The sequence below is a fragment of the Pantoea sp. AN62 genome (assembly GCF_050432985.1).
GTDB classification, from domain to species: Bacteria; Pseudomonadota; Gammaproteobacteria; order Enterobacterales; family Enterobacteriaceae; genus Pantoea; species Pantoea brenneri.
In genome coordinates, this window is sequence record NZ_JBNPYB010000020.1 from 56,058 (window position 1) to 98,191 (window position 42,134).

37 protein-coding genes and 3 pseudogenes (1 of these 40 only partly in view) are annotated in these 42,134 nt (G+C 55.0%); 23 read left to right on the forward strand and 17 right to left on the reverse strand.

Going from position 1 to position 42,134, the window contains the following annotated elements:
• The 7 genes and pseudogenes from FHW04_RS20750 to FHW04_RS20780 all read left to right on the forward strand — a co-directional run.
• A protein-coding gene (locus FHW04_RS20750; RefSeq protein WP_069729150.1) for an isopenicillin N synthase family dioxygenase crosses the window boundary here: on the forward strand, positions 1-663 show its 3' portion. 360 nt of this gene lie to the left of the window's left edge; only the last 663 of its 1,023 coding nucleotides appear in the window; the start codon falls outside the window, past its left edge; its stop codon occupies positions 661-663.
• Positions 664-679: 16 nt separating this feature from the next.
• Positions 680-1,483, forward strand: coding sequence for a MetQ/NlpA family ABC transporter substrate-binding protein (locus FHW04_RS20755; RefSeq protein ID WP_089562290.1), 804 nt, complete (start codon positions 680-682; stop codon positions 1,481-1,483).
• A complete protein-coding gene (locus FHW04_RS20760; RefSeq protein WP_052720620.1) occupies positions 1,476-2,264 on the forward strand; it encodes a methionine ABC transporter ATP-binding protein in 789 nt (262 codons plus the stop codon). The genes FHW04_RS20755 and FHW04_RS20760 overlap by 8 nt, the downstream gene beginning before the upstream one ends.
• Positions 2,252-2,920, forward strand: a complete 669-nt coding sequence (locus FHW04_RS20765; RefSeq protein WP_031377713.1) for a methionine ABC transporter permease — start codon at positions 2,252-2,254, stop codon at positions 2,918-2,920. The genes FHW04_RS20760 and FHW04_RS20765 overlap by 13 nt, the downstream gene beginning before the upstream one ends.
• A 9-nt stretch (positions 2,921-2,929) precedes the next feature.
• Positions 2,930-3,999: pseudogene (locus tag FHW04_RS20770) on the forward strand (iron-containing alcohol dehydrogenase family protein).
• A 95-nt stretch (positions 4,000-4,094) separates the two neighbouring features.
• The gene (locus tag FHW04_RS20775; protein WP_046289302.1) at positions 4,095-4,697 is read left to right on the forward strand and encodes an NAD(P)H-dependent oxidoreductase; all 603 of its coding nucleotides are present in this window, start codon (positions 4,095-4,097) and stop codon (positions 4,695-4,697) included.
• Positions 4,687-5,292, forward strand: a complete 606-nt coding sequence (locus FHW04_RS20780) for a TetR/AcrR family transcriptional regulator (RefSeq protein ID WP_089562291.1) — start codon at positions 4,687-4,689, stop codon at positions 5,290-5,292. Before FHW04_RS20775 ends, FHW04_RS20780 begins: the two co-directional genes overlap by 11 nt.
• Before the next feature lie 87 nt (positions 5,293-5,379).
• Here FHW04_RS20780 and malG read toward each other — a convergent pair whose 3' ends face one another.
• The 3 genes from malG to malE form a co-directional block, all read right to left on the reverse strand.
• Positions 5,380-6,270, reverse strand: a complete 891-nt coding sequence (gene malG, locus FHW04_RS20785) for a maltose ABC transporter permease MalG (protein ID WP_031377710.1) — start codon at positions 6,268-6,270, stop codon at positions 5,380-5,382.
• 144 nt (positions 6,271-6,414) lie between these two features.
• On the reverse strand, positions 6,415-7,941 hold the full coding sequence (gene malF, locus FHW04_RS20790; RefSeq protein WP_089562292.1) for a maltose ABC transporter permease MalF: 1,527 nt from the start codon (positions 7,939-7,941) through the stop codon (positions 6,415-6,417).
• Positions 7,942-7,998: 57 nt separating this feature from the next.
• On the reverse strand, positions 7,999-9,189 hold the full coding sequence (gene malE / locus FHW04_RS20795) for a maltose/maltodextrin ABC transporter substrate-binding protein MalE (RefSeq protein WP_162287703.1): 1,191 nt from the start codon (positions 9,187-9,189) through the stop codon (positions 7,999-8,001).
• A 361-nt stretch (positions 9,190-9,550) separates the two neighbouring features.
• Between malE and malK the strand changes: the two genes are divergently transcribed.
• The 5 genes from malK to FHW04_RS20820 all read left to right on the forward strand — a co-directional run bounded on the left by malK (position 9,551) and on the right by FHW04_RS20820 (position 14,076).
• Positions 9,551-10,660 (forward strand): maltose/maltodextrin ABC transporter ATP-binding protein MalK, encoded by a 1,110-nt coding sequence (malK, locus tag FHW04_RS20800; RefSeq protein WP_089562293.1) that lies wholly within the window; start codon positions 9,551-9,553, stop codon positions 10,658-10,660.
• Positions 10,661-10,702: 42 nt separating this feature from the next.
• A complete protein-coding gene (locus FHW04_RS20805) occupies positions 10,703-12,004 on the forward strand; it encodes a maltoporin (RefSeq protein WP_046289303.1) in 1,302 nt (433 codons plus the stop codon).
• A 104-nt stretch (positions 12,005-12,108) separates the two neighbouring features.
• Complete coding sequence (gene malM / locus FHW04_RS20810) at positions 12,109-13,038, forward strand: maltose operon protein MalM (RefSeq protein ID WP_089562294.1); 930 nt, start codon at positions 12,109-12,111, stop codon at positions 13,036-13,038.
• Positions 13,039-13,237: 199 nt separating this feature from the next.
• Complete coding sequence (locus FHW04_RS20815) at positions 13,238-13,585, forward strand: type II toxin-antitoxin system PrlF family antitoxin (protein WP_371316239.1); 348 nt, start codon at positions 13,238-13,240, stop codon at positions 13,583-13,585.
• 5 nt (positions 13,586-13,590) lie between these two features.
• The gene (locus FHW04_RS20820; RefSeq protein ID WP_069729155.1) at positions 13,591-14,076 is read left to right on the forward strand and encodes a type II toxin-antitoxin system YhaV family toxin; all 486 of its coding nucleotides are present in this window, start codon (positions 13,591-13,593) and stop codon (positions 14,074-14,076) included.
• A gap of 41 nt (positions 14,077-14,117) precedes the next feature.
• Here the strand turns inward: FHW04_RS20820 and malQ are convergent, their stop codons facing one another.
• Entirely contained in the window at positions 14,118-16,193 is a 2,076-nt protein-coding gene (malQ, locus tag FHW04_RS20825; protein ID WP_094106391.1) for a 4-alpha-glucanotransferase, read from the reverse strand.
• Positions 16,194-16,201: 8 nt separating this feature from the next.
• Positions 16,202-18,604, reverse strand: coding sequence for a maltodextrin phosphorylase (gene malP, locus FHW04_RS20830; protein ID WP_089562296.1), 2,403 nt, complete (start codon positions 18,602-18,604; stop codon positions 16,202-16,204).
• Between the two features lie 284 nt (positions 18,605-18,888).
• Here malP and malT point away from each other — a divergent pair, with 284 nt between their 5' ends.
• Positions 18,889-21,591 (forward strand): HTH-type transcriptional regulator MalT, encoded by a 2,703-nt coding sequence (malT, locus tag FHW04_RS20835; protein WP_089562297.1) that lies wholly within the window; start codon positions 18,889-18,891, stop codon positions 21,589-21,591.
• A gap of 337 nt (positions 21,592-21,928) precedes the next feature.
• Here malT and FHW04_RS20840 read toward each other — a convergent pair whose 3' ends face one another.
• On the reverse strand, positions 21,929-22,468 hold the full coding sequence (locus tag FHW04_RS20840) for an ATPase AAA (RefSeq protein ID WP_031374379.1): 540 nt from the start codon (positions 22,466-22,468) through the stop codon (positions 21,929-21,931).
• A 321-nt stretch (positions 22,469-22,789) separates the two neighbouring features.
• Positions 22,790-23,623, reverse strand: coding sequence for an oxidoreductase (locus tag FHW04_RS20845; protein WP_089562298.1), 834 nt, complete (start codon positions 23,621-23,623; stop codon positions 22,790-22,792).
• Positions 23,624-23,727: 104 nt separating this feature from the next.
• Here FHW04_RS20845 and FHW04_RS20850 point away from each other — a divergent pair, with 104 nt between their 5' ends.
• A complete protein-coding gene (locus tag FHW04_RS20850; RefSeq protein WP_089562299.1) occupies positions 23,728-24,648 on the forward strand; it encodes an AraC family transcriptional regulator in 921 nt (306 codons plus the stop codon).
• Positions 24,649-24,859: 211 nt separating this feature from the next.
• Here the strand turns inward: FHW04_RS20850 and FHW04_RS20855 are convergent, their stop codons facing one another.
• On the reverse strand, positions 24,860-26,194 hold the full coding sequence (locus tag FHW04_RS20855; RefSeq protein ID WP_089562300.1) for a PLP-dependent aminotransferase family protein: 1,335 nt from the start codon (positions 26,192-26,194) through the stop codon (positions 24,860-24,862).
• 109 nt (positions 26,195-26,303) lie between these two features.
• Between FHW04_RS20855 and FHW04_RS20860 the strand changes: the two genes are divergently transcribed.
• Positions 26,304-27,194: a DMT family transporter gene (locus tag FHW04_RS20860; protein WP_094106447.1), complete on the forward strand. Its 891-nt coding sequence runs from the start codon at positions 26,304-26,306 to the stop codon at positions 27,192-27,194.
• Between the two features lie 245 nt (positions 27,195-27,439).
• Positions 27,440-27,904: a GNAT family N-acetyltransferase gene (locus FHW04_RS20865; RefSeq protein ID WP_089562301.1), complete on the forward strand. Its 465-nt coding sequence runs from the start codon at positions 27,440-27,442 to the stop codon at positions 27,902-27,904.
• Between the two features lie 433 nt (positions 27,905-28,337).
• Here the strand turns inward: FHW04_RS20865 and FHW04_RS20870 are convergent, their stop codons facing one another.
• The 3 genes and pseudogenes from FHW04_RS20870 to FHW04_RS20880 form a co-directional block, all read right to left on the reverse strand.
• Positions 28,338-28,859 (reverse strand): GNAT family N-acetyltransferase, encoded by a 522-nt coding sequence (locus tag FHW04_RS20870; RefSeq protein ID WP_089562302.1) that lies wholly within the window; start codon positions 28,857-28,859, stop codon positions 28,338-28,340.
• Positions 28,860-28,987: 128 nt separating this feature from the next.
• Positions 28,988-29,134: pseudogene (locus FHW04_RS20875) on the reverse strand (recombinase family protein); the annotation flags it as partial.
• A 62-nt stretch (positions 29,135-29,196) separates the two neighbouring features.
• Positions 29,197-30,147 carry an AraC family transcriptional regulator gene (locus FHW04_RS20880; RefSeq protein ID WP_089562303.1) on the reverse strand — a complete coding sequence of 317 codons (951 nt, stop codon included), beginning with the start codon at positions 30,145-30,147 and terminating at the stop codon, positions 29,197-29,199.
• A gap of 101 nt (positions 30,148-30,248) precedes the next feature.
• Between FHW04_RS20880 and FHW04_RS20885 the strand changes: the two genes are divergently transcribed.
• The gene (locus FHW04_RS20885) at positions 30,249-31,169 is read left to right on the forward strand and encodes an alpha/beta fold hydrolase (RefSeq protein ID WP_069729167.1); all 921 of its coding nucleotides are present in this window, start codon (positions 30,249-30,251) and stop codon (positions 31,167-31,169) included.
• A gap of 851 nt (positions 31,170-32,020) precedes the next feature.
• On the opposite strand, the gene FHW04_RS20890 is transcribed toward FHW04_RS20885, so the two are convergent.
• On the reverse strand, positions 32,021-33,064 hold the full coding sequence (locus FHW04_RS20890) for an NAD-dependent epimerase/dehydratase family protein (RefSeq protein ID WP_089562304.1): 1,044 nt from the start codon (positions 33,062-33,064) through the stop codon (positions 32,021-32,023).
• 515 nt (positions 33,065-33,579) lie between these two features.
• Here FHW04_RS20890 and FHW04_RS20895 point away from each other — a divergent pair.
• Positions 33,580-34,002 carry a GNAT family N-acetyltransferase gene (locus FHW04_RS20895; protein WP_031374389.1) on the forward strand — a complete coding sequence of 141 codons (423 nt, stop codon included), beginning with the start codon at positions 33,580-33,582 and terminating at the stop codon, positions 34,000-34,002.
• A 139-nt stretch (positions 34,003-34,141) separates the two neighbouring features.
• Here the strand turns inward: FHW04_RS20895 and FHW04_RS20900 are convergent, their stop codons facing one another.
• Positions 34,142-34,315, reverse strand: a complete 174-nt coding sequence (locus FHW04_RS20900; protein ID WP_158087064.1) for a hypothetical protein — start codon at positions 34,313-34,315, stop codon at positions 34,142-34,144.
• Between the two features lie 147 nt (positions 34,316-34,462).
• Here FHW04_RS20900 and FHW04_RS20905 point away from each other — a divergent pair, with 147 nt between their 5' ends.
• A complete protein-coding gene (locus FHW04_RS20905) occupies positions 34,463-35,596 on the forward strand; it encodes a glutathione-independent formaldehyde dehydrogenase (protein WP_089562305.1) in 1,134 nt (377 codons plus the stop codon).
• 343 nt (positions 35,597-35,939) lie between these two features.
• Here the strand turns inward: FHW04_RS20905 and FHW04_RS20910 are convergent, their stop codons facing one another.
• Positions 35,940-37,076 (reverse strand): alpha/beta hydrolase, encoded by a 1,137-nt coding sequence (locus FHW04_RS20910; RefSeq protein WP_089562306.1) that lies wholly within the window; start codon positions 37,074-37,076, stop codon positions 35,940-35,942.
• Between the two features lie 199 nt (positions 37,077-37,275).
• Between FHW04_RS20910 and FHW04_RS20915 the strand changes: the two genes are divergently transcribed.
• Positions 37,276-38,160, forward strand: a complete 885-nt coding sequence (locus tag FHW04_RS20915; protein WP_089562307.1) for a LysR family transcriptional regulator — start codon at positions 37,276-37,278, stop codon at positions 38,158-38,160.
• Between the two features lie 155 nt (positions 38,161-38,315).
• Here the strand turns inward: FHW04_RS20915 and gstA are convergent, their stop codons facing one another.
• A complete protein-coding gene (gene gstA, locus FHW04_RS20920; protein ID WP_089562308.1) occupies positions 38,316-38,921 on the reverse strand; it encodes a glutathione transferase GstA in 606 nt (201 codons plus the stop codon).
• A 129-nt stretch (positions 38,922-39,050) separates the two neighbouring features.
• Here gstA and FHW04_RS20925 point away from each other — a divergent pair, with 129 nt between their 5' ends.
• The 3 genes from FHW04_RS20925 (at position 39,051) to FHW04_RS20935 (ending at position 41,138) form a co-directional block, all read left to right on the forward strand.
• On the forward strand, positions 39,051-39,926 hold the full coding sequence (locus tag FHW04_RS20925) for a LysR family transcriptional regulator (protein WP_089562309.1): 876 nt from the start codon (positions 39,051-39,053) through the stop codon (positions 39,924-39,926).
• Positions 39,927-39,978: 52 nt separating this feature from the next.
• Positions 39,979-40,269: a hypothetical protein gene (locus FHW04_RS20930; RefSeq protein ID WP_128088312.1), complete on the forward strand. Its 291-nt coding sequence runs from the start codon at positions 39,979-39,981 to the stop codon at positions 40,267-40,269.
• 317 nt (positions 40,270-40,586) lie between these two features.
• On the forward strand, positions 40,587-41,138 hold the full coding sequence (locus tag FHW04_RS20935; protein ID WP_031374394.1) for an RNA 2'-phosphotransferase: 552 nt from the start codon (positions 40,587-40,589) through the stop codon (positions 41,136-41,138).
• Positions 41,139-41,311: 173 nt separating this feature from the next.
• Here the strand turns inward: FHW04_RS20935 and FHW04_RS20940 are convergent, their stop codons facing one another.
• A complete protein-coding gene (locus tag FHW04_RS20940; protein WP_031374395.1) occupies positions 41,312-41,803 on the reverse strand; it encodes a GlcG/HbpS family heme-binding protein in 492 nt (163 codons plus the stop codon).
• 5 nt (positions 41,804-41,808) lie between these two features.
• Positions 41,809-42,042: pseudogene (gene uraH, locus FHW04_RS20945) on the reverse strand (hydroxyisourate hydrolase); the annotation flags it as partial.
• Positions 42,043-42,134 lie beyond the last annotated feature (92 nt).

The window sequence follows — 42,134 nt, forward strand, 5'->3', positions numbered from 1 at the left end:
TGGCAGCGGATGCAGGGACCCAATCAGTGGCCCGCCGCGCAGCCCGAGCTGCAAACGGTGGTGACCCGCTGGCAGCAGGAGATGACCGCGGTTGCGCTGGAGCTGCTGCGGGCCTTTGCCGAGGCGCTGGATCTGCCGCGTCACGCCTTCGACAATCTGTATGGCGACTACCCCAACGAGCATATCAAGCTGATCCGCTATCCCGGCCGCACCGATGGCGAGTCACGCCAGGGCGTGGGTGCGCATAAAGATTCCGGTTTCCTGACGCTGCTGTTGCAGGACGACCAGCCGGGATTGCAGGTTGAGGTCACGCCTGACCACTGGATTGACGCATCGCCGTTGCCAGGCGCTTTTGTGGTGAATATCGGTGAACTGCTGGAGCTGGCCACCAACGGCTATCTGCGTGCCACCGTACATCGGGTGGTGTCGCCTCAGCAGTCCAGCGAGCGGTTATCGATCGCCTTCTTCCTCGGTGCACAGCTTGATGCGGTGGTGCCGGTCTATCAGCTGCCGCCTTCACTGGCGCAACAGGCGCAGGGACCGAGCAGCGATCCGCTTAATCCGCTGTTACGTGAGGTCGGCTGGAACTACCTCAAAGGGCGCTTACGTTCCCATCCTGAAGTCGCGCAGCGTTTCTATCCCGAACAACTTCAACACTCCTAATCCTAAGAGAAAAATGATGATCAAAAAGCGCGTTTTAGCCCTTGCCGGGCTGACTTTACTGATTGCACAGAGTTTACAGGCGGCACCTTTACGTGTGGCCGCCGATCCGGTGCCGCACGCGGAAATTCTGGAATATGTCAAAACACTCGATCCGAAACTCGATTTTAACATCGTCGAGCTGAGCGGAGGCGTTAATGCCAACGAGCTGCTGGCGTCCGGTGACGTTGACGCCAACTACTTCCAGCATCTGCCTTATCTGAAAGATCAGGAAAAAGCGCTGGGGAAAACCTTCGCTATAGCGGCCAGCGTGCACATTGAGCCGCTGGGCATTTACTCCCATAAAGTGAAAAGCCTGTCGGCCCTGCCGCAGGGGGCCAGCATCGCGGTGCCCAATAACACCACCAACCTGAGCCGGGCGCTGTGGCTGTTGCAGGATAAAGGGCTGATTAAACTTGGCGCGCAGGGCGAAGCGGGTTCAACGCTGGTGACGCCGAAAGATATCAGCGACAACCCGAAACAGATCAAAATTATCGAGATCGAGTCACCGCAACTGCCGCGGGCGCTGGATGATGTCGATGCGGCGGTCATCAACGGCAATTACGCGCTGGAGGCGGGACTGACGCCAGCGAAAGATGCGCTGGGACTGGAGTCTGCCAGCCACAATCCTTACGCCAACCTGCTTGTTACCACGCCAGCGCTGGCAAAAGATCCGCGTATTCTGCAACTGGCGAAAGATCTGCGCTCGCCACAGGTGGCCGATTTCATCCGTAAAAACTATCACGGCTCGGTGATACCGGTAGCGGACCCGCAGCATGATTAAACTCTCGCATCTCAGTAAACACTACCCCGGCGCGGCGACCCCCGCGCTGGATGACCTGTCGCTGACCATCGAAGAGGGAACGATTTTTGGCATTTTAGGCCGCAGCGGCGCCGGAAAAAGTACCCTGCTGCGTTGCCTGAACCGGCTGGAAAGCCCCTCCAGCGGCCAGATCGAGATCGACGGCCAGGACATCGCCGCCATGAGCCTGGCGCAGTTGCGCCAGCAGCGGCAGCAGATGGGCATGATCTTCCAGCACTTCAATCTGCTGCACTCGCGCAATGTACACGACAACATCGACCTGCCGCTGGAGATCGCCGGCGTGCCGGCGGCGGCGCGGCGTCAGCGGGTCAGCGAACTGCTGCAACTGGTCGGTCTGGAGCACTTTGCCCGCGCCTGGCCGTCACAGCTCTCCGGCGGACAGAAGCAGCGGGTCGGCATTGCCCGCGCGCTGGCCGCCCGACCGCGTTATCTGCTGTGTGATGAAGCGACCAGCGCGCTCGATCCTGAAACCACCGGCTCGATTCTGGACTTACTGGCTGATATCCAGCAGCAGCTCAATATCACTATCGTATTAATCACCCACGAAATGACGGTGGTCAAACGCATCTGCGAAGGTGCCGCGCTGCTGGAGCAGGGGCGGCTGGTGGAGAGTGGTTCCCTGAGCCAGATCATGTCACGTGAAGAGGGACGCCTGCGGCAGATGCTGCTGCAGGATGGCGCAGCGGATCGGGCATTTATCGAGAAATATCAACGTGGAGCCGTAACACGATGCGTAGCCTGACCAGCGAACGTTTTCAGCAACTGCTGCTGAACGCCACCGCAGAAACGCTTTACATGGTGCTGCTGGCCGCGCTCTTTACTGTGGCAATCGGTTTGCCGGTCGGGGTCGTGCTGTTTCTGACCCGCCCGCAGGGCATTCTGCCTAACCGGGGCGTGTCATGGCTGCTGAATGCACTGGTTAACATTGGCCGGGCGCTGCCGTTTGTGGTGCTGTTGATCGCGTTGATTCCGTTTACCCGCTTGCTGGTCGGCACCACGCTGGGCAGCACGGCGGCGATCGTGCCGATCACCCTGGGCGCTTTTCCCTTTTTTGCCCGCATCGTCGAAAACGCGCTGGATGAGGTGGATCGAGGACGGATTGAAGCGGTGGTATCGATGGGCGGCACCCTGTGGCATATCGTCAGCCGCGTGCTGCTGCCGGAAGCCTTACCGGCGTTGGTGGCGGGCATTACCCTGACGATTGTGATGCTGATTGGCTTCTCGGCAATGGCCGGTGTGGTCGGCGGTGGGGGATTGGGCGATCTGGCGATCCGTTACGGTTATCAGCGTTTTGATAACCAGATTATGGCCGCCACCATCGTGGTGCTGCTGGCGCTGGTGATGCTGATTCAAAAACTGGGCGATCGGCTGGTCCGCTCGCTGGCCTATCGTCGCTAAGGGGGATTGATGTTTCGTGTGATGTCGCCGAAAGGCTATCTGCAACGTCCCGGCCTGCGGGCAGAGGTGGGTGAAATCATCCGGCCGCTGGCCACACATATTCACATTCTGACCTCGCCGCGCGCCTGGCAGGCGGTTAATCCGCAGCTGAGTATCAGCCTGGAGCGGGCCGGCATACGCTGGCAGCTCGACGTTTTAAACGGCGAATGTACCGATGCGGCGATTGCCGGGCTACAGCAGCAGGTGCAGACGCACGGCGCATCGCTGATTCTGGCGATTGGCGGCGGGCGGGTGCTGGACTGCGCCAAAGCGGTCAATGATGCGCTGCCGCAGGTCCGGCTGGTTAACATGGCGACCGTAGCAGCGACCTGTGCGGCCTGGTCACCGCTGGCGATTATTTACAATCAGCAGGGCGGTCATCTGCGCAGCCAGCCGCTCAGCAGCATGCCGGAGTGGATTCTGGTCGACAGCGAGGTGATTGCCGCCAGCGATGTACGTTATCTGCGCGCCGGAATGGTGGATGCGCTGGCGAAATGGATTGAGTTTGAACCCTATCAGCGGCAGACGCCGCATCAACTGGCACTGGATTTGAAAGTTAACGCCGCCAGGCAGGCGCTGGAGTGGTGCGAGCGCTGGGGCGAGGAGGCGGTGGCAGCCAACGTCGCGCAGCAGGTCACGCCCGCGCTGGAAAAGATTATCGAAGCCAATATTGTGCTGGCCGGGCTGGCGAACAGTATTCAGGACAGCCTGCCACGCCAGGATTTGCTCATGTTATTCATGACCGTCAGACGCATCAGCCTGAGCTTCACCACTGGCTGCACGGTGAAAAAGTCGGCTTCAGCCTGCTGGTACATTCTCTGATCGAGCAGGATAACGGGCAGGTCGAGCCGACGCTGTTATCGCTGCTGCGGCGTTTCAACAGCCCGCTGACGCTGCCCGCCGGGATCGACGACGCCACGCTGCAACAGATCGCCCGTGAGATTCATTTCCCCGACGCCAGCCTGGCGGATCTGCCCTTTACTATCGACCCGTACAAGCTGGAACAGGCGCTACGGGCGACCGCGACCTTTAAACCGTAAATGCGGTCTGCACCATCGCCGATAAACATCGCTTGCTAACCTACTAACCGTAACCTACCTTTAGTAACTTAATAGTGATGAAGGAGGTGACGACCATGCACGCATTAATTGTGACGGCCCATCCCGATCGGGATGCACATACTCACCGCGTTGCGGAGCAGCTTGCGCGCGGCATCATTGCCAGCGGTCAGCATAGCGTTGAACAGGCTGACCTGGCGGCTGAAGGGTTTGATCCGCGTTTTACTCTTCATGACGTGCGGCAGTTTAAAGGCCAGGCTGCTTCGCCGCCTGATGTGCTGGCTGAACAGCAGCGGGTGGATCGCGCCGACGCGCTGGTACTGGTCTATCCGATCTACTGGTGGTCATTTCCGGCGCAGCTAAAAGGCTGGATTGATCGGGTCTTTACCCAGGGCTGGGCTTACCAGGAGCAGGAAGGGAGGATAGTGAAACGTCTCGGCCATCTTCCGGTTCATCTGCTGGCGCTGGGGGCGGCCGATACGCGGACCTATCTGCGGCACGGCTACTTCGCCAGCATGCGCAATGAAATTGAGCACGGCATCTTCGATTACTGCGGCGCACCGGTGGTGACCAGCGAACTGTTGCTGACCGGCGATGAGGGCTATCCTGAGTCGCACTATCAGCAGGCCCGGCAGTTGGGTCAGCGTTTGTTTGTCGATCGGAGATCTCATGACCAGTGAAAAGTCCGCCAGGCCGCGCCTGTCGCGTGAAGCCCGGCGCAGACAGTTGTTAGACGTTGCATGGCAGTTAATGCAGGCCGAAGGCAGTGATGGCCTGACGCTGGCGCGGGTCGGTGATGCCGCCGGGGTCAGTAAGCCGGTGGTGTACGACCACTTCACAACCCGTCATGGTTTGCTGGCGGCCCTGTATGCTGATTTTGATCGTCGCCAGACCGAACTGATGGAAGCGGCCATGCGCGCCGCGTCACCGCGGTTGCAGCAAAAAGCGGCGGTGCTGGCCGCCTGTTATGTGGATTGCGTGATGACGGAGGGACGTGAAATCCCTGAATTGTTATCAGCACTCAGCACCTCGCCTGAACTTGCCGCCGTTAAACGTCATTATCAGCTCGACTTTATTGCCCGCTGTCAGCAGTGGTTTGCGCCTTTCAGCGGCGAAAACCGGATTGCTGACGCCGCAATGTGGGGAATGCTGGGGGCGGCAGATGCGATAGCCGGCGCGGTGGTACGCGGCGATATCAGTCAGGCAGAAGGTGAGCAGACGTTAACCGCGGTCATCCTGGCGCTGGTGGCAGGCAGCGGCGAGTCCGGTTGCTGACAGCATAAAAATGGCGGCCCGCAGGCCGCCTAATCCTCAACCACAACGGATGTTGTGTAAGCAGTGGCAACGTACAATGATGATCGTTTACCCTTTCACGCCGCCGGCGGTTAAGCCGCTGACCAGCCAGCGCTGTGCCAGCAGGAAGACCAGGGTGATAGGAATGGCCGAGAGCACCGCCGCCGCGGCGAAATCGCCCCACAGGTAGTTCTGTGGATTAAGGTATTGCTGCATCCCCACCGCCAGGGTGTAACTGTTGACATCGCGCAGCAGCAGCGACGCAACCGGCACCTCGGTGACGGCGGCGATAAACGCCAGAATAAACACCACTGCCAGAATCGGTACCGACAGCGGCAACAGCACCAGCCGGAACGCCTGCCACGGCGTGGCGCCGTCCAGCGCAGCGGCCTCTTCCAGCGAACCATCGATGGTTTCGAAATAGCCCTTAATGGTCCAGACATGCAGTGCGATACCGCCCAGATAGGCGAAAATCACCCCACCGTGAGTATTCAGCCCGATAAAGGGCAGATACTGGCCGAGTCGATCAAACAGGGCATACAGCGCCACCAGCGACAGCACCGCCGGGAACATCTGGAAAATCAGCATCCCCTTCAACAAACTGGCGCGACCGGTAAAGCGCATGCGGGCAAAGGCATAAGCGCAGGTGGTAGAGAGCGCCACAATGCCCAGCGCACTGATGGCCGCAATCTTGACCGAGTTCCACAACCACAACAGCACCGGAAAGGGCGGTGGCGTCACCCGACCATCGGCGTGTTCAACGCTGAAGCCCAGCGCCAGCCGCCAGTGCTCCCAGGAGATCTGCTCCGGGATCAGGCTGCCGGTGGCGAAGTTACCGGCGCGCAGTGAAATGGCGATCACCATCAGCAGTGGAAACAGGATGGCGGCAATAAATAACAGCAGCAGCAGATGCGTCGTCAGCAGACGCAGCCGTTGCGATTTTGGTTGTACCATAGCCATAACAACTCCTTAGCACCTGGTCCATCAGGCTATTTTATGTGTCACTCTGCAGCCGGGCAGTGCGCACAATCCTCACGTACTACCTGTACGCTCCGGTTGTTCCGCGCCTGCCTGCAACGATTACGCCTGGTGGGGCCAGGCTCCTTAGTCGAATTTCATCCGTGACGCTTTCAGGTTAATCACCGCCAGCGCACCCACCAGCAGGAAGATCAGGGTGGCAATGGCCGCCGCCAGACCAAAGTCCTGTCCGCCGCCGCCTTCAAAGGCGATACGCCAGGTGTAGTTGACCAGCAGGTCGGTATAGCCCGCCGGGGTAGTGGTACCGATCCGATCCGGCCCGCCGTTGGTCAGCAGTTGTACCAGCACAAAGTTGTTAAAGTTAAAGGCGAAGCTGGCGATCATCAGCGGCATCAACGGCTTCAGCAGCAGTGGCAGGGTGATCAGGAAAAAGTTTTGCAACGGTCCGGCCCCGTCCATCGCAGAGGCTTCATACAGATCGTCAGGAATCGCCTTCAGCAGTCCCATGCACAGGATCATCATGTAGGGATAACCCAGCCAGGTGTTGACGATAATCAGCATGGTGCGCGCCAGCGTCGGATCGCTGAACCAGGCGGGCTTCACGCCAAACAGCGCGCTGAGCATCACGTTGATCTCACCGAAACTCTGGTTAAACAGTCCCTTGAAGATCAGAATCGAGATAAACGCCGGTACCGCATAAGGCAGGATCAGCATCACCCGGTAAACCGCTTTGCCGCGCAGCGCCTCCCACTGCACCAGACAAGCCAGCACCATACCGACCGCCACGGTCAGCACCACGGTGATCAGTGAGAACAGCAGCGTCCAGCCGAAGATCGCCAGGAACGGCTTCTGAATACCTTCATCGGTAAACACCCGCAGGAAATTCTTCCAGCCGGTATTGACGGTGAAGCCAGGGCTCAGGGTTTCATTCGCCCAGCTACCGTCGGCGTTAATCGCCTGATAGAAACCGGTTTGCGGGTTAGCGCGATAGTGCGTTCCGCTCTGCTGGTTAGTCAGCTCATCCTGCGCGCCAACCTGATACAGCGGCTGGGTGCCGGAGAACTGCCGCAGTGAACTCATGCGTAACTGACGGCCATCCGGCAACACCGCACTGATCTGACTCAGCGCCTGGCGATTGCCGGTGATCACCCGCAGCGTGGCGCGCTCGCCAGCCGGTTGCGCGGCGGGCTGCATTTTCAGCTGCTGTTCACCGCCAAAGCGGAACGGCGGCGAGACAAAATGGTTGCCATTTTCATCCAGCATCAGTTGCCAGCGATCGCCCGCCGGATAGAGCGAGAAACTGACAGCTTCACCCGACTGGAAGGAACGGCTCAGCAGTACCTGCTGCGCCCGCTCAAAGGTGAGCTGGTTGGTGCTGCTGTAGTTGGTAAAGGCGATGGCGATGGTACAGGCGAGCGGAAACAGCACGAATAGCGCCATCCCCGCCACGCCGGGATAAACATAGCGCCAGGCATAGGCGCGACGATTAGCGTAGATCCACAGGCCGAGCGCACTGAGGATCAGCGTCAGCAGCGCAAACAGATATTCACCCTGCGCATACATCAGCACCAGCAGATAGCCGACCAGCAGACAGCAGATCCCGATGAGAACGCTTTTAATCAACAGACCTGGCGTTTTCGGTTTTCCTGACATGATGCGGTTTTCCTTAACGGTCACTCAAGCCGGGTTGCCCCGGCTGTAAAGGGAGGATTACTTTTTCAGGCGCGCCTGGGCATCTTTCAGGGCAGCGTCAACGCTCTGACGACCGCCCAGCGCATTCAGGGTAGCGGTGCGCATGGCGTACCAGAACGCCGCCATCTGCGGGATGTTCGGCATGATATCGCCGTGGCGGGCGTTGCTCATGGTGGCGGCGATACGGGAATCTTTCTCCAGCGTCTGCTGGAATGATTTCAGCGCCACGGCACCCAGCGGCTTGTCTTTGTTAACCGCGTCCAGTCCGGCGTCGGTCAGCAGGTAGTTTTCCAGAAACTCTTTTGCCAGTTCTTTATTGGGGCTGGCGGCGTTGATACCGGCACTCAGCACGCCGACAAAGGCTTTCGACGGTTTGCCGTTCAGCGTCGGTAACTCAGCAACGCCATAGTCGATGCCGCTTTTATCGATGTTGCTCCACGCCCAGGGACCGTTAATGGTCATGGCGGTTTGACCCTTGTTGAAAGCAGCTTCAGCAATCGAGTAGTCGGTATCGGCGTTGAGGGTTTTGGCCTTGACCTGATCGACCAGGAACTGCATGCCCGCTTTGGCTCCGGCGTTATCCACTCCGACATCCTTCACGTCATAACGGCCGTCATTCAGCTTAAAGGCATAAGCGCCACCCGCGGCCAGCAGTGGCCAGGTGAAGTAGGGTTCCTGCAGGTTAAACATGATGGCGCTTTTGCCTTTGGCGCGCATTTGCTTGTCGAGTCCGGCAATCTCTTCCCAGGTTTTTGGCGGTGTCGGCAGCAGCTTTTTGTTGTAAATCAGCGACAGCGACTCAACCGAAATCGGATAGCCGATCAGCTTGCCGTCAAAGCGCACTGCATCCCAGGTGAAGGGGAAGATTTTTTGCTGGAAGCTGGCGTCAGGCGTGATCTCAGCCAGCAGGCCCGATTGTGCGTAGCCGCCAAAGCGGTCGTGAGCCCAGAAAATGATATCCGGGCCATCGCCGGTGGCGGCCACCTGCGGATATTTCTCTTCCATCTTATCAGGATGCTCCACCGTCACTTTAATGCCGGTCTCCTGTTCAAACTTCTTACCGACCTCGGCAAGGCCGTTATAGCCCTTGTCGCCGTTGATCCAGATGACCAACTTGCCTTCCTCAATTTTTGCCACTGCGGATGCTGAAAACAGCACGGCAGAGAGGGCAGAGAGGGCCAGAATTCGTACACCGGTTTTCATCGTCATAAGTCCATCCTGTTTGCGGAAGCGGTGATTGCTCTACCGGCAACATTGTGCGCATCCGTCACCGCTTCTCATCCTCCTTCGCTCTACGCCCTGTGGCTGAGGGGTGTGATCGCGCTGGCAAAAAGCGGGCGAAGCGGCCGGTTACGGGCTAAAAAATCCGGCAGGTCTGCGTTAGCGATCACAAAAAACCGCCGCCGCCCGCCCGCCGCCGCGTCAGCCCGCCTTTCTCCTCCTCCCGCCTCCTCCCCCAGCAGGTTGCGCTGCGGCGGAGGATGTTAGCCCCGCCATCCTTGCGCATAGTGAGCCCCGGAACCCGTCTGCCGAGAGCAGACACGAATGAGCAGCTAAGAGGGAAGGGATCATGGCGAGCGTTGTGCTACGCAATGTCACAAAAGCCTGGGGCGATACGGTGGTGTCGAAAGATATCGATCTCACTATTCGTGAAGGGGAATTTGTCGTTTTTGTTGGCCCATCAGGCTGTGGCAAATCAACACTGCTGCGCATGATTGCCGGACTGGAAACCATCACCAGCGGGGAGCTGCTGATTGGTGACCGCCGCATGAATGAGGTGCCGCCCGCCGAGCGCGGTATCGGCATGGTATTTCAATCCTATGCGCTCTACCCGCACCTGTCGGTGGCGGAAAACATGTCTTTTGGCCTGAAGCTGGCCGGGGTAAAAAAAGCGGAAATCCATCAGCGGGTCAACCAGGTGGCGGAAATCCTGCAACTGGCGCACCTGCTGGATCGCCGTCCTAAAGCGTTATCGGGTGGACAGCGTCAGCGCGTGGCAATTGGCCGCACGCTGGTGGCGGAACCGCGGGTTTTCCTGCTGGATGAACCGCTCTCTAACCTTGACGCGGCGCTGCGCGTCCAGATGCGGATTGAGATCTCCCGTCTGCATAAGCGCCTGAAGCGCACCATGATTTACGTCACCCACGATCAGATCGAAGCGATGACGCTGGCCGATAAGATTGTGGTGCTCGACGCCGGGTGCATCGCGCAGGTCGGCAAGCCGCTGGAGCTTTACCACTATCCCGCCAACCGCTTTGTGGCCGGCTTCATCGGCTCGCCGAAAATGAATTTCCTGCCGGTCAAAGTGACCGCCACCGCCATCGATCAGGTGCAGGTCCGGCTGCCGAATCAGCAGCTGGTCTGGCTGCCGGTCGACAGTGCGGGCGTGCAGGTCGGCAGCAATATGTCTCTGGGCATACGCCCTGAACATCTGCTCTCCAGCGATATCGCCGACGTCACCCTTGAGGGTGAAGTGCAGGTGGTAGAGCAGCTGGGGCATGAAACACAGATCCATATCCAGATTCCCGCCATTCGTCAAAACCTGGTCTACCGCCAGGAAGACGTCGTGCTGGTAAAAGAGGGCGCCATCCTCGGTATCGGCCTGCCGCCCGAGCGCTGTCACCTGTTCCGTGAGGACGGGAGCGCCTGTCGCAGGCTGTATCAGGAGCTGGGTGTATAGCCCTGCCAAAACAATAAAAGCAATGACCTCAGGAGATAGAAAATGTTAACTCTGCGCAAACTTCCCCTCGCCGTTGCCGTCGCGGTGGGAACCCTCTCCGCCCCGACGATGGCGGTCGATTTTACCGGGTACGCCCGTTCCGGCATTGGCTGGACCGGCAGCGGTGGTGAACAGCAATGTTTTCAGGCCACCGGTGCTCAAAGTAAATACCGTCTGGGTAACGAATGCGAAACCTACGCCGAATTAAAATTAGGTCAGGAAGTGTGGAAAGAGGGCGATAAGAGCTTCTATTTCGACACCAACGTGGCCTACTCCGTGGCGCAGCAGAATGACTGGGAAGCGACCTCTCCGGCCTTCCGTGAAGCCAATGTGAAAGGTAAAAACCTGATCGAAGCGCTGCCAGGCTCAACCATCTGGGCCGGTAAGCGCTTCTATCAGCGTCATGACGTTCACATGATCGACTTCTACTACTGGGATATCTCTGGTCCGGGTGCCGGTCTGGAAGATGTGGATCTCGGTTTCGGTAAGCTGTCATTCGCCGCCACCCGTTCGTCTGAAGCGGGCGGGTCTTACACCTTCTCCAGCGATCGGATCCGTGACTTCGCCACCAGCACCGCCAACGACGTGTTTGACGTGCGCCTCGCCGGACTGGAAACCAACACCAACGGCGTGCTGGAGCTGGGGGTCGACTACGGTCGCGCCAACGCCCGTGACGACTACCGTCTGGAAGACGGCGCCTCTAAAGATGGCTGGATGTTCACTGCTGAACATACCCAGAGCATGCTGAAGGGCTACAACAAATTTGTGCTGCAGTATGCCACCGATGCGCTGACCTCACAGGGCAAAGGCGTGCCGCAGGGCACCAGCCTCAACAACAACGGCGATATGTATCGCATCCTCGACCACGGTGCGATCTCGCTGGCGGAACGCTGGGACCTGATGTACGTGGCGATGTATCAGAACATCGATCTGGATAATAACCGCGGCACCGAATGGTACACCGTCGGCGTGCGCCCGATGTACAAATGGACACCGATCATGAGCACCCTGCTGGAGCTGGGCTACGACAACGTGAAGTCGCAGCAGGCTAACGAACGCAACGGCCAGTATAAAATCACGCTGGCGCAGCAGTGGCAGGCGGGTGACAGCATCTGGTCACGTCCGGCGCTGCGCGTATTCGCCACCTACGCCAAGTGGGATGAGAAGTGGGGCTATAACAAAGACAGCGCCGGCGATCTCACCACCTTCGCCTCTGCTGACAGCAGCGGTAACGGCATCCTGACCAACAGCCGTGGCGACAACGACGAGATTACCTTCGGTGCGCAGATGGAAATCTGGTGGTAAGCCGACGCTCTCCAGCCCAGGCGCGGCGGCGCGCCTGATTGGTCTTTTTGGTCACGGTGCGCCATTGCCTGGTTCGTGCCGTGGCCTGCAATAAGGTAGGCATAATGAAAATGACAAAAACCCTGACGGCGCTCTGCCTGAGCGCGGCGTTACTGGCCGGACACAGTCTGCCAGCCCTGGCGGACATCAATCTGGTGCCGCAGGATCTCTCCTCTGCTCCGCAGGTTGCGCCGGAAACGCTGCAACACCTGAGCTGGCTGCCGGTTGCCGCTTCTCAGATCCAGGTTACCCAGCTGGCGACCAGTGGACAGTCACTGAATGCTCCGCACGTTGCCGGACCAGTGGCGGCCTACAGTCTGCCGGCCAATATCGGTGAACTGACGCTGACGCTGAGCAGCGAAGTGGCGAACAATCAGGTTTTCGCCCCGAACGTGCTGGTGCTGGATGAAAATATGCGGCCCGCCGCCTGGTTCCCGAGTCGCTACTTCACCTACCAGAAACCGGGTGTGATGGCGGCGGACCGGCTGGAAGGGGTGATGAAGCTCACGCCGGCGCTTGGCCAGCAAAAAATTTACCTGCTGGTGTTTACCACCGAGCAGGATCTGACCCAGACCACCACACTGCTTGACCCGGCGAAAGCTTACGCGCAGGGCACCGGTCACGCGGTACCGGATATTCCCGATCCGATCGCCCGTCACAGCCGTGAAGGGACGCTGAAGCTGAAACTGCAGACCAGTTCCGGCTCATCAATTCTGGTCGGCCCGCTGTTTGGCTCTTCCGGCCCTGGCCCGGTTACCGTAGGCAACACTGCTGCGGTTTCGCCAGCCGCCTACAGCGCTGCACCGGCCCCGGCACCAAAAGCCAAAGCTGAGCCGATCATCAATGAGACCGAAAGTTACTTTAACCAGAACATCAGACAGGCGGTGAACAGCGGCAATATCGATAAGGCGCTGAAATTGCTGGATGAAGCCGAGCGGCTGGGATCGACCTCCGCCCGGCAGACCTTTATCAGTAGTGTTAAAGGCAAGGGGTGAAACGGCCCCGACAATACTGATGTTGTCCCACCTGGTGCGCTGCGGCGCACCTTTTTTATGCTTATCACGCCAGATTACCCGGAAGCATAAAGCCGTAAACAACGCGTCATACCCACCCTGTAAGCGCACACAATGCATTTGCATTGCCAATGCAGATGCATTATTATGAGGTTATCTTTTTACCTTTTTGTGGGAGTGAATGATGGGAAATTTAACTCAGGCTGACGTATCGCTGCGGGCTTCTTCGAGACTGACCGCACGTAGCCAGACCACTATCCCCGCTGCCGTTCGTGATGCGATGAACCTGCAACCTGGCGAAAATATTGAATATGCGGTTCTTCCTGGCGGTAAAGTGCTTATCAGCCGGCAGGAAACGGTGTCGGATGATGATCCGGTTATGGCGAGTTTTCTCAGTTTCCTTGCGGATGATATGCGCCAGCATCCAGAGAAGATTAAAACGCTGGACGCCGCATTAGTCACACGCATTGCATCCTTAACCGCGGGAATGGATGTTAATCTGGATGCACCGCTCACGGACGACGAGTAAATCTGATGATTGATCGTGCTGCTGTAAAGGAATGGAAAATTTATCTTCATCCCTGCTTTGGGTCGCAACTGATTGCCTTAGTGGATGAAGTAGAATCACTCCGGGTTAAACACCCGGAAAGCTACCAAAAAAAAGCAGCCACCAAACTTTTAGCCGCGGTATTCAAAGTCATTAACAGTGAAATCGGTGCCGATCCGACTCAGGCGAAGTTCCGCCAGGGAAGCACGCTGGGCGATCACAACAGGCATTGGTTCCGTGCAAAATTTCTAATGCAGTATCGATTATTCTTCAGGTACAGCGAACAGTACAAAACCATTATTCTGGCGTGGATGAATGACTCAGAGACTAAGCGTGCTTATGGCAGTAAGCGCGATGCTTATAAAGTCTTTGCCATGATGCTTGACGGCGGCTATCCCCCTGATGACTGGGAAACGCTGTTAAAGCAGGCTCAGGCTATGGACGCTTATCATCAGCCTGATGCTGAACGCTAAATGACCCCGGCCAGCAGCCGGGGTTTTCTTTCAATCAGCCTTTATCTCTTAGCGAGGCGTTTTCGGCGAGCCGTCAGATCACGCAGCAGCGAGTCGGTGGCGGGATCGCTGAACAGCGTTTCCAGCGTGGCGCTGAGCTTACGTCGCCAGTTCGGATACTCGTCGCTGGTGCCGGGAATATTGACCGGAGCCGCCATATCAAGCCAGTCCTCCGGTTGCAGACCCAGCAACGCACTGTGGCTGTCCGCCAGATACCGCTGCATCGCCCGGTTCAGGGCTTTGCTCATCTGGGTACGGCGTGCATCGCGTCCGGCACGTTTGGGCAGGGCACCGACCCGGTGCAGACTGTGCAGCAACGCCTGCTTCGCCCGCAGCCGATCCTGATACAACCCGGCCAGCACCACCTTGTCGGGGTAGAGGCCAAGCCGGTCTCCGGTGGTCAAATCATCGCTCTGCCACCAGCCTCGCAGCGTCGGGAGATCGTGGGTGGTGGCCACCGCCATCGCCTGACGCGGCCACTCGGCCGGCGGACGAAAACCCTGAGCTGAAGTCTGCTCAAAATAGAGCACCTTGTAGGAATAAATCCCGCCGTCACGCAGCTTATCGACAATGGCCTCCGGCACGGTGCCAAGATCTTCGCCGATCACCATGCAGCGGTTGCGCTGACTTTCCAGCGCCAGTATCGCCAGCAGATCATCAATCGGATAGTGCACGTAAGCGCCGTTAGCAGCGCCCTGACCAGCAGGGATCCACCACAGGCGCAGTAACGCCATCACGTGATCGATACGCAGCGCACCGCAGTCTCGCATGTTGGCACGTAACAGGGCGATCCACGGCTGCCAGGCCCGCTGCCGCATCACCTGCGGATCCATCGGCGGCAAGCCCCAGTCCTGACCGCGCGGGCCCAGAATATCGGGCGGTGCGCCGACGCTGGCATCCAGGCAGTAAAGATGGCGCTCGCTCCAGGTTTCGGCCCCGCCTTGCGCCACGCCGACCGCCAGATCGCGATAGAGTCCAATCGGCATCTGCTGCTGCTGACAGCACTGCCAGCAGGCGGCGAACTGCCGGGCGGCCAGCCACTGTAACCACAGCCAGAATCGCACCTGGTCGCCGTGCTGCTGAAGAAACTGCTGCACCGCCGGACTGTCGGGCTGCTGCAACGCCTCCGGCCATACCGGCCAGCCCCAGCGCTGGCTATCCTGCGCCATCTGGTCGGCGTGCAGCGCGTCAAACAACGCCTGATGTAACAGGCTTTCGCCGCCCTGCTGAACAAAGTCGTTGAACGCTTTTACCTCCGGGTCGGCGGCATCGCGCTGCCCGAACTGCGGCCAGGCTAAGCTGAGCGCATCAATTTTGAGCCGGGTAACGGCCGGATAATCGACCCACTCAGCCGTACGCGCCTGCTCAAGAGCCTGCCGGGTGTCGGCCTGTTGCCACCACGCCTGTGCCGCAGGCGATTGCTGAAAATCCGCCACCGCCGCGACATCGATGTAAACCACATTCAGCCAGCGGCGCGACGAGGGACTGTAAGGGCTGGCACTGTCAGGCGTAGCCGGGAACAGCGCATGGATCGGATTAAGGCCGATAAATGCGCCGCCGCGTGCGGCTATGGCCGGCAACATCCGGCGTAAGTCGCCAAAATCACCGATCCCCCAGTTCTCTGCCGAACGCAGGGTATACAGCTGGACGCAGGCACCCCATAAAGCCTCACCCGCCATCAGCGCGGGCGGCTCATAGCAGCGCGGCGGTGCGATAATCAGCTGGCAGGACCACTGCTGATGCGCCTGCTGCAGCGACAGCTGATGATAGCCCTCTGCCAGCGGCGGCAGATGCAGCGGTTGCCCGGGCTGGCAACGCCCGGCGGTGATTTCACCCGACTCGCGGGTGAGCTGCCAGTGCGCGTCCGTGCTGAGCTGCGGGGCGAGACTCAGTACTTCGCCGCTGCGAAAAATCGCCACCGGCGGCAGCGGCGTGGTCGCCGGTCGCGGCGGCTGCATCACCGCCAGCAAACGCTGGCGGGTGTCAGTCGGAATCGCCTGCGGCTGGCCGTGGGCATTAATATACTCGGCGGCAATACCTGCCAGAGAAAACTGATCCAGTACCTGTTCGGTTTTCATGGCGTTCCTTAGCGCGTGGCTTGCCAGATGCGCTGCTGATAGTCGCGGATGGCCCGATCGGAGCTGAACATGCCGCAACGCGCGGTGTTAAGGATGGTAGCGCGCGTCCAGCCATCCTGATCGCTCCACAGCGCTTCCACCTGCGCCTGTGCATCCAGGTAGGGCTGAAAATCGGCCAGCACCAGATACGGGTCGCCGCCTTGCGGACCGAGGCTGCGCAGCATTTCCTCAAAGGCCGCGCAGTCGCCCTGACTGAAGGTGCCATCTTCCAGCGCCTGCAGCACCTGATTGAGCTGATGATCTTTCTTACGCCACTGCGCCGGGGCATAGCCGTCAGCCTTTAACGCCACCACCTGATCTACGGTGTGACCGAAGATAAAGATGTTCTCGCTGCCGACCTGTTCGGCGATTTCAACGTTAGCGCCGTCCAGCGTTCCGATGGTCAGCGCACCGTTGAGCGCCAGCTTCATGTTGCCGGTGCCGGAGGCTTCCTTACCGGCAGTGGAAATCTGCTCGGAGAGATCGGCGGCCGGGATCAGACGCTCTGCCACCGAGACGTTGTAGTCCGGCACAAACACCACCTTCAGACGGTTGCCGACCCGCGGGTCGTGGTTGATGGTTTCCGCGACTTTGTTGATGGCATAAATGATGTTCTTCGCCAGCGCGTAGCCCGGTGCCGCTTTGGCCCCGAACAGCACCACGCGCGGCACCCGATTCGCCTGCGGATCGGTGACCAGCGTTTGCCACAGCGCAATAATGTGCAGCAGGCTCAGATGCTGACGTTTGTACTCATGCAGGCGTTTAATCTGCACGTCGAACAGCGCCTCAGGATCGATCTCAATCCCGGTACGGCTGGCAACCCAGTTGGCCAGCGCCACTTTGTTCTGCTGTTTGATAGCGCGATATTCGGCGCGGAACGCCGCATCGTCGGCAAACGCCTCCAGGCCCTGCAGCGCATCAAGATCGTTCAGCCACGGTTTTTGCAGCGTTTTATCGATTAACGCGCTCAGGGCCGGGTTGCACTGATTGATCCAGCGACGCGGCGTGATGCCGTTGGTAACGTTATGGAATTTTTCCGGCCACAGCTGGTGATATTCCGGGAACAGATCCTGCACCACCAGTTTGGAGTGCAGGGCGGCAACGCCGTTTACCGCAAAGCCGCTGGTGACGCACAGGTTCGCCATGCGTAGCTGGTTGTTATGCACCAGCGCCAGCTTCGCCCATTTGGCTTCATCGCCCGGCCAGCGTGACTCAACCAGGGTTTTCAGTTGGGTATTGAGGGTATTGATGATCATCATATGGCGCGGCAGCAGGCTGCGCACCAGACGCACATCCCAGCACTCCAGCGCTTCCGGCATCAGGGTGTGGTTGGTGTAAGCAAAGGTGTGCTGAGTAATCTGCCAGGCGCGATCCCAGCTGAGCTGATGCTCATCCAGCAGCAGGCGCATCAGTTCAGGGATCGCCAGCGTCGGGTGCGTGTCGTTGAGTTGAATCACTTCGTGATCGGCCAGCGATTCAATGCTGCGTCCGGCCTGATGATGGCGGCGCAAAATGTCGGCCAGCGCACAGGCGCACTGGAAATATTGCTGCATCAGACGCAGCTTTTTGCCGTTCTGATGATTGTCATTCGGGTAGAGCACTTTAGTCAGTTTTTCGGCGTCGATTCCCTGCTGTTCAGCGCGCAGGAAATCACCGTCGTTAAACCGGTTAAGATTGAACGGCTGCGCATGCTTCGCCTGCCACAAGCGTAACGGCTGAGTGACGCCGTTCTGGTAGCCCACCACCGGCAGATCCCAGGCTTCACCCTGCAGCACAAATGCCGGTTGCCAGTGCGGGCGTCCGTCGACGTTGGTGACTTTGCCGCCCAGACCTACTTCGACATTCAGAGCCGCATTATGGTTAAACCACGGATAGCGATCGCGCTGCCAGTCATCAGGGGTTTCGTGCTGCGCGCCGTCTTCAAAGCGCTGGCGGAACAAACCGTACTGGTAGTTCAGCCCATAACCGATGGCAGGCTGTCCGACCGTCGCCATTGAGTCGAGAAAACAGGCGGCCAGTCGCCCGAGGCCGCCGTTACCCAGCGCCGGATCGGTTTCATTTTCCAGCACCTCAGTCAGTGAAATATCCCAGCCCGCCAGCGCCTCATTGACCGCGTTGTACCAGCCGAGGTTCAGTAGATTGTTGCCGGTCAGCCGGCCAATCAGAAACTCCATCGACAGGTAGTTGACGTGGCGCAGCGAACTGTCTGCCGCAACCGGAGGCTGTGCCGCCAGCAGATCGGCCAGCGCGCCGCTCAGCGCCTGCCACCACTGAGCGTGAGTCATTTCACGCGCATCGCGCAGACCAAAACGTTGCCACTGACGCGTCAGGGCAGCAGTAAAATGTTCGGGGTTAAATACGGGCTGTGTCATGGTTGGTGTCCTGTCAGAACAGTAAATGGGTCAATGTGACACCAGTTTGCCCGTGCGACAGATAAGGCTCCTCCTCCTGAAGCGAATTAGACCAGGAGGATAGGGAGGGTGGAGAGGCTGAGGCTAATCTGAAAGCATGCCAGGAGTGTGATTTCGCGCGCTTTTGTAAAGTTTAGTTAATGGGTTTGCTTGCATTCAGCAGGCGAATGGCTGAACGTGTGTAAGGAATAATTACGAAGCGTAAAATAATGATGCGCTTGACGTGAACGGAGAAACGTGCGCCCATGCTAATACCCTCAAAACTCAGCCGCCCGGTTCGCCTTGAAGGCACCGTCATCCGTGAAAGACTGCTGCAAAAACTGACCGCTGCCGGCAATTACCGGCTGGTGCTGATCACCAGTCCGGCGGGCTACGGCAAAACCACGCTGGTGTCGCAGTGGGCGGCGGGTAAAACGCATCTTGGCTGGTATTCGTTAGACGAGGGTGACAATCAGCCGGAGCGGTTCGCCGACTACCTGATTGCTGCACTGCAACAGGCCAGCAACGGCGGCTGTCCGCGCAGTGAATTACTGGCGCAGAAGCGACAATACGTTAATCTCAACGCCCTGTTTTCTCAGTTGTTTATTGAGCTGGTGGAGTGGCAGCAGCCGCTGTGGCTGATCGTTGACGACTACCATTTGATCACCAATCCGGTTATTCACGACGCGATGCGTTTTTTCCTGCGTCATCAACCCGAAAATCTGACCCTGATCCTGCTGTCACGAAATCTGCCCCAGCTCGGCATCGCTAACCTGCGGGTGCGTGAGCAGCTGATCGAACTCGGCAGCCAGCAGCTGGCGTTTACCCATCAGGAAGCGCGCCAGTTTTTCGACTGCCGGCTGGCCGCGCCGCTGGAAAGCGAGGAGAGCGGCAAGCTGTGCGATGACGTCGCAGGCTGGGCTACCGCGCTGCAGCTGATCGTGCTGTCGGCGCGCCAGGGTGCCAGCGCGGCACATGACTCGGCGCGGCGCCTTTCCGGCATCAATGCCAGCCATCTCTCCGATTATCTGGTGGAAGAGGTGCTGGATAATGTCGACCTGCCGACCCGCCATTTTTTACTCAAAACCGCGCTGCTGCGCTCAATGAACGATGAGCTGATCGCCGGTGTCACCCGCGAAGAGAACGGCCAGATGCGGCTGGAAGAGATTGAGCGTCAGGGGCTGTTTTTACAGCGGATGGACGATTCCGGTTGCTGGTTCAGCTACCATCCGCTGTTTGGCAATTTTCTGCGCCAGCGCTGTCAGTGGGAACTGGCGGCGGAGTTGCCGGCACTGCATCGGGCCGCAGCGGAAAGCTGGATGGCGCAGGGCTTTCCCGGCGAGGCGATCCATCATGCGCTGGCCTCCGGCGATGCCAGCATGCTGCGCGACGTGCTGCAGAAGCACGCCTGGACGCTGTTTAATCAGAGCGAACTGCCGCTGCTGGAAAACTCCCTGAAAGCGCTGCCGTGGGAGATGATGCTGGAAAATCCGATGCTGGTGCTGCTGCAGGCGTGGCTGATGCAGAGTCAGCATCGCTTTTCCGAAGTGGACAGTTTGCTGGCCCGCTTTGAACAGGCCAGCCGCTGCGAGATTGACGACGCGCTGCGCGGCGAATTTAATGCGCTGCGCGCTCAGGTGGCGATCAATGATGGCAACACCGATGAGGCGGAGCGACTGGCGAAAGAGGCACTGGATATCCTGCCCGCCAGCCGTCACTACAGCCGCATTGTGGCGACCTCGGTGCACGGTGAGGTGATGCATTGCAAAGGCGACTTAGACAATTCCCTTAACCTGATGCGCCAGACTGAACAGATGGCGCGCCGTGATGAAGTCTGGCACTACGCGCTGTGGAGCCTGATTCAGCAGAGTGAAATCCTGTTTGCTCAGGGCTTTTTACAGGCGGCCTATGAGATCCAGAGCCGGGCGTTTGTGCTGGTCGACGAGCAGCACATGGCGCAGTTTCCGCTGCATGAATTTCTGCTGCGGATCCGCGCTCAGCTGCTGTGGGCGTGGGGACGGCTGGAGGAAGCAGAGCAGGCGGCACGCGAAGGCATCAAAGTACTGACCGGCTTTCAGCCGCAACAGCAGATCCAGTGTCTGGGGCTGCTGGTGCAGTGCTCGCTGGCGCGTGGCAATCTGGATAATGCGCGTAGCTACCTCAATCGGCTGGAAAACCTGCTGAATAACGGCAACTGGCACAGCGACTGGATCGCTAACGCCGATAAAGTGCGGGTGATCTACTGGCAGATGACCGGCGACAACGAGAGCGCCAGCAACTGGATGCGGCAAACGCCGAAACCGGCTTTCGCCAATAACCATTTCCTGCAGGGACAGTGGCGCAACATCGCCCGGGCGCAGATTTTACTCGGCGATGTCAGCCAGGCGGAAGTGGTGCTGGAGGAGCTGAATGAAAATGCTCGCGCCCTGCGGTTGATGAGCGATTTGAATCGTAACCTGCTGCTGCTTAATCAGATTTACTGGCAAACCGATCGCAAAGCCGACGCGCAGCGCACGCTGATCGAGGCGCTGAAACTGGCGCGCAGTACCGGCTTTATCAGTCATTTTGTCATTGAAGGCGAGATGATGGCTCAGCAGCTGCGCCAGCTGATCCAGCTGAATACCCTGAATGAGCTGGACAATCACCGTGCCCGGCGGATCCTGCTGGAGATCAACAAATACCACCGTCACAAGTTCGCCCATTTTGATGAGGGATTTGTCAGCCGGTTACTCAACCATCCTGACGTGCCGGAATTGATCCGCACCAGTCCGCTGACGCAGCGTGAATGGCAGGTGCTGGGCTTGATCTATTCGGGCTACAGCAACGATCAAATTGCTGGCGAGCTGGCGGTGGCGTCCACCACCATCAAAACGCATATCCGCAATCTCTACCAGAAGCTGGGCGTGACGCATCGTACGGAGGCGATGAATCAGGTGCAATCGCTGCTGAAAATGATGGGTTACGTCTGACGACCTGGGTTGCTACCGGCGGGCATCCGCCCGCTTATGCTGAAGAGCAACCTGAAGTAACAAGGTTAATGAGGAAACATCCCGCCTTCACCCCATCCGGATGATTCAACGGCGGCTGTTCAGACCGGCGTAAGAACCACCGCATATCAGCAAACCGGTTTTCATCTATAAAGCGCGCGTTGAAGTGGGGCAGACACTGCGCTGATGCAGGCACCCATCAGGCTGGCCGCAGGACTGGATTCTTAAACAGGACATCCATCGCATGACCACAAAGCCCGGCTTCTCTGGTGATTACCCAATGACCTTACCGGCTCAGTCTCATCAACTACTGAAACATCTATTTGTTGAGATCCCAGCGTTGATAGCAGGCGTTAATCTCGCGGGGTAACGTCAGCATTAGCCGGGGGATCGTAATCTGCTCAAATAGCGTCCTGTAGCGAAGGCGGTTTGCAGGCGCAATAAGCGCAATGTATTTGAGCATCTCCCAGCTAACATTCTCCCTGCCGGTTTTGAGCCCGCCGATTCTGGGTTTTGATGAGTAACATCTGCGAATATAGCGCAGCAACGCTATTGGCACCGGTACATCAAGCAGGATTAGCCCAGTGGCACGTTCGAGTCGTGGATGTATGCATTTTGTATAGTTGCCCTCCATCACCCATTTTTCCTTTTGCACCGCCTCAGCATGTAACCGATAAAAATCCTCTGGTTTCCGGGGGACCCATTTTGAATCCGGCAGATGATGCAGTTGATCCAGATGGATTAAAGGCAAAGATGTTTTACGCGCTATCGCATCAGCCAGCGTTGATTTACCGCTGTTTGAGGGTCCCATAATACAGATGCGTGGGCCCAGTTCTTCCAGTGATAACGATGTATTCATAAATCAGTCCTTCAACGTTCCCGGAAAAAAACAACTAAGGGTAACAATATTAATAGTTTAAAATCTTTTTCGGTGCGGCGGCAGGCCATAAAAGGACGCCGGTTGGGGGCACTAACCGACAGGATTGCCAGGCGTCAGATTGTATACGGTAAGTTCAGCTTCTGCCGTTGGGTTACAGTCGGCGTTGAGCGCAGGGCGGACGCAATCGCACGAAGCGAAGTCCGTGCTGCAAAAGCATCAGCACTGTGGCCCGCGCGAAATGGCCGTCAGTGCGACCGGCCATATAACGTGTTCCAGCGTACTCACTGTTTCAGTCGCGGATTAACCATCCGTTGAACGTGTTATTGCTTCCCACTGTTCCATTTCCTTGCCTAAAGCCGTGAGCTTTTGCCGCACTAAACGTAATGCATCACTGCCTAACAATAAATGCACTGGCGGGGTCTGGCTCTCAATGATTGCCAGTATGGCGCGGGCTGCCTTTACAGGATCGCCAGGTTGCTTACCGCTTTTTTCCTCACGAGCCTGGCGAATAGGATCAAACAACGCGTCGTAGTCCGGAATGCTGCGAACGCTGCGAACCATTGATCGCCCGGCCCAGTCGGTGCGAAACGAGCCAGGTGCCACGGCTGTCACCTGTATGTTGAACGGGGCAAGCTCTTTGCTTAACGTTTCAGATATTCCTTCCAGTGCAAATTTGCTGCCGCAGTAATAACTGATGCCGGGCAGGGTAATGAAACCGCCCATTGAGGTGATATTAATAATATGGCCACGACGGCGCTGGCGCATATCTGGTAGCACGGCTTTGATCATCGCCACTGCGCCAAACACGTTCACGTCAAACTGGCGGCGCATCTCTGTGATTGATGATTCTTCCATTATGCCTTCATGGCCGTAACCGGCATTGTTTACCAGCACATCAATCGGACCGACGTCAGACTCAATCTCGCCAACGACCTTATCAATACGCTCAAAGTCGGTGACATCAAGCAGACGGCCAAAAGCCCGCTGCACATTGAGCGCCTCGAAAGCCTGCTGTGCTTCGCGGGTGCGAACGGTACCCACCACCCGATGACCTGCGGCGAGGGCTTCCTGTGCCAGCGCCTGACCAAAGCCGCTGCTGACGCCGGTGATTAAAATCGTTTTTACAGATGTCATAAAAAAACTCCCCTGAACTTTGGAAGTTGCATAGTATTTTATGTTCTGCTGCATTTTCAGGCCGTATCTTCTCTTTTTCTTGCCTGATTTTATGAGGTGCTGTGATGCCGGGGATGATGACCTTAGTGAAAGCACTGGCGGCGCAGGAGGGGTATAACCTTACTGCGTTGCCTGACGTGAGAATTTTGCGTGCCGATCGCCCGCTTGCCCGAACGCCTGTGCTTTACGATCCAGGGATCGTGATTGTCTGCCAGGGCAGCAAGCGCGGCTATTTTGGTCAGCAGACTTATTTATATGATGAACAGCATTATCTTGCAGTTTCGGTGCCGGTGCCGTTTGTGATGGAAACCGAGGCGTCAGCAGAACATCCGTTGCTGGCGATTTATATGCATCTGGATTTTCAACTGGCCGCGGAACTGATGCTGCAGATTGAACAACATGATGTCCCGCATCCTCCCGTCGCGCCGCAAAGCATGATGTCTAGCCCGATGGACGACGCGGTAAAAACGGCCGTGCTGCGCTTGCTTGAAGTCCTGAACAATCCGCTTGATGCGGCGATCCTCGGCCCTGCGCGGGTGCGTGAGCTTTATTACCGCGTATTGACGGGCGCACAGGGCAATGCAATGCGCGCCGCACTGGCCCTGCAGGGACAGTTTGGCAAAATAGGTAAAGTGCTGCAGCGCATCCATGCGACCTATGCTGAGCCGTTAACACTGACACAACTGGCGATGGACGCCGGCATGAGTGTGCCGACATTTCATAGCCATTTCAAAGCGATAACCCGGATGCCGCCGATGCAGTATGTGAAATCGGTACGCCTGCATCAGGCGCGGATGTTGATGGTGCGTCAGCAGGTCACTGCCGCCGCCGCGAGTTATGCCGTCGGCTACGAAAGTCCGTCGCAATTTAATCGCGAGTTCAAACGCCTGTTTGGGCTGCCGCCGGCTGAGGAGATAAAACGCATGCAGCGTCACTTCGCCGTTCCGCCCGTACAGCAAGCGTCGGTATTTGTTTCATCGCATTAAGGTCTGTTCGACATAGCTGAATAAACCGTGACCCAGGCAACGTCTGATGTTGGCGCAGTATCGACTGTCACCAGGCACAGCGCGACGTACCTGGCCGGCACGCGCAAAGCGGACTGACGATGCCTGTGCCCATATCCGAAATAAGCGAAAGGCGCACATTGTTAATTTTAAAAAGCACAGTCATTTGGCTGAGGCAGCCTTTTAACATTATCTAGATGTCTTTTTCATAATTGATGGTTTCCTTCACCGCAGTGAGGGCAAGCCGGAGCCTGTCCAGGCTGACCGAGCCGAGCGCGAGGCGTATGGCGTGCGGCACATTTGATGATGTACTGAATGGCTCGGCGGTTGAAACTGATATCTGCTGGTCCATTAATCGATGCAAAATTCGTTCAGCCCTGACCTCTGCGGGTAAGGGCAGCCAGATGAAATAAGCGCTGGCATGGCTTATCCACTGGCCGTCACCCATTATCTCGCGCGCAATGGCCTGACGCTGTCGGGCATCGCGCCGCTTCATTGATTCCAGTTTTCTTATCGTTCCATCCTTAATCCAGCCACAAACCATCGCAACCATAAGGGCGGGTGTATTCCATGTCGTGGCCCGGATAGCGCGTTCGAGAGGTTGTCGCATTCCAGCCGGAGAGACCACCACGCCGACACGCAGGCCGGTGGCAATATTTTTAGCAAAGCCGGTAACGTAGACCGTCCTTTCAGGCGCATAACAGGCCAGCGGGGGTGGTGGGCGACTGACCAGAAAAGCGTAGGCCGCGTCCTCTATCACAAGTAAATCAAATTCCCGGGTAATACGGGCGAGCTCACTACGCTGGGCGTGGCTCAGCACCCAGCCCAGGGGGTTATGCAGCGTGGGCATTGTGTAGATCGCCCGGACGCGCCTGCTTTGGCAGATTTGCCGGAGTGCGGTCAGGTCAGGGCCGCTCACGCCGGTGGGTATGGGCACAAGCTCCAGATGATAAAGCGTGGCCAGTGCTTTAAAACCAGGATAGGTCAGTGCATCCACAGCGACCACATCACCGGGTTTCAGCAAACCCATCACTGCGACGGTAAGACCGTGCTGTGCACCGTTCACAATCAGCAAGTCATCCGCAGATGCCGCAATACCGGCGGTTGCCAGCCATGTCGCGATGATATCCCGATCGGTTTTTCTTCCGGCGTGAGGGTGATAACGCAGCAACGATTCGAGATCGCCAGTGGCGGCCAGCTGGCGCATTGAATCGCGCAGTTGCTCCTTCTGGTCTGGCAGGGAAGGGTAGTTAAAGTTGAGATCCAGCACATCAGCAGCCAATGCCAGCTGATCAATACCCTGGCCGGCAGGTAACGAGATATCCCGGACAAAGGTGCCACGGCCTGTTTCTCCCCGCACCAGACCAATAGCTTCCAGCTCTGCGTAAACGCGGGTTGCAGTGGCAAGGGAGATGCCTTTATCCACTGAGAGTGCCCTGTGGGTTGGAAGCCGTGCACCGGCAGGAAGGCTGCCGTTTCGGATCGCAGCGGCATATTCATCCACGACAGCTTTATAGCGCACCCTCATGAATTGTACCTATGACAATTTTTTGATTGTCATGAATCATGGGGCTTAGCATAGGAACTGTCAATTTACAGTCGGGCTGATGATATAAGCACTTGAGGAGAGGGATGTCGTGGCGACAAATGATTTAAATAACGCTAATTCTGGTTCGCTGTCCGGCTGGATTAATGGTTTTCTGGGTGTGCTGATATTCAGCGGATCACTTCCGGCTACACGCCTGGCCGTTCAGGATATGAGTCCTTTTTTTCTGACTTTCATGCGGGCCTCTGTTGCCGGCGTATTGGCGATTGCACTGCTTTTGCTCTTCAGGCAGAAACCTCCTCAGCGCAATCAGGTGTTCTCATTAATAATTGTTGCGGCTGGTGTAGTGATCGGTTTTCCGCTGCTGACAGCTATAGCACTGCAGCATATAACCTCCTCCCATTCAGTTGTATTTCTCGGACTGCTGCCGTTGGCGACGGCTGTTTTTGGCGTGATCAGAGCAGGAGAACGACCACGACTGCCATTCTGGATATTTTCCGCATTGGGCAGTCTGTTAGTGGGCGGATATGCTCTGTCGCAAAATGCTTCGGTTTCGCTGTTCGGTGACCTGCTGATGCTGGCTTCCGTGCTCGTCTGCGGGCTGGGTTATGCTGAGGGTGCCCGGCTTTCACGTGAGCTTGGTGGATGGCAGGTCATCTGTTGGGCACTGATTATTTCTCTGCCGCTGATGCTGATGGCTGCCTGCGTAACAATGCCAGAAAATATCAATGCCATAACCATCGAGAGCTGGCTGGCGCTGGGCTATGTCTCCCTTTTCAGCATGCTGATCGGCTTCATTTTCTGGTACAAAGGATTAGCTACCGGTGGCATTACGGCTGTAAGTCAGTTGCAGTTGCTGCAGCCGTTTTTTGGCCTCGGGCTTTCCGCCTTACTGCTTTCGGAAACGGTGAGTCCTTTGATGCTGCTGGTGACGCTGGGGATCATTCTCAGCGTCATCGGTTCGCGCCGGTTCGCACGTTAATGAGCTGAATAATCGAAATGCTACCGTTCCGTAGACAACGTTTTCTTGTTGCACAAAGCGGCCTGATATAAGCGAAGGGCGGACCTTAGTAATGATGAGTTGGTGTAGTTTTGCTGGTTATTCTGAAATATCAACATTATCAGCGGTGGTCGATATTGGTAGAAAAAATTCTTTTAACAGAGACGCTTGAAAACCCGCTTTCAGGTGATATCTTCAGTGCATAATTACCTAATCAGGAAGAGAGCATGATTACTCTGAGGGATATGAATGAAGAAGAATTCGAAAGTTATCGTTCTCTTTTCATCAATGAATATGCGCAGGATCTACAAAGAAATCGGGAATATCGCCCTGAAAAAGCACGAGCCAAAGCCATAGAATCTATTGATGCCGTGTTAACTAAAGGCGTTGCGACTCCAGCTAATCAGCTGTGGTGTATTCAACAGCTTGATGAACCAGAAGAGATTATTGGCATTCTGTGGCTGTCCCTCACCGGGTCATCAGCGTGGATAAGTGATTTCTACATTTATCCCGACTGGCGCAGTCGTGGATTCGGCGGTTTGGCCTTGAACGTAATGAAAACAGTGCTGAAAGAAATGGGCATCAATGACGTCGGACTTAGAGTAGCCCCGAACAATGCCTCAGCCAAAGCACTGTATCATAACAATGGCTTTCATATTACCGGCATTAATATGACGCAAAATTTAAATTAAATCTTTTAGCTGGTTTAGATAAATTTCTTTTAAAACTAAAAATGATACATTTTTTAACACCCTGCCGTTCAGCGCTTCATAAAACGTTTGAATCAGTTTTTTTCGACATGCTGCTTTTTTTTCAATAAAAAATTGAGTAAATAACTGCCACTTAATCACAACTTATTTTACCGCCGTTTCAGCGCTATTTTTGACTGACTCCATCTCAGGAAAAGACTCAGCTTTGTGAGGTGCCGCTTCTGGCACAGAGCGGACATGCTTGCGCGGCGTAGTCCGCTCTGAGCGAGAAGCGGACATTCCGTTTGCAACAGGGGTCAAGAGCGCATCGGAATGAAAGGGCCAATCAGATTCTTACTAATCAGAAGCGACGAAGATCTTTAATGGCTAATTCCTCAAATGACCTGCTAAAAAATTGTATTTATGGATTGATTACTTACTGGCGTATAAGCATGCGTACCTGCTTGCCGCGATAGTTAACATAATCTTGAAACTGGAAACCAAAACGCTCAGCCAGATAATTTGAACGTTTATTTTCTTCGTCAATGATACAACATACTGGGGATGAAAATGTCTGGTCGGCCCATAGTAAAACTGCGGCCAGTGCTTCAGACGCATAACCTTTGCCACGAACCTCAGGAACCAACGTCCATCCAGCTTCAGGGTATTTTAACTCAGGTGTGATATCACGATGAGCATCCTGGAAACCAAACGAACCAGCATAACGACCTGTTGTTTTCTCAAACACTGCCCAATAGCCATACCCTAACGCATGCCAGTGCCCGATATAACGTAATAAGCGGGTCCAAACCATTTCTGCTGTTGGATTTTCACCGCCATTAATTTTAGCCATTTCAGGAGTGCTCCAGCACGCCATAAGCGTTGGAAACTCATCGAGCGTAAATTGTTTTAAAATCAATCGTTCTGTTTCAAGTCGAGGCGCTTGCTGAACAGTCATCACTTCTCCTGGTTTTAGCATACTTGATGCGGCTGTTTTACCACCATGCACGTTTCTTCTTTGACGGGCAATCAAACTGTATCAACGTCCGCTGCTGGCACAAAGCGGACGTGCACTGTAACAGTCGCTCACGAGCGAGCATCAGCGCCTTCCATTGCCGCTTTTACTCTGAGAATGGCCTGCCGTGTAGGGTTGAATTTGCGGGCGATCGAACGGATGCTTTTCCTTTCACTAAGCCGCAGCAAGACCTCTTTCTTTTGTTCGTAATCCGGCGCAGGCGGACGACCGAAACGCTGCCCCGATGCCTTAGTACGCGCGTTATTCTCTTATCGTGAACTCAACTATTGTCGCTGGAAAAAGAACCTCTGACTGCGCCAGGTGATACTCCCGTGGTGCGTTTGAAGGCGCGGCTGAAAGCCGCCAGTGAGCCATACCCCATGTTGGCAGCCACGACCTCAACGGGTGTATGTTCACGACGGAGGCAATGCATGGCTAAGCGCATTCTGAGATCAGTAAGATATCTAAGCGGTGAAGTGCCCGTTGCTGCCAGAAAATGCTGACTGAAACCTGAGCGTGACTGGCCAGCCTCCTTAGCAAGTTCAGCGGTAGTCCAGTTTTTACCCGGATTTTTGTGCATCATAAAAATAGCACGGCTGAGTCGGGGATCGTTCATGGCTCCTACCCATCCCGTTGCGTCGTCACACCCGCCAGCCACCCATCCGCGAACGATAAGAGCCGCTACAACCTCAGCCAGCCGTGCAAGTATTCCGGCACTCCCGGCCTGTTCGCTCATTGTTTCGCGTTCCATGGCATCAAGCATTGGCTGGAGCTCAGGGGACTTTTCCGTCAGCATACTGACCAGCAAAAGCTCTGGCATCGCAGACATCAGGGGCTGCATGCCACCAAGATCGAAATCCATACAGCAGCTGAACATCACCGGTTTTGCATCCTCTGCGACTAAAGCATCTTTGTCGGGTTTGTTTGCCGGATCAAAATACAGCACCCTGCACCTGGCAATGTCAGAGGATTCAAACACGGCATGTGGCCCTCCATGAGGAAGCAGAACAGCATCACCGGTGTCTAGCTTATAGATCTCGCCCCCCGGGCTGCTCAACCAGACAGGGCCGTAGCCTACAAAATGGAACTGTCCTCTTCCGGTGACGTTGGTAAAACCTATTCCTTTAGACTCAGGGACATTTATTTTGCTGAACTGCACGCCCTTAAGGTGCATGTCATGGAGTAACTGGCTGATTAATTCACTTGAGCGACCATTCTGAGAAGTTGCCATTTATCTTTTTTGGACGATTAATCAAATTATATGGACAACATATCATAGTATGTCCAATACCGGCGTCCTACACTTCGTTTTTAACTTAACGGAGTGAATAAATGAACAAACCTTACCGATTCAGGACGTGGGGAACTGCCTTACTAATTCTACTGCTGACAACGCTATCTTCACTGGCCAGCGCCAGTGAAAAACACTATACGGTCACCGCGCCCGATGGCGTAAAAATCGCCGTGCAGGAATCGGGTAATCCAACCGGGCCTGCCATTATTTTTATTCACGGATTATTAGGCAGTCGTCTCAACTGGGAAAAACAGGTCAATAGCCCTGAACTGCAAAACTACCGAATGATCACTTATGATCTGCGTGGGCACGGGATGTCAGGTAAACCAGAAGATGCCGAGGCTTACAGGAATGGACGTCACTATGCTGACGATTTGGCTGCCGTCCTCAAATCAACGGGAGCCCGTCGTCCGGTACTGGTTGGCTGGTCACTGGGTGGCGTTGTCATGTCAAACTATCTCGCAGCTTATGGCGACGCAGGTATCAGTGGTGTCATGTACGTGGATGGGGTGATTGAGCTGAACGCAGCACTGATTACACCGCATCCGGAGGTCTATGCAGGTCTGGCCTCTGACGACGTCCGTACGCATCTTGAAGCCGAGAGGGCTTTCCTGAGTTTATGTTTCCATACTCAGCCTGACGCTGTGACCCGTGAGTTATTGCTTTCCAGTGCCGCTATGGCTTCCTGGGTTATGACACGCACAACGCCATCAATGACCGTCGCTGCTGCTGAAGGTTTGCCTAAGGCGAGAGTTCCCGTTTTGATGATTTATGGCGGCAAGGATCAACTTGTGAAGGTACAACCGAGCATCGCCCGCGCACGCGAACTTAATGACCACGTCCAGACGAAACTTTATGCAAACTCCGGACATGCTCCATTTCTGGAAGAAGCGCCACGCTTTAATCGCGATTTGTCAGCGTTCATGACGTCTGCAGCGGTAAATGGAGACGCTCAGTGATAAGCACAACATTTATATACTGCACGGTGGCTGAGGCTATTCACGCGTCGCCCGAATTTAGCGCGCAACAGGGCATGACGTATTCACACCCACTTTAACAGGATCGGGGGAGCGCTCACATCTGGCTTCACCCGCCATAAATAGATCCACTCCTATAAGGGGTGTGCTTAACGTTATTGCTTTTGAAGGATTAGGTGACCTCGTACTGGTTGACCATTCGTATGGAGGACTCATTATCACGGCGGTGGCGGATGCCATTCCCGACAAATCAGATCCCTGGTTTACCTTGATGCATTTATTGGTGAGCACGGTAAATCTCTATTTAACATGGACCCCCCCTCTGCTACCAGGCTGGCAGAGAATATCACTGCAACCCAGGTGAAGCTGACGCAAAGGGTATTAACGAAGATCGAAAGCGCAACGGCCTTATTTCAGTTGAGGGCGAACGCTGGGCTCCGTAGATGATAGATTGGGTCAACCAGGATACGCCAATCAACAATGCAGATAAGAAAACTCAGTGAGTAATCCGCGGATTCAGACTCATTATTTCCATCTTTGACTAAGCGTTTTACTCCCTCAAATTTTCATTTGACAGCATGGCCACCGACGCATTTCTCAAATCACGCCGGAATACCTTTCGGCGCTGGCGTGAAATCAGTTCACATCGATTAAGGCAAACATTCGTGTCCGCTTCCGGCACAGAGCGAACATTTATCCGGCGTAGCTGTCAGGTGGACCGCATCCCTGTGCGCCTGGCTTCCGGAACCATGGGTTGGTGTAATCTTCCGCCGTATCCAAACGGGCCTGGAGAGCAGGCCGGCAGCCTGCCAGACGACAGGCTGCATGAGAAATCAGGGAATAAGTTTGCTGCTTCGCATCGCGTCCAGATGTTCAATCAACACCTCATCAGAGCGCTTGATCATGGCGTCAAACCCTGCCTGACGCGCTTTGGTGACGTCAAAGATGGCGTCTTTCTTAACATGGAAGATAAAGTCACCAAATCCACCTAACGCCAGTTTGTCGATATCTCGCTCCTGCAGATGCGCCTTGTCGGCGATGGATGACCAGAGAGGCTTAAGCGCGCTGAGACGTTCGCTAAGCGAAACAGGCTGCGCCTCGCCAACCGGAACGCCAAACCAGTCAGCCAGTTTCGGCCAGACGTGACACCAGCGAAACACGTCGCCATTGGTGATATTGAACGCGCCGAATCTGGCATTTTCGGTGGCCCAGACAGCGCTTTCACCGAGGATGCGGCTGTCAGTGATGTTCACCAGAGTATTGCGATAAGCGTCATCCGGGCCGGGAAAATGCAGGGCGGTTGCCGTTTCGCGGCAGATTGTACCGTACACGCCGATTAAATTTCCCAGGTTCATCGGCGATCCGAATGAGTGACCGATGACAATATCCGGGCGCAGTGCAGTCCAGCCGATGCCTTCATCGCCAATCTTTCTCGCATAGTCCTCATGCCGGAAATAGAGGTTCGGCGGAAAATGACGGCTGTCCTCTTCCCGCGCCGGGGTGCGGTAAACGCCCAGATGGGCACCATAAACCTTTCCGCCCTGAATAAAGATAATATGTTTCAGCGAATTGCCTGACGAGCGTACCGCGCCGATGAGATTTTCAAACATCAGCGCATTGATATCCGCCTCCACGCCTGGATTGGGATCCTGGCGCAATGCCGCATAAAAAATGTGCGTCACCGTTTCAAACGCTTCCCGGTGTTGATTAAGATTTTCGGAAGAGGTCAGGTCAGCGCTGATATGAGGAGAAGGGTGAGGGCTGTGCGGCGAACGCCCAAGGGTAGTGATTTGCCAGCCCGCGTTATGGAAGGAATCATGAGCGGCAAAGCCCACTACGCCGGCAGCACCGACCAGCAATACGTGCTTATCATTCATACATTTCTCCGTTTTGTTTCATATAACCCGTTTTAGCAGCAACATACAGAGGGTATTACCACTGACAGCAAACCGAGCCGTTGCTGTACGCCGTTATTAAAAAGTGATTGATATAGCATAATGAGTCAAACGACGATCGGCAGGCGAAGCGTCCCCCGTGCACCGCACAGAGTTTTTTAACCCGCCGCAGATGTTTGCCCAAAGCGTCAATACAGGTCGCTGTGAAAAAGCAGTTGCAACAGCTTCATCCGGCAGCAACGAGCGTGAAGCGAACATGCTGTCACCCTGCATATAACTAAATTTGGCAAATATGATGGGTTTATGAAGTGGAGATAGGGTGGCCCATTATCCGATTAACGATAACTTTCAGAAAATGAACCCTGCCTCTGTGGGATGAATAGGGTTAACGAACCATCTTATGGGATTGTAAAATCCCGTATGAAATTAAAAATCTGTTCGGGATTGCCGTTTTATTAAGGCTGCACTGCAGCCAATTAAAGAGAGGGAGACTGAATATGCGTGTTCGCCTGGCCACTGAAAACGATGCTATATCCCTGATTACTATCGACTCTGTTGCCCAGCACCAGCCAAAACGTGCGGCGAAAATCCGCAGCTGGTGTGCCCAGTCTGTCTGTTATATTGCCGAACAGCAGGGGATAGCGATGGGATATGGCGTGCTGAACTATCATTTCTTCGGCTGCGGCTTTATTGAAATGCTGATGGTAGGGGAACATTACCGCCGCAGGGGGATCGGTCTGGCGTTGATTGCAGCGTTGAGGTCCCGCTGCCAGCACCCGAAGCTGTTCACCTCCACCAATCGTTCTAACCTGCCAATGCAACGTCTGCTGTTGAACGCCGGATTTATCGCCAGCGGTCAGGTCGACAATCTCGATGACGGGGACCCGGAAGCGATATTTTTTATTCCGGCCTTAACGTAGCGCAGAGAGAAAGGGAAACAGACACCCATATCCAGGGTGCCAGGCTAAGCGAGTCCAGGGTTTTAGCGACCGCTGTATCTACCGGGAAGTGCCTTTCTGAGAAGGTTCTGGCAGTGAATCAGGCAAAAACTGGCCGGGTTTAAGACAATTCATCTCTTTGATAAATCGGGTCTTTACCTTCAGGCTGTGTCTGAGATTGCTGCAGATAATTGATAACTGTTTCACGCAAATATTCCCGCAACGCTACCGGCTGCTGCCGCCCGGCTTGATGTGGCATCATCCTGATCTTTTCCCGGCTGCCTTTGACCTTCATCCCCGGCTAGCATTCCTCAACGTATCCGATAAGAAACCTCCCGATTGCCGTGCTGTCGATCGCGTTATCAATCATGGCAGCTAAGCTTAGTTGACACTTACCCGGTCGGGCAGCCACACCTTTCCGGCCTGCAAGCAGGAGAAGATCATGAAAGCAGTTATTTACAACGGTCCCTATGATGTAAAAGTTAAAGACGTGCCGGATGCAAAAATTGTTCGCCCCACCGATGTGCTTGTCCGCATTACCACCACCAATATTTGTGGATCGGATTTGCACATGTACGAGGGTCGGACCAGCTTTGAGCAGGGACGTATTTTGGGGCACGAAAACCTGGGTGAGGTGGTTGAAATTGGCTCAGGAGTGGAGCGTGTTAAGGTCGGTGACTATGTCTGTCTGCCATTTAATGTCGGATGCGGTTTTTGCGAGAATTGTGAAAAAGGTCTGACCGGTTTTTGTCTCACCACCAATCCCGGTACTGCGGGCGCGGCCTATGGTTTTGCTGAAATGGGCGCCTGGGAAGGCGGTCAGGCGGAACTGCTTCGGGTCCCCTTTGCAGACTTTAACTGCCTGGTGCTTCCGCCTGATGCAGTAGAAAAAGAAGATGATTATGTGATGCTCTCTGACATTTTCCCTACCGGCTGGCATGCGACAGAACTCGCCGGATTAAAGCCTGGTGAAAGCGTAGCCATTTACGGCGCGGGGCCGGTGGGTCTGATGGCCGCACACTCAGCCATGATAAAAGGCGCTTCACAGGTATTTGTGGTGGATACACACCAGGACCGTTTAGCGCTGGCAGAGAAAATGGGGGCGACGGGCATCAATGCAACCGGCGATGAAGCCGTGCAGAGAATTCTCGACTTAACTGACGGACGCGGCACTGACTGTGGCTGTGAATGTGTGGGCTATCAGTGCTGTAACAAACATGGCCATGAAGACAATTCAGTCACCATGAACAGCATCGTTGCATCAACCAAAGCAACCGGGGGAATTGGTGTGGTTGGCGTGTTTATCCCGCAGGATCCGGGAGCTGCATCAGACCTTGCCAAAGAAGGTAAGATGCCGTTTGATTTCGGCAGTTTCTGGTTTAAAGGACAGTCAATCCGCACCGGCCAGGCGAACGTCAAAGCCTATAATCGTCAGTTAGCCCGTTTAATTCATCAGGGTAAAGCCAGCCCGGGCGACATAGTCTCACACCGTCTTTCGCTTGCTGAGGCGCCTGAGGGATATAAGCACTTTGACGATCGCGATGAGGGATGGACCAAGGTTATCCTTAAGCCTTAACTGACGCTGATCGGTAGGAAAAAATAGAATCGGAACAATGTAGAAATGTCGACGGGATACCATTGCGTATCCTGTTATAATATTTATCTTCTGCCGCCAGGCTCGCCCCCGTATCTATTGTGATGTTTAATGACGCATTATGAATATTATCTGGCCCTTTGAGTAGCACCCGATCTTCTTAAGGCATCAACGAAATAAACGCTATTCATGTAATAACGATTAGAGTGGGTGAGAATGAAGTGCGATATCATAATATTTCTATGTAACATCAGGTCGGGATAGATCCAGAATCAAAGCCACCTGCGTATTACAGGTGGCTTTTAAACGATTCTGAGCCGCATTTTTATCTTAAGCTGGTTTTGAAAAACTGTTCAAACCGGGCAAAAGGGATCTTACCGGCAGCGTTGTCATATAAGTCCACATGGTTTGCGCCGGGGACGATCACAAGCTCTTTCTCAGTGCTGCCAACCGCTTTATAGGCATCTTCTGCAAAATAGCGTGAGTGCACCTTTTCACCTGTAACAATCAACACAGGAATGGTGATTTCATTTGCGTAGCTAAGCAGCGGCATGTTCATAAATGACAAGGGCATCGTTGCATTCCATGCGCCATTAGAGTTAACAGAACGCTCATGGAAGCCGCGCGGCATTCTGTAATAATCAAAGAACTCTTTCAGCACCGGGTGTGGATTCGCGGGTAATGTTTCCGGCAGTATTCGCTCAGAAGCGCTTACGCTGCCATTCTTATCCACATTAATATCGTGACTACCGCGGGCGATCGTTCCGCTTTCAGCATCTTTCCAGCGCTGCTCGTTCAGGTACTGTAATACGGCACGGCGATCGGCGGTTGAATAACGGTCTTTGCCATCTCCAACGCCATGTCCCATCGCCCGGCTCATGTCGTACATCACGCTGGTCGCAACTGCTTTTACGCGTGTATCCATCGCCGCCGCATTAAGTGCCATGCCTCCCCAGCCGCAAATACCGAGTAATCCAATACGATGGCGATCCACTTCTTTTTGTAGTCCAAGGAAATCAACCGCCGCGCTAAAGTCCTCGGTATTGATATCCGGAGAGGCGACATTACGCGGATAGCCGCCACTTTCACCCGTGTAAGAAGGATCGAATGCCAGCGTAACAAATCCCTGTTCGGCCAGGGTCTGTGCATACAGGCCGCTTGATTGCTCTTTGACCGCACCGAAAGGACCACTTAATGCAATCGCAGCCAGTTTACGTTCGCCCCGATTTTTGGGGATGTAAAGATCCCCTACTAATGTGATCCCGTAACGGTTCTGGAAAGCCACCTTGCGATGATCAACCTTATCGCTCTCTGCAAAGGTTTTATCCCATTTTTCTACCATTGAAACAGGCGAGTTCGGATTAGATGTATCAGCATAACTCATTGTTGTAACCCCACTTAGTGATGCGCATAGCAGCATGGCGGGTAGCGCGGCTGTCAGCTTTCTGGTGAAAACATTCATTTAAATTCCCCTGAAAATGAAAATTGAGGTACAGGTTTCATACGGACAGTACTGCTGTGCTTTGATGCAATGCGCTCATTATAGGTAGCAAAAATAGTGCTGATTAGAGGGGGGAAATTGCTAAGATTAATAGCATATTGTTATAAATGAAGGGCTGCATCAGTCTTCCTTTGCGGCCAGATATTCTGAGGACGCGCAGATGGCGAAACGGGAAAATTATAATGAGCTCTACTTGTTTATGCAGGTGGTGCGGGAGGGCAGTTTCACTGCAGCTGCACAACGTCTTGGACTTGCACAATCAGGTGTTAGTCGTTCTGTCCGTGAACTTGAAGAAAGGCTGGGTATACAGCTTCTGGTTCGCACTACGCGCAGGCTGTCGTTAACACAGGCAGGTGAGCAACTGTATCAGACAGCAGAATCTGGATTTGATGCTTTAGATACGGGGCTTGCCACGCTGGCCTATTACCGCAACACCCCGTCCGGTACGGTACGCATCAATGCCAGCCAGCATGCCATTGATAAAATTCTTTTACCGAAGCTGGCGCTATTTAAGCAACGTTATCCTGATATCAGGCTTGAACTCATCAGTGAAAGCCGGTTCGTCGATATTATCGCTGAGCGATTTGATGCTGGCGTGCGGCTGGGACCGGAGGTAGGACAGGGTATGGTCGCGGTGCGTATTACACCTGACATGGAGATGGTTGTTGTAGGTACGCCCGAGCATTTTCGTCGCTATGGCTTTCCACAAGCACCGGCTGACTTAGTGATTCATCCTTGTATCGCCTACCAGTTTGCCGATGGAAGCCTTTATCAGTGGGAACTCCTTCAGGACGGTAAAAAAATAACGCACCGACCGCAAGGTCAGTGGGCCTTTTCCGATAGCTACATGGAAGCAAAAGCAGCCAGACTGGGGCTGGGGCTGGCTTATGTCCCGGAGGAACTGGTCGCTGATGATTTAGAGCAAGGCAATCTTATCAGGGCGTTGCCACGTTACAGCCAGCGCCTGGAAGGTTCATTCCTTTATTATCCTCACCGCAATGTGTCGCCGGCACTGAGAGTCGTCATTGATATACTAAGAATCTGATGTTTAGCTAATTATATTCGTCGTTGTTCGGCTCTTTGTTATCGGAATAACGTCCGCTTCTGGCACATAGCAAACGGGCATGAGAGCACTGTCGATTTAATCAAAACGCTTTGCAGCCATCAGAAGTCGTGTCCGGTAATAAGCGATTGATAACCTTACTGTGGCGATTCAGCAAGTAATGCGGCCTGTACTGCCGGCCGGGCGCTGATCATATCCCTGTATGCCGACAACGCAGGCCAGCGATGCAGCTCGATCGAGAAAAACTTACTCCAGCCCAGCACCGTGAAAAGATAGGCATCAGCAACGCTGAAAGTTGGCCCGGTCAGATAAGTTTTTTCGTTGAGAGTCACCTGCAGGAAATCGAACTGCCGGAATAGCTTCTCACGAAAAATCGCTCTGACGTTTTCGGGCAGCGTGGAATTGAACAACGGTGCCGATCCAGCATGTATCTCACTGGTGATAAAGTTAAGCCATTCCTGCAGGCGCACCCGAGCCCAACTGTTCGCTGGCGGAGCCAGACCCTTTTCCGGTTTACTGTCAGCGAGGTACTGCACAATGGCCGGACCTTCAGTGAGTATCTGCCCATCATCCAGTTCAAGTGCAGCGACATAACCTTTAGGGTTAATGGTGCGGAAGTCACGACCGTCAGCGGTGAGCTTATTTTTGTTGTCTACTTTAACCAGTTCAAACTCAAGCTCCAGTTCGCGCAGCACGATGTGCGGTGATAACGAACAGGTATTCGGGGCGTAATAGAGTTTCATTGTATCTCCGCTTAAATTGAAAACCGTCGCGCAACATCCTGCGCGGTGCTGAACTCACTGTATTTGACGCTGTCTGCGCTGTAAAATTAATGCTTCAATAATCAACTATTAGCTGGGCTACTGATAATCATGATGAATCTACTACACTGGCGCTTACTGGTTGCCGTGGCGGATGCCCGCAACATCTCGCGTGCCGCAGAGGAGACAGGGATGACGCAGTCCGGTGCCAGCCAGGCTATCACCCAGCTGGAGGCTTCACTTGGTTTTCCGGTCTTTACGCGTGAACGCCGAAATATCGGTGTCACCGCGCTGGGTGAGCAGGTTATCGAACAGGCGAGAAACATGCTGTCGGGGCTGAATGCCATCCGCGTGCTGGCTGACCAGAGCCGCGGGTTAACTGGCGGGCGCATTCGCCTGGCCAGTTTTCCATCAGTGACTTCCACCTTGTTGCCCGGACTGCTGCGTGACTTTAAGCGCCAGCATCCCGGTATTGACGTGATCGTTCTGGAAGGCTCGGACGAGGAAGTTGAGGCGTGGCTTGCAGCAGACATGGTGGAGCTGGGGGTGGTAATGAACCCTGACCGGGGGCGTGCAGATAGTGTATTAGGGCAGGATGCCTGGGTAGCGGTAATGCAGGCCAGTAACCTGCTGGCTCGTCATGCCAGGACTGATGGCATAACGCTTGCGGCGCTGGCAGACCAGCCTTTTATTCTGGCCACAGGCGGATGTGCAGTTAATGGAAAAAGCCTGATGGAAAAGGCGGGTTTGCAGCTATCTGACATCCGCGTGACGGTACGCGACTGGATCAGCGCCTGTAAGCTGGTCGCGGAGGGCATGGGGGTCGCTCTTGTACCTGAATCAGCCCTGCCTGGCGAATTGCGCAACCTGTGCGTAGTACCGCTGACACCGCCGATACACCGTGAGTTCGGGCTGGTTTGTTCGCCATCCGGAAAGTCTTCGGGTGCGACACAGGCACTGCTTAAAGGACTACGGAAAGGCGCATAAGTTGCTCACCGTATCCCCTTGCACTGCGCCAGAAAGTTAACCGGATACGGAGTTGATTGTAGCGTTCAATAAATGTTGCCTTTTAATAGTGCAATATCAAATGTACGCAGCATCTGCCTTTGAACGTCTGGCAGAATGGACGTTATACCTGATGCCCGGAGACAGGCATAAAAAAAACCGCCATGCGGCAGCGCGCCTGAATTTACTCACTTTTATCGGGGAGCTTTGCAAAAGAGCCGCCGTGGAGAGTGGCATCAATGGCATTGCGACAGCAATAGCAATTAAAGACCAGCAGCGCGACCGAGCGCTCGAAGCAGAGAATGTAAAAACCAATGTCCGCTAAGAGCGAAAAGCAGACATTACCCCAGACAATAAAAGCTGTCGGCTAAAGCATTCGCCATACAATTTGGAAAAGTAATTGATACGAGTGAAATAGCACAATACGATCTCGTATGAGGTGCGTTATTACGTACTGAGCAGGTAGACCGTAAGTCATCACGATGGGTGCAAAAGTGAGGTAAAGTGAGTGCAGAAAGGGGGTAACAGGGGCAGCTCTGGTGAAAACGAATGTTAGTCGTGCTCCGTTCACTTAGACTTGCACAGCCGCTCCCGGCTAGTAAAAAGGCTATAATTAAATCTTAAAAATCATGCAGGCTAATGATGAATAACAAGCAACTTAACGAAACAAGCAAGTTCCTGAGTTATATCTTGCGACATGAGCCTCACACTATCGGATTGCAACTCGACGCAGAAGGCTGGGCAGACATTAACTCTTTGATTACCGGCGCAGCGAAAGAAGGCCGCATACTTGACCTGGCACTGCTTCAGACAATAGTGAATAGCAGTGATAAGAAACGGTTTACCCTGTCCGACGATGGCCAGCGTATACGTGCCGCCCAGGGACACTCAGCACCAGACGTAAATCTCCAGCATAGAGAAAAAGAACCGCCAGAACTCCTCTACCATGGCACTGCAACACGCTTCATTGAATCTATTTTTCAGCAAGGATTGATTGCAGGCTCACGCCACCATGTGCATCTATCGCAGGAAACCCGGACGGCTATTGCTGTCGGACAGCGCTACGGTAAACCAGTAGTGCTGGAGATTGAATCCCTGCGAATGTACCAGCATGGATTTAAATTTTTCCAGGCTGAAAACGGGGTTTGGTTAACCGAAGCAGTTCCCGTTAATTTTATTTCATTAAAAAGTTAATCACCCGGTAGTTCATTAGACACCTTCTCCGTTAGCAATTATTGTTCAGCAATAGTGATTATGTCCGCTTCTGGCACAAATCAGACATTCTGACGGCGGCTGTTTTATACAGCGCGGGGAAGCGTTTCTTCCCCGCGTTTGACAGCAATAACACCCGCCGCGCTGCAGGATTATTACTGTTGTTTGCTGTTGCCCAGCACTTTGTTAATTGCTTCGGTGCCACATTGATCGTCGGACTCTGCGCCGCCAGTGCCCGCCATGCCGATAGCCCCGATCCACTGGCCGTGATATTGCACCGGTACGCCGCCGCCCAGCAGTAATAGCTCATTTACCGTGTTCAGGTTGGCGCTTTCCGGTGATGATTGCGCCTTGATGGTCAGTTGTCTGGTGGGGGTTTTGGTGGAGAGCGCTGTGAACGCTTTACGCCAGGCCGCCTGGGTATTGTGAGGTCCCACGTTATCATCCCGCATCAGCGTCACCAGATTTCCGCCCCGATCCACCACCGCCACTACGCCCTGACGATTCATGCTATGGCAGGCAGACAAGGCCTCGGTTGCCAGCTGATTGCTCAGCGCCTGGGTCATGTCATAAACGGTGGCGGGCTCAGCAGCGAGCGCCACGGCAGGTCCGGTTGTCAGCATCACTGCCAGCAGTAAACGTTTCATTTATTTCAGCTCCCGCGATAGGTGGAATAACCGTACTGGCTGAGCAGTAACGGAATGTGATAGGTGGTCGTGGTATTGGTGATATGGAATTCCACCGGGATTTCCGGGAAGAAGCTCTGCTGTTGATGTGCCGTAAAATAGTGACCGGTTTTAAAAATCACCCGATAGTCACCCGCTTCAAACGGCTTTGCTGGCCAAAGGGCATCAATACGACCTTGCTGGTTGGTGTTGGCGGTGTTGGTGATGCTGCCAACTTACTGATTTAGTGTATGATGGTGTTTTTGAGGTGCTCCAGTGGCTTCTGTTTCTATCAGCTGTCCCTCCTGTTCAG

What these genes read in the sequence shown, in the direction of transcription:
- FHW04_RS20755 (WP_089562290.1), top strand. Translation starts at nt 680, where the DNA reads ATGATCAAAAAGCGCGTTTTAGCCCTTGCCGGGCTGACTTTACTGATT.
- FHW04_RS20760 (WP_052720620.1), top strand. Translation starts at nt 1,476, where the DNA reads ATGATTAAACTCTCGCATCTCAGTAAACACTACCCCGGCGCGGCGACC.
- FHW04_RS20765 (WP_031377713.1), top strand. Translation starts at nt 2,252, where the DNA reads ATGCGTAGCCTGACCAGCGAACGTTTTCAGCAACTGCTGCTGAACGCC.
- FHW04_RS20775 (WP_046289302.1), top strand. Translation starts at nt 4,095, where the DNA reads ATGCACGCATTAATTGTGACGGCCCATCCCGATCGGGATGCACATACT.
- FHW04_RS20780 (WP_089562291.1), top strand. Translation starts at nt 4,687, where the DNA reads ATGACCAGTGAAAAGTCCGCCAGGCCGCGCCTGTCGCGTGAAGCCCGG.
- malG (WP_031377710.1), bottom strand. Translation starts at nt 6,270, where the DNA reads ATGGCTATGGTACAACCAAAATCGCAACGGCTGCGTCTGCTGACGACG.
- malF (WP_089562292.1), bottom strand. Translation starts at nt 7,941, where the DNA reads ATGTCAGGAAAACCGAAAACGCCAGGTCTGTTGATTAAAAGCGTTCTC.
- malE (WP_162287703.1), bottom strand. Translation starts at nt 9,189, where the DNA reads ATGACGATGAAAACCGGTGTACGAATTCTGGCCCTCTCTGCCCTCTCT.
- malK (WP_089562293.1), top strand. Translation starts at nt 9,551, where the DNA reads ATGGCGAGCGTTGTGCTACGCAATGTCACAAAAGCCTGGGGCGATACG.
- FHW04_RS20805 (WP_046289303.1), top strand. Translation starts at nt 10,703, where the DNA reads ATGTTAACTCTGCGCAAACTTCCCCTCGCCGTTGCCGTCGCGGTGGGA.
- malM (WP_089562294.1), top strand. Translation starts at nt 12,109, where the DNA reads ATGAAAATGACAAAAACCCTGACGGCGCTCTGCCTGAGCGCGGCGTTA.
- FHW04_RS20815 (WP_371316239.1), top strand. Translation starts at nt 13,238, where the DNA reads ATGATGGGAAATTTAACTCAGGCTGACGTATCGCTGCGGGCTTCTTCG.
- FHW04_RS20820 (WP_069729155.1), top strand. Translation starts at nt 13,591, where the DNA reads ATGATTGATCGTGCTGCTGTAAAGGAATGGAAAATTTATCTTCATCCC.
- malQ (WP_094106391.1), bottom strand. Translation starts at nt 16,193, where the DNA reads ATGAAAACCGAACAGGTACTGGATCAGTTTTCTCTGGCAGGTATTGCC.
- malP (WP_089562296.1), bottom strand. Translation starts at nt 18,604, where the DNA reads ATGACACAGCCCGTATTTAACCCCGAACATTTTACTGCTGCCCTGACG.
- malT (WP_089562297.1), top strand. Translation starts at nt 18,889, where the DNA reads ATGCTAATACCCTCAAAACTCAGCCGCCCGGTTCGCCTTGAAGGCACC.
- FHW04_RS20840 (WP_031374379.1), bottom strand. Translation starts at nt 22,468, where the DNA reads ATGAATACATCGTTATCACTGGAAGAACTGGGCCCACGCATCTGTATT.
- FHW04_RS20845 (WP_089562298.1), bottom strand. Translation starts at nt 23,623, where the DNA reads ATGACATCTGTAAAAACGATTTTAATCACCGGCGTCAGCAGCGGCTTT.
- FHW04_RS20850 (WP_089562299.1), top strand. Translation starts at nt 23,728, where the DNA reads ATGCCGGGGATGATGACCTTAGTGAAAGCACTGGCGGCGCAGGAGGGG.
- FHW04_RS20855 (WP_089562300.1), bottom strand. Translation starts at nt 26,194, where the DNA reads ATGAGGGTGCGCTATAAAGCTGTCGTGGATGAATATGCCGCTGCGATC.
- FHW04_RS20865 (WP_089562301.1), top strand. Translation starts at nt 27,440, where the DNA reads ATGATTACTCTGAGGGATATGAATGAAGAAGAATTCGAAAGTTATCGT.
- FHW04_RS20870 (WP_089562302.1), bottom strand. Translation starts at nt 28,859, where the DNA reads ATGACTGTTCAGCAAGCGCCTCGACTTGAAACAGAACGATTGATTTTA.
- FHW04_RS20880 (WP_089562303.1), bottom strand. Translation starts at nt 30,147, where the DNA reads ATGGCAACTTCTCAGAATGGTCGCTCAAGTGAATTAATCAGCCAGTTA.
- FHW04_RS20885 (WP_069729167.1), top strand. Translation starts at nt 30,249, where the DNA reads ATGAACAAACCTTACCGATTCAGGACGTGGGGAACTGCCTTACTAATT.
- FHW04_RS20890 (WP_089562304.1), bottom strand. Translation starts at nt 33,064, where the DNA reads ATGAATGATAAGCACGTATTGCTGGTCGGTGCTGCCGGCGTAGTGGGC.
- FHW04_RS20895 (WP_031374389.1), top strand. Translation starts at nt 33,580, where the DNA reads ATGCGTGTTCGCCTGGCCACTGAAAACGATGCTATATCCCTGATTACT.
- FHW04_RS20900 (WP_158087064.1), bottom strand. Translation starts at nt 34,315, where the DNA reads ATGAAGGTCAAAGGCAGCCGGGAAAAGATCAGGATGATGCCACATCAA.
- FHW04_RS20905 (WP_089562305.1), top strand. Translation starts at nt 34,463, where the DNA reads ATGAAAGCAGTTATTTACAACGGTCCCTATGATGTAAAAGTTAAAGAC.
- FHW04_RS20910 (WP_089562306.1), bottom strand. Translation starts at nt 37,076, where the DNA reads ATGAATGTTTTCACCAGAAAGCTGACAGCCGCGCTACCCGCCATGCTG.
- FHW04_RS20915 (WP_089562307.1), top strand. Translation starts at nt 37,276, where the DNA reads ATGGCGAAACGGGAAAATTATAATGAGCTCTACTTGTTTATGCAGGTG.
- gstA (WP_089562308.1), bottom strand. Translation starts at nt 38,921, where the DNA reads ATGAAACTCTATTACGCCCCGAATACCTGTTCGTTATCACCGCACATC.
- FHW04_RS20925 (WP_089562309.1), top strand. Translation starts at nt 39,051, where the DNA reads ATGATGAATCTACTACACTGGCGCTTACTGGTTGCCGTGGCGGATGCC.
- FHW04_RS20935 (WP_031374394.1), top strand. Translation starts at nt 40,587, where the DNA reads ATGAATAACAAGCAACTTAACGAAACAAGCAAGTTCCTGAGTTATATC.
- FHW04_RS20940 (WP_031374395.1), bottom strand. Translation starts at nt 41,803, where the DNA reads ATGAAACGTTTACTGCTGGCAGTGATGCTGACAACCGGACCTGCCGTG.